General features: G+C 45.7%; 56 protein-coding genes, 2 tRNA genes and 1 pseudogene (1 of these 59 only partly in view). 33 read left to right on the forward strand and 26 right to left on the reverse strand.

The genetic code is table 11. The features are described 5' to 3' along the window. Positions 1-299, reverse strand: a 299-nt coding sequence (locus tag QT979_RS08665) for a hypothetical protein (protein WP_333309263.1), incomplete at its 3' end; no start/stop codon positions are given. A gap of 782 nt (positions 300-1,081) precedes the next feature. On the opposite strand from QT979_RS08665, the gene QT979_RS08670 reads away from it, so the two are divergent. The 4 genes from QT979_RS08670 to QT979_RS08685 all read left to right on the forward strand — a co-directional run bounded on the left by QT979_RS08670 (position 1,082) and on the right by QT979_RS08685 (position 2,732). Continuing rightward, on the forward strand, positions 1,082-1,327 hold the full coding sequence (locus tag QT979_RS08670) for an Imm30 family immunity protein (RefSeq protein ID WP_333309264.1): 246 nt from the start codon (positions 1,082-1,084) through the stop codon (positions 1,325-1,327). Between the two features lie 21 nt (positions 1,328-1,348). Continuing rightward, positions 1,349-1,597, forward strand: coding sequence for a hypothetical protein (locus QT979_RS08675; protein ID WP_333309266.1), 249 nt, complete (start codon positions 1,349-1,351; stop codon positions 1,595-1,597). Between the two features lie 120 nt (positions 1,598-1,717). Beyond that, positions 1,718-2,191, forward strand: a complete 474-nt coding sequence (locus QT979_RS08680; protein WP_333309268.1) for a hypothetical protein — start codon at positions 1,718-1,720, stop codon at positions 2,189-2,191. Continuing rightward, positions 2,184-2,732 carry a hypothetical protein gene (locus QT979_RS08685; protein WP_333309270.1) on the forward strand — a complete coding sequence of 183 codons (549 nt, stop codon included), beginning with the start codon at positions 2,184-2,186 and terminating at the stop codon, positions 2,730-2,732. Before QT979_RS08680 ends, QT979_RS08685 begins: the two co-directional genes overlap by 8 nt. Before the next feature lie 298 nt (positions 2,733-3,030). On the opposite strand, the gene lepA is transcribed toward QT979_RS08685, so the two are convergent. After that, positions 3,031-4,845: a translation elongation factor 4 gene (gene lepA, locus QT979_RS08690; RefSeq protein WP_006632512.1), complete on the reverse strand. Its 1,815-nt coding sequence runs from the start codon at positions 4,843-4,845 to the stop codon at positions 3,031-3,033. 327 nt (positions 4,846-5,172) lie between these two features. Between lepA and QT979_RS08695 the strand changes: the two genes are divergently transcribed. Beyond that, on the forward strand, positions 5,173-5,400 hold the full coding sequence (locus QT979_RS08695) for a type II toxin-antitoxin system CcdA family antitoxin (RefSeq protein ID WP_015176471.1): 228 nt from the start codon (positions 5,173-5,175) through the stop codon (positions 5,398-5,400). A 564-nt stretch (positions 5,401-5,964) separates the two neighbouring features. Further along, the gene (locus tag QT979_RS08700) at positions 5,965-7,863 is read left to right on the forward strand and encodes an ATP-binding protein (protein WP_333309272.1); all 1,899 of its coding nucleotides are present in this window, start codon (positions 5,965-5,967) and stop codon (positions 7,861-7,863) included. A 457-nt stretch (positions 7,864-8,320) separates the two neighbouring features. On the opposite strand, the gene QT979_RS08705 is transcribed toward QT979_RS08700, so the two are convergent. After that, positions 8,321-9,037, reverse strand: a complete 717-nt coding sequence (locus tag QT979_RS08705; protein ID WP_333230726.1) for a GUN4 N-terminal ARM-like repeat domain-containing protein — start codon at positions 9,035-9,037, stop codon at positions 8,321-8,323. Between QT979_RS08705 and QT979_RS08710 the strand changes: the two genes are divergently transcribed. Further along, a complete protein-coding gene (locus QT979_RS08710) occupies positions 9,036-9,233 on the forward strand; it encodes a hypothetical protein (RefSeq protein ID WP_333309274.1) in 198 nt (65 codons plus the stop codon). The two genes, QT979_RS08705 and QT979_RS08710, sit on opposite strands and share 2 nt — an antisense overlap. 40 nt (positions 9,234-9,273) lie before the next feature. Here QT979_RS08710 and QT979_RS08715 read toward each other — a convergent pair whose 3' ends face one another. Both QT979_RS08715 and QT979_RS08720 read right to left on the reverse strand, forming a co-directional pair. Then, positions 9,274-9,846, reverse strand: coding sequence for a hypothetical protein (locus QT979_RS08715; RefSeq protein ID WP_333175374.1), 573 nt, complete (start codon positions 9,844-9,846; stop codon positions 9,274-9,276). A gap of 272 nt (positions 9,847-10,118) precedes the next feature. Beyond that, positions 10,119-10,328, reverse strand: a complete 210-nt coding sequence (locus QT979_RS08720) for a hypothetical protein (RefSeq protein ID WP_333216230.1) — start codon at positions 10,326-10,328, stop codon at positions 10,119-10,121. Between the two features lie 1,055 nt (positions 10,329-11,383). Here QT979_RS08720 and QT979_RS08725 point away from each other — a divergent pair. The 7 genes from QT979_RS08725 to QT979_RS08755 all read left to right on the forward strand — a co-directional run bounded on the left by QT979_RS08725 (position 11,384) and on the right by QT979_RS08755 (position 18,448). After that, positions 11,384-14,032, forward strand: a complete 2,649-nt coding sequence (locus QT979_RS08725) for an AAA-like domain-containing protein (protein ID WP_333309277.1) — start codon at positions 11,384-11,386, stop codon at positions 14,030-14,032. A 239-nt stretch (positions 14,033-14,271) separates the two neighbouring features. Beyond that, positions 14,272-14,520: a type II toxin-antitoxin system RelN family antitoxin gene (locus QT979_RS08730; RefSeq protein ID WP_333230724.1), complete on the forward strand. Its 249-nt coding sequence runs from the start codon at positions 14,272-14,274 to the stop codon at positions 14,518-14,520. Positions 14,521-14,811: 291 nt separating this feature from the next. Next, positions 14,812-15,435 carry a Holliday junction branch migration protein RuvA gene (gene ruvA, locus QT979_RS08735; RefSeq protein WP_190742029.1) on the forward strand — a complete coding sequence of 208 codons (624 nt, stop codon included), beginning with the start codon at positions 14,812-14,814 and terminating at the stop codon, positions 15,433-15,435. A gap of 150 nt (positions 15,436-15,585) precedes the next feature. Beyond that, the gene (rpsO, locus tag QT979_RS08740; protein WP_333205659.1) at positions 15,586-15,855 is read left to right on the forward strand and encodes a 30S ribosomal protein S15; all 270 of its coding nucleotides are present in this window, start codon (positions 15,586-15,588) and stop codon (positions 15,853-15,855) included. A gap of 95 nt (positions 15,856-15,950) precedes the next feature. Further along, positions 15,951-16,424, forward strand: a complete 474-nt coding sequence (locus QT979_RS08745; RefSeq protein WP_333214842.1) for a PAM68 family protein — start codon at positions 15,951-15,953, stop codon at positions 16,422-16,424. A 221-nt stretch (positions 16,425-16,645) separates the two neighbouring features. Next, positions 16,646-17,707 carry a 3-deoxy-7-phosphoheptulonate synthase gene (aroF, locus tag QT979_RS08750; protein WP_333156678.1) on the forward strand — a complete coding sequence of 354 codons (1,062 nt, stop codon included), beginning with the start codon at positions 16,646-16,648 and terminating at the stop codon, positions 17,705-17,707. A gap of 180 nt (positions 17,708-17,887) precedes the next feature. Continuing rightward, positions 17,888-18,448 (forward strand): Uma2 family endonuclease, encoded by a 561-nt coding sequence (locus QT979_RS08755; RefSeq protein ID WP_333309279.1) that lies wholly within the window; start codon positions 17,888-17,890, stop codon positions 18,446-18,448. A gap of 167 nt (positions 18,449-18,615) precedes the next feature. On the opposite strand, the gene QT979_RS08760 is transcribed toward QT979_RS08755, so the two are convergent. Further along, positions 18,616-21,216, reverse strand: coding sequence for a dynamin family protein (locus tag QT979_RS08760; RefSeq protein ID WP_333296388.1), 2,601 nt, complete (start codon positions 21,214-21,216; stop codon positions 18,616-18,618). Positions 21,217-22,656: 1,440 nt separating this feature from the next. On the opposite strand from QT979_RS08760, the gene acpP reads away from it, so the two are divergent. Then, positions 22,657-22,887, forward strand: a complete 231-nt coding sequence (gene acpP, locus QT979_RS08765) for an acyl carrier protein (protein ID WP_333156689.1) — start codon at positions 22,657-22,659, stop codon at positions 22,885-22,887. 235 nt (positions 22,888-23,122) lie between these two features. On the opposite strand, the gene QT979_RS08770 is transcribed toward acpP, so the two are convergent. The 3 genes from QT979_RS08770 to QT979_RS08780 form a co-directional block, all read right to left on the reverse strand. Beyond that, on the reverse strand, positions 23,123-23,842 hold the full coding sequence (locus QT979_RS08770) for a DUF2786 domain-containing protein (protein WP_333258900.1): 720 nt from the start codon (positions 23,840-23,842) through the stop codon (positions 23,123-23,125). Between the two features lie 177 nt (positions 23,843-24,019). Beyond that, positions 24,020-25,234: a DUF790 family protein gene (locus QT979_RS08775; protein WP_333230719.1), complete on the reverse strand. Its 1,215-nt coding sequence runs from the start codon at positions 25,232-25,234 to the stop codon at positions 24,020-24,022. Positions 25,235-25,327: 93 nt separating this feature from the next. Beyond that, a complete protein-coding gene (locus tag QT979_RS08780; RefSeq protein ID WP_333309281.1) occupies positions 25,328-26,866 on the reverse strand; it encodes a DEAD/DEAH box helicase family protein in 1,539 nt (512 codons plus the stop codon). A gap of 312 nt (positions 26,867-27,178) precedes the next feature. Here QT979_RS08780 and ald point away from each other — a divergent pair, with 312 nt between their 5' ends. The 6 genes from ald to mutT all read left to right on the forward strand — a co-directional run bounded on the left by ald (position 27,179) and on the right by mutT (position 32,200). Next, a complete protein-coding gene (ald, locus tag QT979_RS08785) occupies positions 27,179-28,267 on the forward strand; it encodes an alanine dehydrogenase (RefSeq protein WP_333214860.1) in 1,089 nt (362 codons plus the stop codon). Between the two features lie 264 nt (positions 28,268-28,531). Continuing rightward, a tRNA-Leu gene (locus QT979_RS08790) sits at positions 28,532-28,613 on the forward strand. Positions 28,614-28,686: 73 nt separating this feature from the next. Continuing rightward, positions 28,687-29,484 (forward strand): RNA methyltransferase, encoded by a 798-nt coding sequence (locus QT979_RS08795; RefSeq protein WP_333309283.1) that lies wholly within the window; start codon positions 28,687-28,689, stop codon positions 29,482-29,484. A gap of 600 nt (positions 29,485-30,084) precedes the next feature. Beyond that, positions 30,085-31,044 carry an RNA polymerase sigma factor, RpoD/SigA family gene (locus tag QT979_RS08800; protein ID WP_333214865.1) on the forward strand — a complete coding sequence of 320 codons (960 nt, stop codon included), beginning with the start codon at positions 30,085-30,087 and terminating at the stop codon, positions 31,042-31,044. A 221-nt stretch (positions 31,045-31,265) separates the two neighbouring features. After that, complete coding sequence (locus tag QT979_RS08805) at positions 31,266-31,607, forward strand: DUF760 domain-containing protein (protein WP_172187001.1); 342 nt, start codon at positions 31,266-31,268, stop codon at positions 31,605-31,607. A gap of 188 nt (positions 31,608-31,795) precedes the next feature. Continuing rightward, a complete protein-coding gene (gene mutT / locus QT979_RS08810; RefSeq protein WP_333309285.1) occupies positions 31,796-32,200 on the forward strand; it encodes an 8-oxo-dGTP diphosphatase MutT in 405 nt (134 codons plus the stop codon). Between the two features lie 144 nt (positions 32,201-32,344). Here mutT and QT979_RS08815 read toward each other — a convergent pair whose 3' ends face one another. Next, positions 32,345-33,583, reverse strand: coding sequence for a histidine kinase (locus QT979_RS08815; protein WP_333057358.1), 1,239 nt, complete (start codon positions 33,581-33,583; stop codon positions 32,345-32,347). 53 nt (positions 33,584-33,636) lie between these two features. Here QT979_RS08815 and QT979_RS08820 point away from each other — a divergent pair, with 53 nt between their 5' ends. The 3 genes from QT979_RS08820 to QT979_RS08830 all read left to right on the forward strand — a co-directional run bounded on the left by QT979_RS08820 (position 33,637) and on the right by QT979_RS08830 (position 38,177). Next, entirely contained in the window at positions 33,637-35,361 is a 1,725-nt protein-coding gene (locus QT979_RS08820) for a DUF2079 domain-containing protein (protein WP_445304766.1), read from the forward strand. A 250-nt stretch (positions 35,362-35,611) separates the two neighbouring features. Continuing rightward, positions 35,612-36,799, forward strand: a complete 1,188-nt coding sequence (locus tag QT979_RS08825; protein WP_333309289.1) for a glycosyltransferase family 4 protein — start codon at positions 35,612-35,614, stop codon at positions 36,797-36,799. A gap of 133 nt (positions 36,800-36,932) precedes the next feature. Continuing rightward, a complete protein-coding gene (locus tag QT979_RS08830; RefSeq protein ID WP_333309292.1) occupies positions 36,933-38,177 on the forward strand; it encodes an MFS transporter in 1,245 nt (414 codons plus the stop codon). Positions 38,178-38,272: 95 nt separating this feature from the next. Here QT979_RS08830 and QT979_RS08835 read toward each other — a convergent pair. Next, positions 38,273-38,346 (reverse strand) — tRNA-Arg (locus QT979_RS08835). Between the two features lie 78 nt (positions 38,347-38,424). On the opposite strand from QT979_RS08835, the gene moaC reads away from it, so the two are divergent. The 3 genes from moaC to QT979_RS08850 all read left to right on the forward strand — a co-directional run bounded on the left by moaC (position 38,425) and on the right by QT979_RS08850 (position 39,659). Then, positions 38,425-38,946, forward strand: a complete 522-nt coding sequence (moaC, locus tag QT979_RS08840) for a cyclic pyranopterin monophosphate synthase MoaC (protein ID WP_333309294.1) — start codon at positions 38,425-38,427, stop codon at positions 38,944-38,946. Positions 38,947-39,034: 88 nt separating this feature from the next. Then, on the forward strand, positions 39,035-39,292 hold the full coding sequence (locus tag QT979_RS08845) for a 2TM domain-containing protein (protein ID WP_006633890.1): 258 nt from the start codon (positions 39,035-39,037) through the stop codon (positions 39,290-39,292). Positions 39,293-39,356: 64 nt separating this feature from the next. Continuing rightward, on the forward strand, positions 39,357-39,659 hold the full coding sequence (locus QT979_RS08850; protein ID WP_333057367.1) for a DUF3181 family protein: 303 nt from the start codon (positions 39,357-39,359) through the stop codon (positions 39,657-39,659). Between the two features lie 74 nt (positions 39,660-39,733). Here QT979_RS08850 and murJ read toward each other — a convergent pair whose 3' ends face one another. Continuing rightward, positions 39,734-41,347, reverse strand: a complete 1,614-nt coding sequence (murJ, locus tag QT979_RS08855) for a murein biosynthesis integral membrane protein MurJ (RefSeq protein ID WP_333309296.1) — start codon at positions 41,345-41,347, stop codon at positions 39,734-39,736. A 429-nt stretch (positions 41,348-41,776) separates the two neighbouring features. Between murJ and sfsA the strand changes: the two genes are divergently transcribed. Next, entirely contained in the window at positions 41,777-42,511 is a 735-nt protein-coding gene (gene sfsA, locus QT979_RS08860) for a DNA/RNA nuclease SfsA (RefSeq protein WP_333309298.1), read from the forward strand. A gap of 9 nt (positions 42,512-42,520) precedes the next feature. On the opposite strand, the gene QT979_RS08865 is transcribed toward sfsA, so the two are convergent. The 12 genes from QT979_RS08865 to QT979_RS08920 form a co-directional block, all read right to left on the reverse strand. Beyond that, positions 42,521-42,748 carry a hypothetical protein gene (locus QT979_RS08865; protein ID WP_333214879.1) on the reverse strand — a complete coding sequence of 76 codons (228 nt, stop codon included), beginning with the start codon at positions 42,746-42,748 and terminating at the stop codon, positions 42,521-42,523. 99 nt (positions 42,749-42,847) lie between these two features. Beyond that, positions 42,848-44,128, reverse strand: a complete 1,281-nt coding sequence (locus tag QT979_RS08870; RefSeq protein WP_333309300.1) for a S8 family serine peptidase — start codon at positions 44,126-44,128, stop codon at positions 42,848-42,850. A 108-nt stretch (positions 44,129-44,236) separates the two neighbouring features. Continuing rightward, positions 44,237-44,650 carry a hypothetical protein gene (locus tag QT979_RS08875; protein ID WP_333309302.1) on the reverse strand — a complete coding sequence of 138 codons (414 nt, stop codon included), beginning with the start codon at positions 44,648-44,650 and terminating at the stop codon, positions 44,237-44,239. Between the two features lie 308 nt (positions 44,651-44,958). Further along, the gene (locus QT979_RS08880) at positions 44,959-45,306 is read right to left on the reverse strand and encodes a DUF1036 domain-containing protein (protein ID WP_333097360.1); all 348 of its coding nucleotides are present in this window, start codon (positions 45,304-45,306) and stop codon (positions 44,959-44,961) included. A 41-nt stretch (positions 45,307-45,347) separates the two neighbouring features. Then, positions 45,348-45,728, reverse strand: a complete 381-nt coding sequence (locus QT979_RS08885; RefSeq protein ID WP_333309304.1) for a hypothetical protein — start codon at positions 45,726-45,728, stop codon at positions 45,348-45,350. A gap of 294 nt (positions 45,729-46,022) precedes the next feature. Beyond that, positions 46,023-46,433 (reverse strand): beta/gamma crystallin-related protein, encoded by a 411-nt coding sequence (locus tag QT979_RS08890; protein ID WP_333210210.1) that lies wholly within the window; start codon positions 46,431-46,433, stop codon positions 46,023-46,025. A 144-nt stretch (positions 46,434-46,577) separates the two neighbouring features. Continuing rightward, positions 46,578-47,309, reverse strand: coding sequence for a LuxR C-terminal-related transcriptional regulator (locus tag QT979_RS08895; protein WP_333309306.1), 732 nt, complete (start codon positions 47,307-47,309; stop codon positions 46,578-46,580). A gap of 749 nt (positions 47,310-48,058) precedes the next feature. Next, positions 48,059-49,594, reverse strand: coding sequence for an HlyD family efflux transporter periplasmic adaptor subunit (locus QT979_RS08900; protein ID WP_333309308.1), 1,536 nt, complete (start codon positions 49,592-49,594; stop codon positions 48,059-48,061). 459 nt (positions 49,595-50,053) lie between these two features. Then, positions 50,054-50,269: a hypothetical protein gene (locus QT979_RS08905; protein ID WP_333210216.1), complete on the reverse strand. Its 216-nt coding sequence runs from the start codon at positions 50,267-50,269 to the stop codon at positions 50,054-50,056. Positions 50,270-50,711: 442 nt separating this feature from the next. After that, positions 50,712-51,053 carry a hypothetical protein gene (locus QT979_RS08910; RefSeq protein ID WP_333210218.1) on the reverse strand — a complete coding sequence of 114 codons (342 nt, stop codon included), beginning with the start codon at positions 51,051-51,053 and terminating at the stop codon, positions 50,712-50,714. A gap of 138 nt (positions 51,054-51,191) precedes the next feature. Next, a complete protein-coding gene (locus tag QT979_RS08915; RefSeq protein WP_333210219.1) occupies positions 51,192-51,377 on the reverse strand; it encodes a hypothetical protein in 186 nt (61 codons plus the stop codon). 399 nt (positions 51,378-51,776) lie between these two features. After that, positions 51,777-52,670 (reverse strand): AraC family transcriptional regulator, encoded by an 894-nt coding sequence (locus QT979_RS08920; RefSeq protein WP_333309310.1) that lies wholly within the window; start codon positions 52,668-52,670, stop codon positions 51,777-51,779. Between the two features lie 369 nt (positions 52,671-53,039). Here QT979_RS08920 and QT979_RS29010 point away from each other — a divergent pair, with 369 nt between their 5' ends. Further along, positions 53,040-53,249, forward strand: a complete 210-nt coding sequence (locus QT979_RS29010; protein WP_445304767.1) for a cysteine peptidase family C39 domain-containing protein — start codon at positions 53,040-53,042, stop codon at positions 53,247-53,249. Beyond that, positions 53,237-53,746 (forward strand): annotated as a pseudogene (locus tag QT979_RS08925) (ATP-binding cassette domain-containing protein); the annotation flags it as partial. The gene QT979_RS29010 and the pseudogene QT979_RS08925, both read left to right, overlap by 13 nt. A gap of 77 nt (positions 53,747-53,823) precedes the next feature. On the opposite strand, the gene QT979_RS08930 reads toward QT979_RS08925, so the two are convergent. Beyond that, positions 53,824-53,931 (reverse strand): PEP-CTERM sorting domain-containing protein, encoded by a 108-nt coding sequence (locus QT979_RS08930; RefSeq protein ID WP_333210223.1) that lies wholly within the window; start codon positions 53,929-53,931, stop codon positions 53,824-53,826. A gap of 93 nt (positions 53,932-54,024) precedes the next feature. Then, entirely contained in the window at positions 54,025-54,636 is a 612-nt protein-coding gene (locus tag QT979_RS08935; protein ID WP_333309312.1) for a Uma2 family endonuclease, read from the reverse strand. A 101-nt stretch (positions 54,637-54,737) separates the two neighbouring features. On the opposite strand from QT979_RS08935, the gene QT979_RS08940 reads away from it, so the two are divergent. The 3 genes from QT979_RS08940 to QT979_RS08950 all read left to right on the forward strand — a co-directional run. After that, the gene (locus QT979_RS08940; RefSeq protein ID WP_333210226.1) at positions 54,738-56,057 is read left to right on the forward strand and encodes a 3-isopropylmalate dehydratase large subunit; all 1,320 of its coding nucleotides are present in this window, start codon (positions 54,738-54,740) and stop codon (positions 56,055-56,057) included. 167 nt (positions 56,058-56,224) lie between these two features. Then, positions 56,225-56,989, forward strand: coding sequence for a hypothetical protein (locus QT979_RS08945; RefSeq protein ID WP_333309313.1), 765 nt, complete (start codon positions 56,225-56,227; stop codon positions 56,987-56,989). Positions 56,990-57,037: 48 nt separating this feature from the next. Beyond that, a protein-coding gene (locus tag QT979_RS08950) for a DNA-binding protein (RefSeq protein WP_333309315.1) crosses the window boundary here: on the forward strand, positions 57,038-57,671 show its 5' portion. It continues 128 nt past the right edge of the window; the window shows 634 of its 762 coding nt (coding positions 1-634); its start codon is at positions 57,038-57,040; the stop codon falls past the right edge of the window.

Genomic DNA, 57,671 nt, shown 5'->3' on the forward strand with positions numbered 1-57,671 from the left:
GGGTCAATTCCACCCAGACCTGTACCGCCATCGGCATCTTCTCCCTCCCCAACACCGACATCAATAGCACCACCAACTGGGTCTTCTTCCGCCTCATCTGGGTCAATTCCACCCAGACCTGTACCGCCATCGGCATCTTCTCCCTCCCCAACACCGACATCAATAGCACCACCAACAACTGGGTCTTCTTCGGGTTCATCTGGGTCAGTTCCCTCCAGACCTGTACCGCTACCTGCAGCACAAACCAGTTCCCAAGCATCATTGCAAACTGGTGTGTTTGCTCGCAGGGAAGCTATCAAGAAAGCAGCTTCAGCACAAACCAGTTCCCAAGCATCATTGCAAACTCCACCGCCAATTACACCGCCAACTACACCACTAACTATATCCCAAACTCCAGAGAATCAGTCTAATGGGGGTTGTGCAGTCATTTCACTCATACTCATAGCAATCTCGATCTTTATAGCATCATTTATGATGAATTATCGACCACCAGACAATCGGATCAAACCAGAAAAAAATCAGAAACTAGATCCTCCAAAAAATTCATTATACAATGACAATAGAGCCACCTCTCAAGAGACAAAATTGCCGAATACAAATACATCTAATTCTACTCGTTTATACAACTTTCCCATGAGTTCATGTGGTGATAGCGACCCTGGCTACGTCGCTAATTGGTATCATGTATATGTCAATTACAGCGACATAAATTTAGAAATAATTCGTGCCGATTATTGCAAAAATGCTATACCTATGTATAGAAACTATCAAGCTACGACTTCAATTTTAGTTGCTTCGTTTCTCAACCGATCAACTGCTCAAGAATTTGCCACTTTTATGAAAATAAAAGTTGGAAGTGGAAAAGTCGAGACACAATAAAAAGCCAAATTAATTTTATTAATGATAACGCGATCGCCTCCCATTCACCAAAAGTAATCTTCCATGATTTAATTAAAATAGCGAACCCTTTTTCAGTGGCATAGTCGGGTACTTTTGATAAAGTGGGAGACATAAGATGAATGTTACTCAATTAATAGAAACATTAAATGCTAATAAATTCATGTGATCTGATGAGGAAGTAATGATTTTTGAATACGCTTTAGCCGAACTTGCCCTACATCTTAACAGCGAATATTTGCCAGAACTCTATCTGGTTTTAGATGACAGATGCGAACAACATGAAGTCATGTATGGTCTGATTCATTTTCTGGAGTCTTTTGAACTCAAAGACCAGTTGCAGGCATTTATTGATAGCATAGACCCGATGATTGTTAATGCTAAAGAATGGACAATGATTCTAATTTATGGAATCCTTAATCAGGATTGAGCCCGGAATTTATATAGCCAGATGTTACATTCTACAGATTCTCAAAATCGGGAGTTATGTACGCATTTACTGCGCGAAATAGCCGCTAATGAATCCCCTCCTTTATCTTCCCATGCTGAGTCAGTTCTTTCCATCGCAACTGCGATCGACATTAATATTGATGAAATTCAGAGGGATCTGTCGAGCTTTCTTAAACTCATCCAAGATGGGAATATCTTGGTACTCTTGCAAGACGATCGGCCAATAGTCGAAATTAAACCTATCAAATAAGATGCAAGCCGCTCTCAGGATGAGCGATCGCCCTTCATGTCCAAAAGTGCGATCGCCCTCCTCAAATTAGTTAATGGTATAATCATCGATCGCATACCATGCAGGAGTAAACCACTTATTTTGAATAATGGCACAGATACTTCTGAAGACACTCCAGAAGTTGTAGAACAGGATATAATAGACCAAACGATTGAAGTAGGAAGTGGTTGTGACTGGACAGGCAGTGGAGTAGAACCTCAGTGGCATAATCCAAAATCCATCAAAGCCTACGATCATATCGATCGCCATCATGGCCCAAAACTGAAATCCCTTAATTTTAGAGGCAGGGCAGCATCCAAAAATCAGCCTCAAGGCCAGTGGCTAAACGATCGAGACTGGGTAAAAGCTGAACAAGTGACACCGAAATATCCCGGTTGTTACATTATAAATTTTAAGCGTTCTATTGGGAAAGTTCACTATCCCAATGGGAAAATAATTGAAAATGTTACCCATGCTTTTATTAAAAGGAAACCAGATGGAACATTCAAATCTGCTTATCCTGTTCTCAATGATGCTACGTTGTCCTCATTAGATAGGAGCGATGAAAATGAATAACTATATCAATTTTACAATCCAGTTAGAAAAACCTAATTGCGAACAATATGCTGACGCACCCGATGACTCATTAGGAGAACTTTCGCATTTTGAATTAGGTCTGAAACTATTTTGCTTTGAATGCGATCGCCCAGTATCAATAGAGATTGGTGAAGAAAAACTAAAAGTTTTTTTAGACCCCGATATCTGTATGCTCCTAGAAGATGAACTCCCAAAAAAAATTAGTGAGTTATCCCAAGGGAAACCCATCAAAATAGAATTTGTTGAAAGTGTGTGCCTTACTCTTGAATTGCAGCCATTAACCAACGATAAAATTATCTGTAATTTCAAAGAATTTGGATATTTATCTCCAAACCAGTTTACCCTAAAATCCAGAAATCAACACTTTGAACTGAATAAAACTCAAGTTATAACAGAGTTAAAGGGATTTGTCGAACAACTCATGGAAATGGCTCTAAATGGCGGCTATATCACCCGCGAAGAAAAGCAAGAATTCCTGATGCCACTCCGCGAAATTGCGCCTGCTTCGGCTATTTGTTAATTAAGTGCGATCGCCCTTAATCCCCAAAAGTGCGTGAAGCGTAGTTATCCCGTAGGGAATAGCTCTTAATCTAACTTCCCTAACTATTTGTATTTATCTGGATTTAAACACTCCTGGACGCACTCCGACAAAGAGTTTCTGGACCCCCACATGGACGGGCAAGATGCCCACCCACAATCAAACTGACTCTTTGTGGAACAGGCATCTTGCCTGTTCTAGATGACTGCAAACAACTACAAAAAAACAGACTTTTTGTGGAACAGGCATCTTGCCTGTTCCTGACAAAATGCCACACAGATTACGAATCTCGATCGAGCTTCAGCACAGCCATAAAAGCCTCCTGCGGCACATCCACAGTACCCACAGACTTCATCCGCTTCTTACCCTTCGCTTGCTTTTGCAGCAACTTCTTCTTCCGCGAAATATCACCGCCGTAACACTTCGCCAACACATCCTTCCGCAAAGCCGGAATGTGCTCCGAAGCAATCACCTTAGCGCCAATTGTCGCTTGAATCGGCACCTTAAATTGGTGGCGAGGAATCAACTCCTTGAGTTTTTCCGTCAATCCGCGGCCCACATTATAAGCCTTATCCCGGTGTACGATCATCGCCAAAGCATCAACCGGATCGCCATTAATTAAAATGTCCATTTTCACTAACGGATTTTCGCGATAACCGATGAGGTGATACTCCATGCTCGCATAACCGCGCGATCGCGATTTCATCTGGTCGAAAAAGTCCGTCACCACCTCCGCCAAAGGCAACTCGTAAACCAGCGTAGTTCGGCCTTGACTCAGATACTTCATATCCATAAAAATGCCCCGCCGACTTTGAGACAGTTCCATCAGCGCGCCCACATAAGTTTCCGGCGACAGCATTTCTACCCGCACATAAGGTTCCTCAATTTTCTCGCGATACTGAGGATCGGGCAAGTGGCTGGGATTGTCAATTGTTAACACTTCCCCTTTAATTGTTGTGATTTGATAAACCACAGAAGGAGCCGTAACAATCAAATCCAAATTGTATTCTCTCTCCAGTCTTTCTTGCACAATTTCCATGTGCAGCAATCCCAAGAAACCGCAGCGGAAACCAAATCCCATCGCACTCGAAGTTTCTGGTTCGTAAGAAAGCGCTGCATCGTTGAGTTCGAGTTTTTCTAAAGCTTCGCGCAAATCTGGAAATTGGTCAGCATCGATCGGGAACAAGCCGCAAAAAACCATCGGTTTTGCTTCTGTATAACCCGGCCAAGGCTCCGGTGCGGGCTTTTTGACCAAAGTAATCGTATCGCCGACGCGAGCATCAGCTACGGCTTTAATTGCCGCGCCCAGATAACCAACTTCCCCGGCGTGCAGTTCGTCTACTTGAACTTGAGTCGGTGAAAGGATGCCCAATTCATCGATGACATATTCCTTACCCGAAACCATCAACAAAACTCGATCGCCCTTTTTGACACTTCCGTCCATCACCCGGAAATACACAATTACCCCGCGATAAGGGTCGTAATAACTGTCAAAAATTAGCGCCCTGAGCGGTTTGTCAACAGTATCCTGCGGCGGCGGCACTAATTCGACGATCGACTCCAAAATCTCATCTATACCAATTCCTTCCTTAGCCGAAGCCTCAATCGCCCCGCTACAGTCCAGACCGATAATTTCTTCAATTTCCCCTTTTACCCGTTCCGGTTCTGCCCCCGGCAGGTCAATTTTATTTAAAACAGGAATAATTTCCAGATTGTTTCCCAAGGCAAGGTAGACATTTGCCAGGGTTTGTGCTTCCACGCCTTGAGATGCGTCTACCACCAGCAGCGCCCCTTCGCAAGCAGCGAGCGATCGCGACACCTCGTAAGAAAAGTCCACGTGTCCGGGAGTGTCGATCAGATTCAGCACGTACTCCTGACCGTCCTTGGCAGTATAATTCATCCGAGCCGCTTGCAGCTTGATCGTAATGCCGCGTTCGCGTTCGAGATCCATATTGTCTAAAAACTGCTCCTTCATCTCCCGTGCCTGCACAGTCCCAGTCGCCTGCAACAGGCGATCGGCCAAGGTCGATTTTCCGTGGTCGATGTGAGCAATAATCGAAAAATTACGAATGCGAGATACAGGGACGTTAGTCATGTTTTTTATCGAAGAGCTAATCGGCAAAGGATACTTTTTGTTGTATGATTACACAAGCAAGAGTAGAGTGCTTACTTCAACCTCTTACTGGGGATTGAGATGAAACCACAACTGAGGCAAACCTCAAGAGTATCAGTTATTACCCATCAAGTGTCCGACCGAGCCCGGATACCTAAAAGGAAAAAACTTTTCTCTGTCTCATTGTACAGAAAGCTGTTAAGCGGTTGAGGAAAGGTGGGGTGCAAATCAGGGACTGCAAATATCTAGTCCAGTCGCTTGTCATCAAAAGAATTGAAACCTAAGAATTAAAACTAGGATTTTTTAACTATGAGCCAGTCAAGTATACCCTCCCACAGTTCGTCAGAAAAAGTGGAACTATCTATCCATATAGATTCTGAACTGCTAGACCAAATTAAGCACTTGACGAATGACCCCAGCAAAGTCATTGAAACAGCAATCAAGCAGTGGCTCAGAGGCGAGCGCCGCGAAGACGAGCTGGCTCTGAGTTTACGCCGCAACCCCCCAGTCCCGCCGCGTGGTGAATGGAACGACTGAGGTACTCTCGCCCCAGACGGCGCGCGCAAATCTGCAGGCTGTGAAATTTAGAGCGCGCGGGCGATCTCCTGCAGATTTCGTGGCTAAAGCTACAGGTGGTGGGCGAGTGAACTCGGCTAAATCACAACCTCGGAACTATTCCAGGTGAGTGAAAAAATGCGTGAGCCATTCCCGGACTAGAGTTGTTGGCAGCCTCATATTTTGGCGTAATTTTCACACTTGATAGTTAATCGGTGCAGATTCCTAATTTCTCAATCTTAATTTTTATCTTTAAATTACCCAAAACGGCTGAAAACGAATAGTTTTGAGTTTTGAGTTGAGTTCAGAATTAACGAATTAATATTTTATGAACTCATTAATCACTCAAAAGTCAATAGTAGAAGCCTAAAATTATTGCAAATTGTGAGTTTTGATCAATTAATGTTTTAATTAAGAAGCCAACAACTTTTTAAGTGATTAATAACTCACAAATTAACAGTAGAAGCCAAAAACAATGGGGACTCTTGAGTTCTTTATTAAAAACTCAAGAATCCAAAAGCAGAACTACTTTCATCCCCTACTCTGATGGACTCTAACACAGATTTCCGGCGATCGAGCCTCGCCTCTACAGTTTTTTTTCAAGAGTTAGGAGCAGAATTAGTATTTACCCAAGACGCCTCTGGTCGATATCTATCTTTTTACTGGCAAAAAGCCGAGCAGTACAACCTCACAGCAGAACAACTTGTCGATCGCCCCCTCAGCGAAACCCTGCAACCCCTCCCCCCTGCGCCTTATCTCGATATCCTGCGGCGGGTACTCGAAACCCTCGTACCGCAACGGTTCAGCTATCCATTTTGCCACGCCGGACAATATTTTCTCTTCGATTTGACACTCACTCCAGCGATCGACTCAAACGGCAAAGCTACAAAAGTCTTAGTTATGGGAAGGCTGCTGTCTGACAAACCCACAGACAGACGGCCCGACTCCCCAGAATTCATGCTCTATCGAGCTTTGCCATCTCCCTTGGACGCCCGCCAACAAATGTCGCTTCCAGCGAGCCGTATCCCCGGCCGATCGCTCCCTCCGTACTCGGAAATCGATCGTAAAGTCATCTCCCAAATCGCTCAAAACCTGCACAAAACCCTCGATTTAGCCACCATTTGGCAGCAAACTGTTAACAGCTTGGGTCAAGTTTTAAACGCGAGTCGCTGCATCATCTGTTCCTACAAAAAAGACAGCGAAAATCTCGAAACCTCCCCCTTCCTTGCCTCAGAAAATCAGCAAAAATCGACCGCCGCAGCAGCCGAATTACAACAGTCAATAGCTAGCGATTCCTCGTCCTCGCTTTCTCCAGCACAAATCGAAAATCTCCAATCGAAAACTTTTAAAGTAGTAGCTGAGTACCGCCAAGAAGCTTACTCTTCTATGCTGGGATTAGAACTGCGCGCAGCCGAACAACCAGGCTGGATTCAAACTTTAGCCACCTTAAAACCAGTAGCAGTCGATTACGCCTCCCCTGCCGCCGATCCCTTCCACCGCCATTCCGTGCTCGTAGCAGCTACCTCCTATGAAGACCAACCCAATGCACTGATATGTTTGCACCGCTGCGGCAGTTCCCCGAAATGGAGTCCAGTCGAACTCGAATTCGCCCGTGAGTTAGTGGCTCAAGTCGGCAGTGCGATCGCCCACGCTACACTTTACCAAGAATTAGAACAGGCTCGCGCCGAAGCCGTAGCTCTTTCCCAACTTAAAAGTCAATTTCTTGCTAATACTTCTCACGAACTCCGCACCCCCCTCAACGGCATCCTCGGCTTCCTAAAACTGCTTATGGACGGCATGGCAGATGACCCGGAAGAAGCGCACCAATTTATCGAAGAAGCTTACCGATCAGCGGTACATTTGTTCAATGTGATTAACGATATTTTGGATGTCGCTAAAATCGAAGCTGGCAAAATGGAGTTAGACCTCGCTCCCGTCAAACTCGGTGAACTGTTGCAACAAGTTGAGAATTTTACACGGGTTCAAGTAGAGCAAAAGCGATTGCAATTTCAAATCCAAAAACCCCCTGTGGAGGACGAGATTATTGTGTACGGCAACTACCAACGCCTGCTTCAGGTAATCTTGAACCTGACGGGCAATGCAATTAAATTTACCGGGGAAGGGGGAATTCGCATCAGTGCCGAGGTTATTAAGAAAAAGGTGACTGTTCACAACCAGCAGTTCCCCGGAATGGTGAAAATCCGAGTCGCTGATACTGGCATTGGCGTTTCTCTCGACAAGCAGGATAAATTATTTGAGTCGTTTTTTCAGGTGGATGGCGATCGTACCAGACAATACGGAGGCACCGGTTTGGGGTTGGCTATTTCTCAAAAACTGGTAGAAGCAATGGGGGGTACAGTAAACTTTTACAGTATGGGGGAAGGACTCGGAGCTACTGTTACTTTTACTGTGCCGCTTTATCAAGAACCACTATTTAAAAATTAATCATTCCTTATTCAGCAAGCCCTACATAGAGGATTGCATTTATCACGGCATAAATCGATACTGTGCGAGGACACCGGGCGCAAGCTTCTGGAAACAGGTCTGCTATTAGTTCCCACTGTTCCCACGTCAAGTTGTTAGGATATGCTGCACGTCATTTGCTCACAAAGTGCTGTTAAGCTGTTTAGCATTTAAACTGCGTATTTCAGAGCCTGAAACCCTTTACTGGCCTAGATAGCCTCTGAGATTTAAATGGTGAACAGCTTATCTACAAATCTCAGCTTAAGCTTTGTGAGCTTTCTTACAATAGCCCCCCACTTTTAAAACATCCTCTAACTTATTGAGCAAGCCCTATCTATGTTTTGACGCGGTTGTTACCGTCACATCCCACACCCCCTCACCAACAAATGTCGGGCCGAACATCCACCCGGCCCGCATTCTCCAAAAGCCCCAAAACCATTCACTTCAACCAGGCAGGATGAGCCATCAAAGCTGCAAAAGGCTGCACTCCCCGCAACTGATTCGACAGCGGCAAATGACCCCTCGGCGCGCTCAAATCCCAAATAAACTCTTGCGGATACCGCGTCCAATTATTCCCCTTCTTCCAGCCTATTAGTGGCCACAATTTATCCCAATTCTTGCCAGAACTTAGCCAAATTTCCCGCTGCACTGAAAAGCCAAATTTGCCTTCAGAATGAACTTTCCACAGCGTATTAATTGTTTGCAAATCCGCCACCGGCAAACTCTCAACTTGCGTAAAATACAGCCACTTTCTCACGGAAGCTGTATCACCCGCTAATTCACAAAGCTTGTCTAAAGTCAAGCGATCGGCTTCTTGAAATTCCTGTAACGCCAATAATTGTTGCAGCGGAGTGTAATCAATGTTAGAGTCCGATCGCAGCGGCACAACCCCAGTCGGAAAATTCGCTTGCAAAAACTCCGTCGCTCTCGGAGAATTAGCACTGTAAAGAATTTGGTAAGCCTTACCCATTACCGCAGTCGGTGCCTCTGACTTGCGCTCTAATAAAAATTCCATCAATACATCCCAACCGGAATCTGCTATTTGTTGTTGCAGCAGTTGCAGTTGAGCTTTTTCCGAACCAGACCTCAACTGAGAGCGGAGTTCGGCTGTATCGGCCGCCGAGTCTAGAGGAGAAGTAGAAATCGAGTCAGTCATGAGAAACTATCAGCTATCAGCTATCAGCTATCAGCTATTAGCTGAAGCCCTGGTTTTCCCCCATTGTACAATGGTACTGACTCGGATTCACTTCTCTGTACTCGGATGCCTGCGCGCCACGCTGCCTAGTTTAGCCGATCGATCGCGCGTACACTTTTCGCCAATGGCAGCAATAGCAAATAAGTCTACCATCTGAAATTTACAATCGATGCCATGTCAAAGAGTTTTTCTCGAACCTAGTCGTCCACGATTGAAACCCATGCAGAGAACGAAGGCGGAAAAAAGTTTATGTCATATTCCGAGTCTTCCCACTCTTTGACCCACAGCGGGACGGCGCCGGGGCGAGGAGTTTCAGAAAAGGTGCGTTCTTTGACTTCGATCGAGTGAAATAGCTGTTTTAAAGTATCTCCCCGATCCAAAGCTTCGCTAAGGATGTCATCCAACTCAGGATCGACCCGTTTGACACGGTTTTTGTCCTCCTCCAGCCACAGAAGTTTCAAAGACTTCAGATCTCTCGGACTGAGGATGCTCTTGTAGTACACCCGCTTAAGGGTCGCTACAGGCTCCAATGAGCGTTCGATCCGGCGAATTTGCTGAACTCGCAGGTAGTGCCATTCCGCTAAACGCTTGCTTTCCGAAGGCGGGAGGGTGCCCTTGCCCGCTGCGTGTTTGTAGTCGTATTTAATCAAACTGCAAGCCATATTGGCTAGCAGATGAATTAACTGTTTTTCTTTGGGTGTTGCCTGACGCCGTTCCTGGGTTCTTGTCAATACGCGCTGTCTGCGGGTAGTTTCGAGAGTATTTTCCATTGGGTTTTTACGAGATGAAATACGATTGTGCCAGATCCAAATCCCGAACATCAGAAGGTAAGGAAGTTGATAGGCGGGGAAACTCCACCGACAGACTCGCCTTACCTATTTATTTTCCCATCCACCGTTCTCTGAAACTGATCCCCACCCCTGGGATTAGGTAGACTGATCTTGGGATCGAGTTTTAACCGCCTCGATCAGAGGCGGTTCGGACAACAAGCACCACAACTACAACCACAACCGCATCAGAGCGAACCACACAATAGCGCCAATTATTTCCTGCCTTTACGCGTTTTTACCTCTTCTTGCTCCCCATCCTCATTCGTTCCAGTGTAGTTAAAGTCGGGACGACTCTCCCAAGCCGTCAAACTGCTGGCTGATGAATGTTGTGGGGCGATCGCTAAAGCGCTGGTGCTGCCTGCCTGGAGAAAGCCGAAGCCAGCCGAGGCAATTACCCCTAATACTAAGATGCTGTTTTTCATGTTCGATGACCCTGATTTCCGTAGATTGACACTTTTTGGCTAACCCGATCTGTCAGAAATGGGTTGATGCAATAGCCCACTTGTCTTCTGATAAATCTGCCTGCCATAATCAATTCAGACAGGCACACCCGCTTGTGATCGGAACCGCCGGAAGTGACGTGTTACTAATGTCCACGATCATCCATCAACCCGAATTTTTTGGGTAGTGGAGCGAAAGCCATCAGGGCGTCGATCCATCAGGGAGTTATGCCATCAGGGTGCTAATCCATCGGGTAGTTAAGCCATCAGGGCGCATCTTCTACAATTAGCCACCGACTTAACTTTTATAGTTGAGCGAGTGGTTAGCCTGGTACTGACAAAGCCTTTAAGAATTAAACTTTTTGTGGATGCATCCTGAAAAGTTTGTTCTGAGGAATCCCCCAGCGCGAAAGCCCGGGGAAAGTCAGCAGCATGGAATTCCATGCAATCTAAGTCAACTAAAAAAACGCAGATTAACGATATCTCCCACTCAAGCAGTCCTCAGCAAAACGCTGGGGTTTTTTATTGGCAGCCATTGCGATCGCGTTTTTCTGCGGCATCCGGCAGGGGGAGCTAAAGGCAGAAGGTTGACGGCGCTGTGGTTAGGAGTTTCCCTGCCCACATCATACCACCGGGTGAATTTTAAAGTATTATTGTAAAAAAATGTGAAAAAAACGGCGTTTGAGCGTTCTCAATCCGATGACTGAAAATTTATCAATTATGTGAACGAGTGTAAAAAATCAAGTGGCGCGCTACGATTGGGCAGATCGTAAGATTTGGGGTGAACGCTTGCAAAGATACGGTAAAGATTGACGAGAAGAAAGCTGAGCTAGTAGACAATAGAGAAAGAGGAAGAAAAATTTTCCACCATAGTAAGGCAGATTCAAAAAAAACCATGCAAATGCAACAGACAAACTCCAAACCCTGATTGAATAAGTCATTCCCCAATCTAAAATCTAAAATATAAAATGCTATAAGCGGGCCATAATTGCAATTTGTAACCTTTCGATCGCACAGCATAGGGGTGTAAAATCTTGATGAATTCCCAGATTACAGCAGAAGTCAACTCAACGTATCAATATCAAGTCGGAGGATATTTGCCTGCCGCTGCGCCCACCTATGTCAGGCGATCGGCAGACAGCGAGCTCTACGAAGGACTCAAAGCCGGAGACTTCTGCTACGTGTTGAGTTCGCCACAAATGGGAAAGTCCAGCCTGCTAGTGCAAACGGCCAAAAGGTTGCAAGCCGAAGGTACAGTTTTTGCCGCCATCAACTTGAGAAGCATCAGCAGCCCAGATATCTCCCCCCAAAAGTGGTATGGCGGCATCATGTACCGCATGGCCAGCAGTTTACACATCACAAACAGGTTTGATGCCATCAAGTGGTGGAACGATCGCGAACTGCTATCGCCGGTGCAGCGATTGGAGATATTTATCGAAAAAGTTTTGCTCAAGTCACTTCAGCAAAATCTGGTAATTTTCATCGATGACATTGACAGCATCAGCAGCCTAAATTTCAGTACCAGCGATTTTTTTGCTTTGATCCGGGCTTGTTACTCCAAGCGGGCAGAGCAACCGGAATACGATCGCCTGACTTTTGCTGTTATGGGAGTAGCAGCCCCCTCAGAATTGATCCGAGATCCCAGATGTAACCCATTTAATATTGGACGGCAGATTCATTTAAGTCGATTCCAACTGCACGAAAGTTTGCCGCTAGCAAAAGGATTAGCACTGAAAGCTTTTCGCCCCCAAAAAGTGCTCCAAGAAATATTAGCTTGGACGGGCGGTCAACCGTTTCTAACTCAAAAACTTTGCCACTTGGTACTTGAATACGGGCCTTTTATTGGCAGAAATTCCGAAGCTAAGCAAGTTGAAAAACTGGTCAAACACAGAATTATTAAAAATTGGGAAGAAGAAGACGAACCCCAACATTTGACAGCAATACGCGATCGCATTTTCCATAGCCACTGCGACCTCACGCATCTGTTAACGCTGTACCAGCAAGCTTTGCAACCGGTCAAGGCAACAAAACCGGGGGAATCGCAGGGAATACCAGCAGAATACTCTCCCGAAAAAATCGAATTGCAACTGTCAGGACTGGTGGTTAAATCTCAGGGTAAATTAATAGTTGCCAACCTAATTTATCAGTCAGTTTTTAATCGATTTTGGGTAGAAAAAGAGCTGGGAAAATTGGCTCCGTACCGCTTGGCGCTAGCAGCATGGCTGGCTTCAGACCGCGAAGATGAATCGCTGTTATTGACAGGGGAAAGTTTGCAGTCAGCTTTGGATTGGGCTGCGGACAAACAATTAAGCCAAGAACACTATTGGTTCTTGAATCCCGATCGAACTTTTGAGGACAAACCGACAGTGGTTGTCGCACAAGTTGCAGACAGCAGCGTAGACACAGATGCAGACAGTCGCATCCTCACCCCGCCCTCAGATAGTGTTCCAACAGGCAGCAACGAACAGAGATTGTACGATCACATCGTCTGCTGCGTGGAAACAGAATCCCCCGCACAGGTGATCGAGCGGTTCCGAAAGCTATTTATCGACGGCATGGGCTATCCCGATCGAGAGATTGAAGCAACTTTGTACAGTATAGTCTCCGTCAAGCGATTGGATCAGCACTTTAAATATATCCTCCACCGCTGCTGCTACATCCCGATCAACCGCTGGCAATTGCAATCACACAACCAGTTCGCGATCGCCAAGTTGGTAGCTTTATTTAAGCAGGCTTCTCCCCGATTCGGGACAGAATTTTACATAGTCAAGCGCTTGCAAGAACAAATAGCTTTCTTTACTAAAAGTGAAGAATTTCAGACCCTAGAGCGCTTAGTAAAAGCCCTAGATAGAGAGGCGGAACCGCAGCAACAAGATACAGATTCTCCTTTGGGCGAATTGATCTGTCGGTATCCTTATTTGTACGGGTATTCTCTGCTGAGCAAGGGCAGCATTGAGGAAGACCAACAAACCATAAAAAAACTGGCATTTCAAAGACAGCGACAATTTGAAACACATTTGTCTCAATATTTAAATTATATGGTTGAGCCGAGAAATACAGAAATAGGAATTGTGCAGCGAGCGGCTAATCCCACACTTTTGAATGATGCAGAACTGCACTTAGCGGTCAGGGAATTTGCTGGAAAAGTAGCAGGCGATCGCAGCTACAAAGAAGCGGCTCAATTTTTCCTGAGAGATTCCAGAAAAACTCCATCTTACGCCTCATTTAAAGTGGATTTATATGAATATTTAATATCGTCGGTAGAACCAGAATACGGCGGGCGTCAATTTAATGACCGTTTGTACAAGCAAATTAAAAATACATTGCGAGAGAATGACTCGGTGAAATTTAATAATCTATTGTTAGTTCGGACTTGCCACCAGTTGTTCAACTTCTTAGTAGTGGAAAATTCCCAACATCTCAGCCACTACGTTTTTTACGACTTGGTGTACAACCTCGGCGCCAGCAGGACAATGGGTTTACTGCTCAAACTCGTTCTACTTTCGGGCAAAGTTAAACCAGAGTTGGAAAACCGATTTTCTATTTTGTTTAATCACTATGAAGGTAAAGCTTCTAATGAAATTATGTGGTTTGTCAAATCGTTGGAAAATTTCAATGTGGCTTTGGTTGTGAATTTTGGTAAGACTGATTTGTCTTTGGTTAAACAGCAGCTTATTTTGGCTTGAGAATAACAACATCGCTGGGACAGGGTTATATAATAGTATTAATTTAAAAAAATCCAGGAGAAACAAATGAAAGCCTTTGAAGTCACAGGAACGATCGACGAAAAAGGTCAATCGATTTTAGATTTTAGATTTTAGATTTTAGATTAAAGAATTGAAGGATTGACCCCACGGATAAATTCGGGAGGCAAGTTTCATCGGATACAGGTTTTTTATTTCTGGGTACTGAGTCTGCTTTCGGAATGAATCCGGGGGCTTGTATCCTGAATGCTTTCGGTCAATTATTGCTCGATCGACCTTTAACCGCAGAAACTCCCGGCCGCGTGCGAATCATCGTTCTTCTTCCCGAACCTACAGAAGAAACTGAAGACGACCCCGACGATACTCCAGTTGAAGAAGTAAAAGCCAGTCTCAGAAAAGGATTGCAGCAAGCCAAAGCCGGACAAACCCGATCAATCTCTCAACTGTGGGAGAGAATCGAGCGATTTTAGATTTTAGACGATCGCATGATTTATCAAGTTGAATCACCGTCGATCGTACTTTTGTTAACCATTTACTCTAAATCAGATCGAACCCACATCTTGCACTATTCTCAAGAACGGGCAAGATGCCCGTTCCACAAAGAGTAGATTTTGTTGTGGAACAGGCAAGATGCCTGTTGCTAAAAGGCTAATTGAGAATGGTGCAAGATGTCAGATCGAACAGATATCAGTCTCAACGAAATCCGCAACATCATCGCCGACTTTGATGAAAACGAATAGCGGTGTATTATTATTAATTTTATGATTAGCTATCTCAAAGGCACAGTAGCCGATATCGCCAAAGGCAGCAACCGCGTCATATTGACTCTCGAAGTCAATCAAATTGGCTATGAAATCCAAATTTTGCCCCGCGTGACCGGTCAATTGCCAGCATCCGGCGAAGTCGCCCAAATTTTTACCCACCAGCAAGTTAAGGAAGACCAAATCGTATTGTACGGTTTTGGCAGCGCGGCAGAACGCGATTTGTTTCGGCAGTTGACGAGTGTTAGCGGTGTGGGTGCTCAACTGGCGATCGCACTTCTCGATACTTTAGGATTGCAAGATTTAGTCCAGGCGATCGTCGGCGGTAACACCCGCATCCTCGCCAAAACCCCGGGCGTGGGTACAAAAACCGCAGAACGTCTCGCCCTGGAACTCAAAAGCAAACTCTCGGAATGGCGACAGCAAGCAGGTTTGACAACTTCAGTCGCCGCCGGAGTCCCCCCAGCTATTCAAGAAGAAGTCGAGATGATCCTGCTGGCGATGGGATACACTGCGGCTGAAGTGTTGCAAGCGCTGCAAACCCTCAGTCAAGACAGCACTTTGTCGGCAAAAGGTGATGCGGATGATTGGATACGTGAGGCGATCGCCTATTTGAGCCGATAATCCCCTACCCTATCGAGAAACCGGGAAGAAAAACCAAAATTCGACCGACCCAACAAACCCATCCCTGGCAAAAATTTTATCGTTATTATGCTTCCCCTGTGATAACATTGGAGATTGTGACAATCGTACAAAAAAAACTAAAATCAATTCATGGCTCTTACACAACAGCGCAAACAAGAAATCATGGGCGACTTCCAAACCCATGAAACCGATACCGGTTCAGCAGATCTCCAAGTCGCCATGCTGACCGATCGCATCACCAAACTCAGCGCCCACCTGAAAATCAACCAAAAAGACTTCGCCTCCCGGCGCGGTTTGATGATGATGATCAGCCGCCGCAAGCGCCTGCTGGCATACATCCAAAAGCAAAATGTCGATCGCTACAAAGCATTGATTGCCCGTCTAGGCATTCGCGGCTAAACACCCAAGCCAAAATTTGCGACAATATTCTTTAATCTTGGACAAACACCAAGACTTATTGAAAAATGTTCGAGATTTCAGGTCAGAGATAAAATATGTCCTCCGAACCACCCCGCAAGCGCTTGCCCTTTGAACCGGCAACAAATCGTAAAAAAACGCCTAAAAAGCCCCCAGAACCCCAAGCAAGCCTAGCCTTAGAGTCGGATTCTGCCGACAAGCAGCCGAAAGCTAACAAAACCGGAAAACAGGCGCAATCCATCCCAGAAGTAGTCAGCCAACGCATGATATCCCGCATAGCGGTATTCTGTGGCATACCGACAATCCTGGGAATTTCCACATTTTTTGTCAGCTATTTGGTAGTCAGCAAGGGCTTGTTTGATCTGCCCAACACAGCAGTATTGCTGGTAAGCATGGGCTGTTTTGGTCTAGGCGTTCTGGGATTAAGCTACGGAGTCCTCTCAGCTTCCTGGGATGAAGAAGTTTCAGGAAGCACTCTGGGGTGGGAAGAATTTAATACCAATTTTGGACGGATGCGAGAAGCGTGGCGCGCCGCCAAGCCAAAAAGTTAGTCATTAGCCATTAGTCATGAGTTATTAGTCATTAGTCATTAGCTAAAAAACTAAGCTGTTAACGATTAGCGAGTTTGTCCTTGGGGAGGGAATAAGAACCCACCCCACAACAATGCTAAAAATACTGAGAAAAATAGATTCTCGATCGCCATTGCATCTATTTTTCTCAGTGCATCAGAGTCATGATCCGTTTCTAGCCCAACAGAAAAGGCAAAAAAAATATGATTATTGTAATGAAAGCCGGCACTCCAGAAGCCGAGATCGATCGCATCGACGAAGAGCTCCGCACTAGCTGGGGTTTGATACCAGAAAAAATCGTCGGCCGTTACAAAACCGTCATGGGTTTGGTGGGCGACACCGTTGAGCTCGAACCGATGCAACTGCGCGAAATGAGCACCTGGATTGAGGAAGTGCTGCGCGTGGAAAAACCCTACAAACGCGCTTCTCTCGAATATCGCCAAGGAGAAGCCAGCGAAGTAGCGGTTGCTACTCCTTTAGGAACTGTAATGATCGGCTTGCATCACCCGATCGCGATCGTAGCAGGCCCTTGCTCGGTCGAAAACGAAGAAATGATTGTCGAAACGGCAATGCGCGTCAAAGCTGCGGGAGCTCATTTTCTCCGTGGTGGCGCGTACAAACCGAGAACTTCCCCCTATGCTTTCCAAGGCCACGGCGAGAGTGCTTTGGGATTGCTAGCTGCGGCGCGGGAAGCTAGTGGTTTGGGAATTATCACAGAAGTTATGGATGCGGCCGATTTAAGTGCGATCGTGGAAGTAGCCGACGTAATCCAAGTCGGGGCGAGAAATATGCAGAATTTCTCACTGTTGAAGAAAGTCGGAGCTCAAGACAAACCCGTTTTGCTGAAGCGCGGCATCTCGGCCACCATTGAAGAATGGTTGATGGCTGCTGAGTATATCATGGCTTCTGGCAATCCGAACGTGATTTTGTGCGAGCGCGGAATTCGCGGGTATGACAGGCAATATACACGCAATACCCTTGATTTGTCGGCGGTGCCAGTATTGCGGACTCTGACTCACTTACCGATTATGGTTGACCCCAGTCACGGCACCGGTTGGGCCCAGTTTGTACCGTCAATGGCCTTTGCTTCGATCGCCTCTGGTACAGATTCGCTGATGATAGAAGTGCACCCGAATCCGAAAAAAGCTTTGTCTGACGGGCCGCAATCTTTAACACCGGATCAGTTCGACAAGTTGATGGAAGAATTGGCGGTGATAGGTAAAGTCATGGGACGTTGGCCGCAGCCCGTGCCAGTTTTGGCATAGAAACAGGCGAAACGCCTAACCTAAAATGCGATCACTTTTAAATCCCCGACTTTTTTAAGAAGTCGGGGATTTTGTTATTCGGTTTTTGGAATAGAGGCCCAGGGGCGATCGTACTTCTAGGAATGTTGGAAAATTTTGTATAATTGATATTTGAGTTAATTAGCGAGATGGCTGGGAGTCATGGTAGGCATCGGAACCAAACTCACTTTAGCAGAATTTCTAGCTTTGCCCCACGGAGATATATATTGTGAGTTTGTAGATGGTGAAGCAGTTCCTAAAGTGTCTCCAAAATTTTTTCATTCGAGTTTACAGGGAGCTTTGTGTCGCCTGATTCGTGTATGGTGTAAAGGACTGGGGCGAGTGCTTCCAGAATGGGCAATTTTGTTAAAACGTCAGGATAAAGATTGGGTACCTGTTCCCGATTTAACGTACATTTCTTATGAACGTCTGCCGAAAAGTTGGCGGCGAAATGAAGCTTGTCCCGCAATTCCTGAACTGGTGATTGAGATTATATCGCCTGATCAAAGTATAAAGGAATTTGAAGAGAAGGCGAAAGATTATTTGGCGGCGGGCGTTCCGCGAGTTTGGGTGATTGATCCAGAGGCTATTTTAATAAAAAGCTTTTTACCCGATGGTTCGAGTCAAGTTTATACGGATAATACACCGATTGTAGATGAGTTGCTGCCTGGTTTGGAGTTGACAACTAGACATATTTTTGAAGAGGCGGAATTGATTGATTGATTGATTGAGGGCGATCGTACTCTGTGCAAGATATCAGTCGTAGGGTGCGTGACAGCGGGAAAACTTTAACTCGGGGCGGTGGGACTATTGACTGTCACGCAATGCGACAAAACCATAGTATTTACAAGGTACTATGGTTTTTTTGCGCTTACCTGTTACTCATTGAATTAGCGGGCACTTTGATTTAAGATTGTTTCAATTTGACTCTGTACTTGTTCAAGTTCCCGACGTTTGTCAGCCAGCCAAACCTTTTCGGCTTCGCATTCTGCTTGATTTTGGTGATCGCGCTTTTCCTGCTGTTCTAACAAATTCTCCCACAGCGAGATAGCTTTTGACATCGCATCGCTATTCGCATCAGCGCGATCGTTAAATACTGCAATAACTCTTTCTTGTACCTTCTCAAAAATAGACTCTGCCGATTCACCAAATTTCTCAAAGCCTAATTCACAAACTTTTTCCTTAATCTGGTTATGAATTCCATCAACATCTAGCATTCCCAATCCAAATGCACCACCTCCACCAGCAGCTAAGGCACCCAAAATAATTGGAATAATACCAACTCCTCCAAACAGCAATCCCGCCGCTACTAATCCACCAAGGCCTAAACCGCCAAGATAACCTCCAGGACCTCCAATATCTGAGATCGATGAAGCGATACCGCTTCCACCGATCCCAATTCCGCCCAGATCACCTGCGATCGCCAAATTATTAAATTGACTGACAAGGTTACTACTCAGTTGCTTATCGAAATTTTGAAACTCCAGCCGAATTGCATAAATATCTTCATTGATTTGGTTATTTAAAACAGCCACATTTTGTTGTAAAATTGCTTTGACTTTTTGACTTGCCCAATCTTCTATTTCTTTGGTCATGTCTAGGACAAATTGATTAGAATAATCTTTAATCAATTTGTTTTGACTCCAAATATGGTTATGTCCGGAAGTCCAGCGATGACTTTTTGATCCCAAACGTTGTCCCAATCCTTCCGCCCATTTATGCCAAGATTCAATAGCTTCTTCTAAAGACTGCTCCATCAATTCATTAGCTAAAAATCTAATTTTAACCTCGCGACCGCTTACTTCCGCCATTTGTTCAAATATTTTCTGCTTATCTCCTTGATCAACTGTCAATTTTCCCTCTAACATTTCCTCCCATTGATTCAATTCCTCACAACCAGTGTCAATAATTTGCTTAATTCCGGCGGCGGACTGCCGAAGTGCGATCGCCCCCCGTTCAACTGTCAGAAATTTCTCAATCGAATCAGTAAAACCCTGAAAATATTTTAGATAATCATCATTTTCATTTCCTTCTAAAATCGCCTCCAATGCAGATTGAGCAGAAATAAAATGAATCCGGTTTTCACCAGCAATTAAATTTTGACTTTTAACAATTGTTTCCACCCTTTTTCGTACCTGCTGGCGACTCTCTTCCCGCCGCAGCAAATCGAAAAAATTAACTACCATAAAAATATTACCCGCGCCTTCCTTATTACCATAATTTAGTTCTTTTTTCAAGTACAAAAGCAGTTCTCGCTCTTTCTCGGTTAAAGCATTTTGAGCATGAGTTAAGAAAATAACGGCATCAGTTGTTTTGAGTACCTGTTGGGTGATTAATGTGCGTTCTGCTTGTTCGTTCAACCCAGGAGAATCAATAATTTCTACCCCATTGCGGCACAACTCTAATTCGGGATGCTCAAAAACAATTTCGGCAATTTCCGACTTGGCAATTTCCTCGGCATAAGAACCATAAGCCGCTTCTTCCGAAATCGAAGCTTTCTCTTGATATTGTGCAGGTGAAATTTCTTCCTCCAGTCCATTTTTGTAGCGACAAATAACCCGGCGCTGCGAACCATATTTCAAAATAGTCACATTACCGCTACAGGGAATATCCCGCACTGGTTGGATTTCCTCGCCGAGTAAGGCATTGAGTAAAGTTGATTTGCCTTTACTAAACTCGCCGACAACAGCAACGCGAAAACATGGAGATTGCAATCTCTGAGATACTTTCGTTACTTCTTCTGCTAAAGTAGGAGATAGCACATTGCGCTCGCTTCCATCTTGCAGAGTTAAATAAAGTTTTCCACAAACAGCATCCAGTTGTTGTCGGTACAGTTGAAATTTTTTCAACTCCTGATAGGACGAAACTGACAGTTTTTGATTTGTTTTGTATTTCGGTTTTGCTGGTAAGTGTCCGATAATGTGACTGGCAGCACGGACAAACATAGAATCGAGAGATTGAAATTGCGCTGGATCTAGTAACGAGTGGAGTTCTGTTAAAGCTGCTGTATCGCTTATTGCTTGACTGCTAAAACTGGCTTCCAAAACAGTCAAAAATCGCCCAGCGATTCCGAGTTTGTTGGCGACAATCGTCAAATACTCTTTTTCGCGTTTATCTATTGTCCCATCTGCCGCCGACATTTGATACCCAAAACTAATCAGCAGCAGTTTTTCCTCCTCAGAAAAACACGCTGTCAGCGCCAGCAACGCGGTCAATTTCTTGTAAACTTGCTGTTCCCGCACGCTCTTAACCATCGGCATTACCAATGGGCGCAAATTGTTGTTAGCGGGAATAAGTTCCGTAAAAGTTGTCCGCAATCGCTGCGTTTCCTCAGCACTTACCGTACCGTCGGCATGAATGACTCCCAGCAACACCGTTATCAGCCCCGCCAGGAAAAGCACAGGCGGAGTAATATCCTCTTTTCGGAGGTTTTGCCCTGTCAGTCGGGAAATAAGCTCAACCGTTTGTGAACTAATTAGTGAAGTGTCCATTTTCGGCGTCTATTTATAATTTTTTTTATTTAATCTATCATAAGAGATAAGTTATTCTTTGGTATGCTACCGGGGTAAAAAGTAATGATGAACTTTGTATTTCCCGCAGCGGTACAGGCTGCGATCGAGGCTGGCAAGTACGCACAAGTGTTTACATCCGCTGGAGTGCCGATCGGCATGGCCAGAGATGAAGCGACGGGACAGTTCGTAGCCCATGCCGTGGGCGCGGCCCTCAACAACAGCCCGCTATCGCCGTTAGTGTCGCCGTTGCAGTTTGCGATGCAAGGCTTGCAGATGCAGCAAATGCACATGGGCTTTCAAGCCGTCCAAGCGAGTTTGGGCGTGCTGCAAGCGACAACAGCCGTCATTGGTGTGGGAACTGTGGCTGGGGTAGCCTTGTCAGCAGTCAATTTGCACCAGACATTGAAACTCAAAAAAGCTGTAGAAAGGCTGGAAGTCAAAGTAGAAAACGGTTTCATCAATTTAGAACAACTTTTAAAATACCAAGGCGCGGAAATTAAGCAACAAATTTCGGAAGTTGTCGAAAAGATGACATTTGAGAATCATCGGCTAGTTTTAGTGCGGGCTTACGGGTTATTTACGCAAGCAATTCAACGAATGCGATCGGCTTTGCAACTGCAAGATATCAACCGCCGCAATGCTGAAATTGATGCAGCGCGGGGGATGTTGTTTCAGGCTTTAGCAGACTACAAAAATCCGCATTTATTAGAAGAAACTTGTGCGGCGGGACAGTTGCGCCGATTAGAGTGCAGTTGGGCGATCGAGCAAAGTATTATTGGCACGTATCAGGTGCAGAATGAATTTGGTGCTGCGGGCGATCGGCTTTCTCAGCTTCAAAAACAAATCCGTCAAGATGGCCTCGGTATTTTACAAGGCTGTGACTCTGACGAAGAGCTTGATTTTCTATTTCCTGAAATCACCCGAATTCACAATCACGATTTAGCTGCCTTAGACATTTGGCTTCATCAGATTGAATGGATTAAAGATTTGTCGCCAAGTGAGTTAAAGGAGTTGCAGAGTGCTGATTTGAGTAAATCAGACTTAGCTGTTATGGGGGATAAAAATTCAGCCACAACAGCTTTAGCGATACCGGATGAACAGTTGTTTTATGAAAATTTGCGGCCGAAGTCTCATTTTTATGCGCTTCGCACTCAACTGCAATTAATGCTCGATCCGCAGCAGCGTCCAGAGTATGAAAATTATATTATTAAGCAAGGGGAAATAGCGGGTCATAAAAGTTTAGTATCATCGAACTTGGAAAAAGCCTCAGATTTGGCTGTTGCTAATCTTTTTTACTACTTCCGAGTCCGGGATGAATCGGAAGACGAATCAGAATTAGATCCTGATGAAACTACCACTGATACCACTACTCCTAACGTTTTTGCTGAATCTTCCCCAAGTGGTAAGCTTAAGCAGCAAATCTATGAAAAACTCAAAGCGGTTATTGTCAAGCAGCTAGCAGTTGATGCAAGTGAAGTCACCATAAACGCTAATTTTGCCAATGATTTAGGAGCCGATTCTCTCGATGCAGTAGAGCTAATTATGGCAATCGAGGAGGAATTCGACATTGAAATTCCCGATGAAGCTGCCGAGACAATTACAACCGTTGAACAGACTGTTGATTATATTTACCAAAAAGTTGATGTTTAAAAACCCAAGACAGTAACCCAGTTCAAATTCCTGAAACAACAGAAGCTCAGATTCAAGATGATTCCCAAACTATGGAAGAATTTGGGTTGACTTCAGAGTCAGGAATATTTAATTGCGATGATAAATTCTCAGAAAGGTACATCCTACTCAACTTTTCAGTGCACAAACTGACCTAAGTTGTAATTTGCTTTAATTTTATCCCTGTTTTGATTATCCATCAATTACTATCAAGAACTCAAAGACATTCATTCAGTTGTTTCATATCCCCTTGCGGCTGCACTTGCTTGTGCAAACTAATTTTGTCGCCCACTTCATACCCCGAATTAAAACCCGCCGCGCTGCTGACTTGAGAATCTGTTCTCGTTCTAATTTTAACCCCTCGGCCCTCTAGATAATCAGCGATCGCCTGTTGATTTTTCTCAAACATCGATCGCACTACAATCGCTGGAGTCGCCGCCACATCCCCCGAACCCGGAATCCCCGACTCTTCCATCTCCTGTTTTTGTTCCAACAATCTTTGTCTCAACCTTGTCGCGCATCCAACCCGAAAAGCATTCAGATACGCCAACCCCCTGCCGTTTCCTTTGCGGTATTTAGCCCTTTTTTCAATCGCCGAACTCAAATACTCGTACAGATGTTTGCAAACAATCAGGTTTGTAGAAGTTCCCACCAAAAACATACTGCCATTATAAGTGTTTCGCATGGCATTGCAACCGTTAGCGTCGGCAATTCCCGAAAGCAGCATCATTTTCCAAGTAACAAATTTGGATGTTGTTTCAACGGAGTTTTCGTCAATCTCTTCTTGGTGATTTGGCCCTAAATCGGCGAGGCTGAGATTGTACTGGGCCAGTAAAAGGGAAGCTTTTTCGGCTGCTGCAGTCGATTCGTTTTCATTGGATGAGGTGGCGAGGGCTAAAAGCTTTTTGATTCTTTCGACAATACTTGTGTCTGCCATTTTTCGATCGGTTTTAGGGTGAGAGTAAGCGGTGGCAAGGATTTGGGGATATTCTCATTTTAGTATAGCTGGGAATGTGCGATGTTTTTTGATGAGGATTTTTTTGAACCGCAGAGGGCGCAGAGGGCGCAGAGAGAGAGAAAGAAAGAAGTTTCCAACTGATGCGCGGATTGGCTACTATTCGAGGACTTCCAGGACTGATTTGGGCAACAATTTATCTTTAAACCAGACTACTTTTGCTGGCACATCATTTACATTCACCCCGGCTTTTTCTAAATTCAGCCGTTCGGAAATAGCTAAAATCAAGTGATCGCATTCAGACTTCTGTACTTGTGCAAATTTCTTTTGCAAATACTCCGGCCGCCAATAGCCAACTATTTCTAATAAAAACACTCGCCCGTCGGGATGCACTAACCGAAAGTCGGGAATCATCACACTACCTGGAATCGGAATTAAATCAACTTCTCGCTCTAGTTGCCACTCGGTTTTTGTGGAATTCCATCTTTCAGCAAATGCGGCTTCTAACATACTATCATAAGGCTTGCCAGGGGGATAGTGACTGACTAAACCGCAGTCGGAATTGAGGGTAAACTTACCTGTTTTCAAAACGCCACTAAAAGGATCTTTTGTGTGCAGTGTCGAGTGCATACTCCATTTGGTGACGTGCAGCAGTGCCGGCAGCATTTTCGCCAGGGCTAAGCCGTAGCGGGTGCTGGGTTTAAATAAGCTTGTAGGGCCGTCTATTGTCAGTGTAAAACCGTGGTCTGCATCGCCTTCGATGTAAGTCATTAATTGAAATAGTTTCAGATAGCGAAATAAGAGTTTGTATTCTCCTGGATCGTTGCGGTGGGCGGTTAATTGGACTTGACTTGCTCGGTAAAATATGCCTTGAACTTGAGAAAGATTGTATTTGTGAAGCAAGTTTTCGGGTGTTGGTGCATTAAACTCAGTCAGGATTTTGTTTTCGTTTAAATCCGCGTATAAACCTGTAGTGATTTCGTGAGGCAAAACTTCTCTGTTTAACTCTTGGCTGAGTTCACTTGCTACTTTTTCCAGAGTTAATTGGGTGGATTGAGGGCTGGGAGTCGATCGCGCGGACAATGCAAAAACCCGCTGTCTCAACTCTGAGGGTTCTAGGGGACTGATGACTTCCAAGGTGCAGAAACCGCCTTTCAGCAGGTGCGCTAATCCCCGTTTCAGCCGATAATCCGGGCTGTCGCCTTCTAATTCTAGCAAGCGTCCGTCGAGCTCGCCTTGGGTTTTGCCGATCGACTCTTGAAAGCAGTCGATCATTTCCTTAGCTGCTTCTAAGTTTTTAGCATCTATCTTGAGGCGGAGAGGAATAATTGATTCTCCGTTTTGGCGGTGACTTAATAAATCAGTGGGTAGCATTTGTTAATATATTTTTAACGAACCGCGAAGACGCGAAGAACGCGAAGGGAAGACAGAGAAAGAAAGAGAGTGTTCAGGAATAGTTTAGGCTTGCTACCAGGGAATTTCATCATTGTCTTCTCCCCATTTTGCGGGTGATTCTGCTGCTTTTTTGGTTGTCTCTCGGTTGACTCCGTAAATGGGTGTCGGTTTGACAATTTCTAGTTTCTGATATTCTGGCTTTGGCGGTTCTATTTGTGTTTGTGGTTGGGGTTTGTGAGGCTGCATTCCTCCTCGGCGGCGTTGGGATGTTCTTTCTTCGCTGGTGTCTTCGGTGACGACTTCGTAGAGAATTGCTAACTTATTTACATCGCTGCTTTTGCGGAGAACTCGACCCAATCGCTGAATGTATTCGCGTTCGCTGCCAGTACCTGACAATATGATAGCAATTCTGGCGTCGGGAACGTCCACTCCTTCGTTGAGGACGTGGGAGGCGACGAGGGTTTTGTATTCGCCGCTGCGAAAGCGATCGAGGATTTCGTGGCGTTCTTTGACAGGGGTTTGGTGGGTAATTGTGGGGATGAGAAATTCTTGGGAAATTCGGTAAACTGTGGCGTTGTCTCCGGTGAAAATTAGGGTGCGCTGGGGAGAGTGTTCTGCTAGTATGTTGGCTAAAATTCGCAGTTTTCCTTCGGTACAAAGGGCGATTTCTTTGGCTTGGCGGTGGGCTAGCATGGCGCGCCGTCCCAGGGGCGATCGCGCGCTTGCCATGATAAACTGTTTCCAACCTTCGAGGCTGGATATTTTGATGTTAGACTGTTTTAAGAAGTCGTTGCGAATGTTGATTAATTCGGCGTAGCGATCGGTTTCTTCTTTTGACAGTTTTACCATAATTTGAACTATTTTATGGTCAGCTAAAGCATCGCCCGCCAAATCTTCGGGTCTTTTGCTAAATACTGTCGGGCCGATCAGGAAATGCAAATCACTGTGGCGGCCATCTGTGCGATCGGGTGTGGCTGTCAGTCCGAGTCTAAAAGGTGCGATCGCATATTCGGAAATTACTCGATAAAAGTCCGTTGGCAAATGATGGCATTCGTCAAAAACCAGCAAACCGTATTTATTGCCCAAGGTTTCTGCATGAATACTTGCACTGTCGTAGGTTGCCACTAAAATTGGCGTTTTGTCCCGCGAACCTCCGCCCAACAATCCGATTTCGATGTCTGGAAAAGCTGCCTTTAAATTAGCATACCACTGGTGCATTAAATCGAGAGTTGGTACTACAATTAATGTACTGCGACCAGTGACTTGCATGGCTAATTGTGCCAGATAAGTTTTGCCGGAAGCGGTGGGGAGGACAACTACTCCTTGGCTTCCTGCTTCCTGCCAAGCTACGAGGGCCTGTTCTTGATGTGGGTAAGGCTGCATTTCCACGCTGGGTACGAGTTCGAGTAGTTCGTATGCCCTAGCTTCGTCGGTGAAGTGAATGCACTCGGCTTGGAGGCATTCTACCAGCGGGCGGTAGTGAATCGCTCGAATGCGGTATTTTTCCACGCGATCGTCCCATGTCGCAAAGTCCACCCAGTCTCTGCCTTTGGGCGGCGGGTGTAGCAGCAGCGTTCCGCGATCGAATGTTAAGGTAGGTATGCGTGGCATTTGTTTAGATAGGGGGACGAGTTATGCCTGTTAAATTATAAGTGACAGATCAAATATATTGACTCTTCTTGAAATTATCTGCGTTACTCTGTGTTAATCAGCCCTACATCTGCGGTCGATCTATCAATCAAAAAATTATGTAATTCAAGTCTAAATTGAAGAAATTGCGATCGCACTGAATAAAAACTCAACAAATATTCTCCTAGCCGGATTGCCGGATTGCCAAATCTAAAATCTACAATGGTATTGTCCCGCTGGGGATGGTTTTTAGGTTAGATTCGATCTACGTATGCCTGAGATTAGAGGTTATAGATGGAAATAGGCGTCCCCAAGGAAATCAAGGATTTAGAGTTTCGAGTCGGGCTTAGCCCCACAAGTGTCCGGGCTTGTTCGGACAAAGGCCACACAGTTTTTGTGGAAACAAATGCTGGTGCTGGGGCCGGTTTCGCAGACGAGGACTACGTTCAAGCAGGGGCTAAGATTGTCTTAAAGGCTTCCGATGTCTGGAAGCGCGAACTAATTGTTAAAGTTAAAGAACCGCTGCCTGCTGAGTATCCGCTGATTCAAAAAGAGCAGTTGCTGTTTACATATTTGCACTTGGCGGCCGATCGCACATTAACCGAGCATTTAATCAGCAGCGGAGTCCAGGCCATCGCCTACGAAACCGTCGAACTCCCCGACAGAAAATTGCCACTGCTGACACCGATGAGCATTATTGCAGGGCGTTTGTCCGTGCAGTTCGGAGCTCGGTTTCTGGAACGACAGCAAGGTGGCCGGGGCGTACTTTTGGGTGGCGTACCGGGCGTAAGACCGGGTAAAGTTGTGATTTTGGGCGGCGGCATTGTCGGCACAGAAGCAGCGCGAATTGCTGTAGGAATGGGCGCGAGAGTGCAGATTTTAGACGTAAATGTCGATCGCCTAGCCTACTTGGAAACTCTGTTCGGTTCCAGAGTAGAATACCTCTATAGCAGTCCTTTGCAAATTGAAGCAGTTGTTCCCGATGCCGATTTGTTAATCGGTGCGGTTTTGGTCTTAGGTAAAAGAGCTCCGGTGCTGGTTTCTCGCGAATTTGTTGCGAAGATGCACCCCGGTTCTGTGATTGTTGACGTAGCCGTTGACCAAGGCGGCTGCGTGGAAACTTTGCGGGCAACTTCACACACAAATCCTACTTATGTTGAGGAAGGAGTTGTGCATTACGGCGTGCCCAATATGCCCGGTGCCGTGCCTTGGACTGCGACTCAAGCTTTGAATAACAGCACTTTGCCTTATGTTTTGCAGTTGGCAAATCACGGGATTAAAGCTTTGGAAATGAATCCGAGTTTGGCGAAGGGATTGAACGTGCAGAATCACCGCTTGGTGCATCCGGCCGTGCGCGAGGTTTTCGCAGATTTGGCTGATTAGATTCCCATTTTTTCAGCAAATCCCGTAGGGTGCGTCAGATCAAAGCTTGTGGATTATTAATAACCGGACACGATCTGATGCACCGTACTCAACTACACACCGTTTTGCAATGTTTGGCTAACAGTAAATCCTCGAAACTAACGCATTTCTCAACCCGAACAGTAATTTGTGCCAAATATTACTCTCAGCCCCGAAAAAAAATAAATTCCTCAAAACACTTGACAAACTGGGGAACATATGGCAATGTAGTAACTCGTGACCGATGCGGAACTGGCGGAATTGGTAGACGCGCATGATTCAGGTTCATGTGGTGCAAGCCTTCCGGGTTCAAGTCCCGGGTTCCGCATTCCAAAGGCAGAAGGAAGTTTGGGGTTAACCCGATACAGGCAATAACCCCATTCGCTCTGCTGAATTAAACAATGCTGACAAGTATTCAAAACCCCCTAGTTAAAGAAATCCGCAAGCTCCACAGCTCGAAGGGACGCAGGGAACAACAATTATTTTTACTCGAAGGGACGCACTTGCTCGAAGAAGCTTGCGCGGCAAAATACCCGCTAGCAACGGTTTGCTGCACTCCCGAATGGCTGGAGGATCACGGGAAACTTTGGGAGCAAGTTGGTAATTTAGCCGATCGCACCGAATTAGTAAGTGCCAAAGTGTTAGAGTCGATCGCCACTACAGTCCAACCCGACGGCATTGTCGCCACCGCACCCCGCACCGCAACAGAACCCGCAAAATTGTCAACTTTAGGAATAGCCCTAGAAACAATCCAAGATCCTGGCAACTTGGGGGCGATCGTCCGCACGGCTGCGGCTGCTAATGCCGACGGTTTGCTGCTGAGCGCAGACAGCGCCGATTTAGACCATCCCAAAGTGCTCCGCGCCTCAGCAGGAGCTTGGTTTAAGCTGCCAATGGCAGTCTGTCCAGATTTAACCGCCGAAGTCTCGGCCTATAAAAATCGAGGAATGCAAATTTTAGCAACTGTCGCCGGAGCCAGTTTAAGTTATTGGGAAGTAGATTTGCGAGTGCCGACGCTGATAGTTTTGGGCAACGAAGGCTCTGGTTTGTCGGAAGAATTGAGGAGTTTAGCCGATCGACAAATCCAAATCCCCCTGAGTCGTGGCGTAGAATCTTTAAATGTGTCGATCGCTGCAGCCCTCATCTTGTACGAAGCTCAACGGCAAAGAAGTCAGTCGATTTTAGATTTTAGATTTTAGATTTTAGATTGAAGCATTGAGCCCACGGATAAATTCGGGGGCCAGTTTATCCGATACAGGTTTTTTATTTCTGGACGGATGAATCCGGGGGCTTGTCTCCTGGATGTTTTCGGTCATTAGTTATTAGTCATGACTCATTAGTCATTATCTGTTGGGGCGGGTTCATCAATACCTGTAACTTCATATTCAGGGCCGCCACGGGGGGCTGCCCCTACAAGATAATGAAACAGCCCTGCCCCTCTACCAATCTCCCCCTCTGAGATGTGGCGGCTTTTGTTTATATTGATGCACACTGTAAAGCCAGGAAAGCGGGTACTCTCGTATCAACAGTTCAGGCTGGCATGAAATAAATATGAAGAAGTGTAGCCAAGTGCTCTCACAAATGTTAAGATTCTTAACATAACGTAGTATTGTGCTCGCCCCAACCAAAACCTAACCTGAGACGGTGCTGACTGGGAGTAGTAGCTAGCTACCATAAAATTAAGCCTCTTTAAATGGAAGGAAAGCGCAAGTCCCCGCCCGCTTTCCTTCCCAGCTAAAGCTAGGGGTTTGCGACTACCGCAAACCTTTAGAGGCACAGATCCTCAGCGGGAAAAGCTCATGAAAACTCTTAAGTCCTCAGATACAGATTCTGTTCGCGCTTACTTGCGGGAAATCGGCCGCGTTCCCTTGTTGACCCACGAGCAAGAAATACTCTACGGGAAACAGGTACAGCGCTCAACCGCACTGCATCAGGAGAAAAATATTTTAGCCGAAGAGTTAGGCCGCGACCCGACGGCGGCTGAATGGGCACAGGCAGTTGGGCTGTCTGAGGCACAGTTGCAGCGGACGATCGAAAACGGGGAAAGGGCAAAGCGCCAAATGGTGGAAGCCAATCTCCGCCTGGTAGTGTCTGTTGCCAAGAAATATATCAAGCGCAACGTAGATTTACTGGATCTTATTCAGGAAGGCACGATCGGGATGCAGCGGGGAGTAGAAAAATTTGACCCGACTAAGGGCTACAGATTTTCTACTTATGCTTATTGGTGGATTCGTCAGGCAATTACCCGGGCGATCGCCGAAAAAGGCCGCACCATCCGCTTACCGATCCACATTACCGAAAAGCTCAACAAAATTAAAAAAGCTCAGCGCCAACTTGCTCAACAGCTTGGTCGCGCGGCCACGGCTGCAGAATTGGCATCCGAGTTAGAATTGACTCCCAAACAGATTCGCGAATATCTCGATCGCGCGCGCCTGCCACTTTCCCTGGACTTGCGCGTGGGAGACAATCAAGATACAGAGTTGGGCGATTTGTTGGAAGATACGGGTACTACCCCGGAAGATTTTGCCCTGCAATCTTCCCTGCGGACTGACTTAGACCAGCTAATGGCGGAACTGACTCAGCAACAGCGAGAAGTGCTCGCCTTGCGGTTCGGTTTAGAAGACGGGCAAACCCTAACTTTGGCAAAAATAGGCGATCGTCTCAACATCAGTCGGGAACGAGTGCGGCAAATAGAACGGGAAGCTTTGACCAAACTCCGCAAGCGCAAGCAAGATATCAACGATTATCTAGCCAGCTAGGTAGATTGGGGATTGGCGATCGGGTCCCCCCCACTCGCAATCCCCAATCTAAAATCGTAAAAACCGCCGCTTTTAATTCGGTTGTGCCCACTTGGTTGCTATGATTGTCCTGCTACATTAGTAATTACTTAGTAATAAAGATCAGCAGCGATCAGATAAGGGTTATTTAATTTAACCGCCCGCGTCTAACATAACAAGCTGTGTCTGAAACGGAGGTACTCGTGAGCAACTCATCTAATAAATCCCCAGAATTCTTTGAAGAAGACGGAGAAAATGCCAACTTATTATGGCAATACGTGCAGTCAATGGCTCCCGACACAGTTTCTCAGTTGTCTAAGCCGACTTCTCACGAAGTGTTTCAAGTAATGGAGCGAAATATTGTTGGACTATTGGGGAATTTGCCTTCGGAACACTTCGGGGTGACAGTGACTACCAGTCGCGAACATTTGGGTAGATTGCTCGCCTCGGCTATGATTAGCGGTTATTTTCTCAAAAATGCCGAACAGCGAATGACTTTTGAAAAGTCCATACAAGCCAGTGAGAGACATGGCTCGGACGATTAGTAGATTCTTAACATTTAAGTGATCCAAGTGTCAAGCCCCCCCTCGCAAGATGGGGGCTTAATATTTTAGATTTTAGATTTTAGATTTTAGATTTTAGAGGGTTGATTTTAGATTAAATAATTGAATAATTATTGATATTATTCTTACATTCCCAATTCCCCATTCCCAATTCCCCATTCCTAATTAATATGTCTCTTCCTCCTGTTGCCCACAAAGTTATCGGCGTTGCTGCAATCTGGAACGATCGCCAACAAATTTTGATTGACAAGCGCCGACAACATGGACTACACGGGGGTTTCTGGGAGTTTCCGGGCGGAAAAATAGAGCCTGGGGAAACAATCGAAGCTTGCATAAAACGGGAAATTATGGAGGAGTTGGGGATTGTCGTAGAAGTTGGCGATCGCCTGATTACAATTGACCACGACTACACTAAATTTACAGTTAGGCTCTACGTGCACCACTGCCGCTACGTCAGTGGGGAACCGCAAACGATCGAATGCGAGGAAATTCGCTGGGTGACACTCGATGAAATTGACCAATTTACTTTTCCCAAAGCAAACGAACAGATTATTGCTGCACTGCGGAAAAGTTGAGCTGTATACCAGAAATAAGAAGCAATAAGCAATCTTCCGCAAGGGTTTTAGGAATTAAAAACGTCCTAACCGTCGGGCGCGGTTGCTGTAATATCAAATTCGGTTGCTACTGACAACTGACAACTGACAACTGACAGCTAAGTTTTATTTTTGGACGGGCAGAGTAAAGTGAAAACAACTGCCTCTATCGGGTACAGAGTCTACCCAAATTTGACCGTAGTGGGCGCGGATGATGCCTTGACACAGAGACAGCCCAATGCCGTAACCGTCTTTTGATTTATCTCGCTGCAACCGAAAGCTGTCTTCAAAAATGCTCGCGCAATCTTCTTCAGGAATTCCCGGCCCGCTGTTGCAAATGCTGACTTGAACTTTGTAAGCGGTGCGGTGGAGAATGGACAGATTAACCGTTCCTTGGTCTGGGGTGTACTTGCTGGCGTTGTCAAGCAGGTTGACTATGACTTGTTTGATGCGATCGGGATCGGCATAAACCAAGGGTAAATCTGCGGGAATGTCTGTTTCTATGTTCAGACTTTTCGCCTGAAATTTGTCTTGAAACTGCAAGATTACATCTTGACAAATCGCCCCCAGTTCGATTCTTTTTGGTTCAATGTGGAGTTGAGCGTTTGTACCCCGGGCTGCTTGCAGGATATCTGTAATCATACGATCGACAATTCGGATTTGGCGGCGGGCTTGTTTCATCAAATGAGCCGCCAGACTCGGTGTCAAACGCGACTTTTCCCCCTCTTTCACCTTCTGACTTGACTCCAAAGTCTCCAAAGCCAAAGATGCGGCAGTCAAGGGATTACGCAAGTCGTGGGCTAGCATCGCAATAATCCGGTCTTTCAACTGCAACTGCTCTTGCAAGTGTTCTTTTTCCTGTTTGAGGCGAAAAACTTCATCAGAAAGCTGCACGAGTTCGGCCGCGCAAGCAACGGAATAGATGGGTTTTGCGTCAGTCAGGGTTTCCGCAATAGCTGCGGCCGACTGCTGCCCAGGTGTGTATTCGTCTACAGAACGCTTCCAGCGGGGCCACCAGTGTTCGAGTTGGGCGATTAAATTGCTGCCGGCGAGAGTTTGTCGCGGATCGGGATGAATTTTGAGCAGCGAGGGAGTGGCTACAAGTTTAAAGTGTTCGGCTAAATCGGGCTGTTCTCCTACGTCGATGATTTGAAGCTCAAAGTCGCACTCTGCCTTCAAATCCTTTAGGGACTTGCGGATGTGTCTGGTCTGTTCCCTGGAAGAGGGACGCTTGTCTACGAACAGCAAAAGCTGTAAAAGCGGTGCGGGATTTACCGGCTGTTCGGGAGAACAGTCAGTGCCGCTGGTGCCGAGTGTTGGATGGACGCTGTTGAGCTTTTCGATCGGGTGAAAATAATTGAGCATTGCCGAGCCGAGTTATTTCACTTCTACTTTAATTTAATACTTACTTTAGATTTATGCTATTGTCCGATAATTTCATTACAGGCGGGCAGATGATATTTTTGAGATGGAAGAAAAATGAGTCGCTGCGGGTGGTGGTTCAAGTGGCGGTCGCCTTTTTTGTGCTGTGCCTGTTGCTGACGCTGCACCGCTACTACAGCTTTTACGCTACTTACGACCAAGGAATTTTCAATCAACTTTTTTGGAACGGCACTCGGGGTCACTTGTTTGAGAGTTCCCTCTCTTCGGCTTTGTCCACTAATGTGGTTCACCAAAATCAGCTCCCGGAAGTATCTTACTACCGGTTGGGGCAGCATTTCACCCCGGCGCTAATGCTGTGGCTGCCAATTTACTCGCTGTTTCCCTCGCCCGTCACTTTGACTGTGTTGCAGGTGACTTTAATTACCGCGGCTGGAGGAGTGCTCTATGCTCTCGCCAGACACTATCTGGAACCAAAGCTGTCGGCGACAATTGTTGTGAGCTATTACTGCGCTAACGCGGTCATCGGCCCGACTTTGGGCAATTTTCACGATATTTGTCAAATGCCGCTGTATGTCTTTGGCTTGCTGCTGGCGATGGAGAAGCGCTGGTGGCCGTTGTTTGGGATTCTGGCAACTTTAATTTTGGCCGTGCGAGAAGATGGGGGAGTTGTTTTATTTGGCGTCGGAGTGTACATGATTTTGAGCCGGCGCTACCCTCGGACTGGTTTGGCTGTCTGCATACTCAGTTTTGGTTATATGATCGTTCTGACCAATCTGATTATGCCTTTATTTTCTGCTGACATATCCCAGCGGTTTATGATGGAGCGCTTCGGCCAATATGCCGATGGAGATGAAGCTTCTACTCTAGAAATTATTTGGGGAATGGTGAGCAATCCCTGGCGGTTGGTGGCTCAGTTATTTACGCCGTTTTTTGGTAAGATTAGATACCTGCTTGGCCAGTGGTTGCCATTAGCTTTGGTTCCTGCTTTCGCGCCTGCGTCTTGGATGATAGCTGGATTTCCGCTGCTGAAGCTATTTTTAGCGAAAGGAGAGTCGGTGCTGGCGATTAATATTCGCTATGCGATGACTGTGGTTCCAGGGCTTTTTTATGGGGCGATTCTGTGGTGGGCCCAGCGTCAAAAGGAAGAAGATAGAATGGTGAAAGAGGAAAGAATGTTTTTGCGTTTTCCTTCTGCTTTATTTCCTCTGCCTTCTTCTTCAAATTTTCGCCGCTTTTGGGGGTTTTGCATCTGTTTGTCGCTATTTTTTACCTTCACTTCTAACCCAAATCGGACTTTTTCTTGGATTTTGCCCGATGCGATCGATCCTTGGGTGCAGGTTCCTCTCGTCAGACAATGGCAGCACGTTTTGCAAGTGCGGCCGCTGTTGGCTCAAATTCCTGCTGATGCTAGCGTGGCAGCGACGAATACTATTGTGCCGATTTTGTCAAGCAGGCGGGAAATTCTCAGGTTTCCGATGTTTGAACTCCGCAATGATGCGGGGAAGGCAGTGAAGATGCAATATGTAATTGCCGATTTGTGGCAGTTGCAGCAGTATCAGGCTGCGTTTCGCGCGGAACGGGGACAGTTGCGGGAGATCGTACCGGCGATCGATCGAATGTCCAAATCAGGAGATTACGGAATTGTTGGCTTTGAAGACGGCGCGATTTTGATGCGTCAGGGTGCGGTTTCTAATTCTGCATCGGTTGCTGCTTGGACCCGTTTTCGCGGCGAATTGGAGCCGATTTTGAAGAAACGGTAAGCGGGTAGACACGATCGCCATTGCTTCCCTCAGTGGCTCAAATCTGGAGGAAACCTGTTTTTTTCAGGTAATGGCGATCGAGCAATTTCATGCAAAAACCAGGTTTAGGCATGATTTTCTGTCTTTGTTGCTGCCAAAAGTCAGGCATTGGGCATCAACTTGCGCTCAACTCAAATTTGAGGCTGATAATTATACAATAAATCTGTTAATCCTAAACATTAAGTTATATAAATTATTTGGAGGGAGAAAGATGAAAATTTTGGTATTGGCATGGGAGTTTCCTCCCAGAATCGTAGGCGGTATCGCCCGCCACGTATCGGAACTATATCCAGAATTGGTGAAGCTGGGGCACGAAATTCACTTAATTACAGTAGAGTTCGGCCACGCGCCGATGTACGAAGTGGTGGAAGGAATACGTGTGCATCGGGTGGTGGTGGGGCACGCCAGGGACTTTTTTCACTGGGTGGCGAACCTCAACCAAAGCATGGGCCACCAAGGCGGGAAACTGATGCTTGAGGAAGGCCCCTTTGATATCATCCACGCTCACGATTGGTTAGTGGGAGATGCGGCGATCGCCCTCAAGCATACCTTTAAAGTACCGCTAATTACCACCATCCACGCCACCGAATACGGGCGCTTCAACGGCATCCACAATGAAGGGCAGCGCTACATTAACGCCAAGGAAAACGACCTCGCTTACAATTCTTGGCGGGTAATTGTTTGCAGTGATTATATGCGGCGGGAAGCCGAACGGGTACTAGCGACTCCGTGGAACAAAATAGAGGTAATTTACAACGGAATTAGACCAGATAAAAAGCCCCGATGGCACGAATTTGACGCGATGAACTTCCGTCGTCAGTTTGCTGCAGACGACGAAAAAATAGTTTATTATGTAGGAAGAATTAGCTACGAAAAAGGTATTTCTGTATTTCTAAATGCAGCACCTAAAGTAATTTGGGAAATGGGGGGTAAAGCGAAAATAGTAATTGTTGGCGGCGGCAATACAGACCATCTAAAACAGTTAGCTTGGCATTTAGGAATTTGGAATAAGTGTTATTTTACTGGGTTCATGTTTGAGGAACATCTCGACAAATTTCAGACGGTGGCTGACTGCGCGGTTTTCCCCAGTCTTTACGAACCTTTTGGGATTGTAGCGTTAGAAAGCTTTGCTGCAAGAGTGCCTGTGGTCGTTTCGGATGCGGGCGGACTTCCAGAGGTGGTGTTGCACACTAAAACTGGCGTTGTTACTGAGGCAAACAATCGGGATTCTTTGGCATGGGGAATTTTGGAGGTATTGAAAAATCCGGGTTACGCACAGTGGTTGGTTGACAATGCTTATCAGGATTTGGAACGCCGGTTTAGTTGGCCGAAGTTGGCAATAGAAACCGAGTGGGTTTATGAACGGGTGGTGGGGGAAAGGGCTGAGGTTGATTGGTAAGAATGCTGACTGTTGACGGTGAGTAGAATATCAAGTTTTTTTGTTGCAAATATTAAGGAATTGTAACACAATGATATATATACACTCGACCTCAGCTTGAGCGCACTCAGAAGATTTAAAGGGAATTAGCATCTTGAATATTTTTAGGGACATCGATCCCCAACCCAGACGCAGCTTGCTGACTTTATTCACCGCAGGGCTGCTATTCTGGTCAAGTTTGGCTTCGCTGCTGCCAACTTTGCCGCTGTACGTTCAATTTGTGGGAGGCACAAAACAGCAAATTGGCTTTGTGATGGGTGCATTTGCGATCGGACTTTTGCTATCGAGGCCACCGTTGGGTAAAATAGCCGACAGCAGGGGGCGAAAACAAGTTTTGCTTCTAGGTGCGTCAGTCGCTGCGATCGCCCCTTTGGGCTACCTGTTAGCTCAATCTATCCCCTTACTGTTACTTATTCGCGTTTTTCACGGCATTAGTATCGCCGCTTTTACTACAGCTTATAGCGCTTTGGTAACAGATTTATCGCCGCCAGGAAAGCGGGGCGAATTAATCGGTAACATGAGCTTGGTGAATCCTATTGGTTTAGCAGTTGGGCCGGCTATTGGCGGATTTGTGCAAGCTTGGGTTGGTTATACTCCTTTGTTTGCGATGTCCGCGGCTTTCGCTGCAATGGCTGTATTTTTTACCTGCAAAATTGCGGAACCTAATTTTGCAGATTTAACAAAATCGGACTCGCTATCTGAGGACAAAAATAGCCAAAAATACTGGAAAATGCTCTGGAATCCGAGAGTGCGGATTCCGGCTTTAGTGTTATTGGTAGTTGGTTTAGTATTTGGAACTTTGAGCACTTTTATGCCTTTGTTTATCCAAGAAACCAAGGCTAATTTGAATCCTGGATTATTTTATTCTACCGCGGCTATCGCCAGTTTCGGTATACGGTTAATCACGGGACGGGCTTCGGACAAATACGGTCGCGGCTTGTTTATTTCTGGCGGCTTAATCTGTTATGCCGTATCGATGTTATTGTTGTATTTTGCTAACAACAGCAGTGCTTTTTTAATAGCAGCTTTGGTTGAAGGTTGCGCCGGCGGTACTGTTTTACCGATGATGGTAACGCTGATGTCGGACAGGTGCGAACCTCATGAAAGGGGTCGCTTATTTTCGTTGTGTATTGGCGGATTTGATTTAGGAATTGCGATTGCTGGCCCGACTTTAGGCTTTGTTGCTGAACAAGTTGGCTACAGAAATATGTTTGGTTTTGCTGCTGGCCTTGCTGGCTTGGCTTTGCTGGTTTTTATTACTCAGTCTAGCAAGGGCTTGTCTAATTCGATGAAGTTTGCGATCGGTCGAGGCAAAGATATTTATGCTTTGAATCAGTAAACGTACCAAATTAAAAAAGTTATGAGTTTTAAGTGGTGAGTTGGATTAATTTCTTAATTCAAAACTCAAAACTCAAAATTCATAACTTTTAGTAGTGGGCTTGGAGGGATTCGAACCCCCGACCTCATGGTTCGTAGCCATGCACTCTATCCAACTAAGCTACAAGCCCCTGTTGAGTTAAGATTTAATCTAAAGTTGATTAAGTTCTTTTCTCACAGAATCTAACATTAACACCATTACCAAAATAATGCAAGACCTTTCGCAAACTTTTTCTAAATTGCCCGATGCGGCACAGCTAACTCACCTCAACAACAGCGGGGAAGCCCAAATGGTGGACGTTTCAGCGAAGGTGCCCACTGTGCGGCAAGCTGTGGCTGCTGGCCGGGTGCGGATGCTGCCGGAGACGTTTGCGGCGATTGAAGCGGGGAATGCGCCGAAAGGTGATGTGTTGGGCACTGCAAGGCTGGCTGGAATTATGGCGGCGAAACAGACTGCACATTTGATTCCTCTGTGTCACCCTCTGCCGCTGAGTAGCGTGGAGGTGGAGGTGATGCCGGATGCTAAGTTGCCGGGGTATCAAATTCGGGCGACGGTGAAAATTAAGGCGGAAACTGGGGTGGAAATGGAGGCGCTGACGGCGGTTTCGGTGGCGGCGCTGACTTTGTATGATATGGCGAAAGGGTTGGAAAAGTCGATCGCCATTGAGTCGATTCGCCTGGTGAGTAAAAGTGGCGGCAAGTCTGGAGACTATGAAAATGTAGAGGCATAAGTTTCCTGCCGAAAGAGGGATGCAGCATTCAAAAAGCTGCACTTATGATTAAAATAGGCACTGAACTACTAATATCAAGTGAAAAACTATGCCTCCTCGTTGGCCCCGCAAACCCGATCGCAATGATCCAGAGTACCGTCGCTTAGATGACCGGATGAATTTTGCTATCCACGTCGGTCTTTTTTCTGCTACCAATTCTGGTTTGTGGTTTGTTCACAATTTGCAAAAGGCTGATTGGCCTTGGGCAATTTCGGTAACGGGTGGATGGGCTCTAGTAGTTTTGGCCCACGCGATTTACCATTTTGCGATCGCCGATTATTCGCCCCTCACCAAAGATTCTGGCTGAAGGCAGTTGGCGACGATTTGTTAAGTCTTTCGATTGATAACAAATAACTTTCGGCTTTTTTGATATGGCTAATACTACACAGGCGATCGAATCCTTAGCAGCCGAAATCGGCGAAAATGTGTACATTGATATTGCCAAGTGGCATTTGTATCTCAATGATGCTCACCTGCATACCGTTGTTGCCCAACAACTTTATTCGATGCTGGAAGATGGCGATTTAGATGCTGACAAAGTTGGACAAGTTTTGCAAGGAATTCCAGTCAAGTTGGGCGGCGGCAAGCGGGAAGTGCCACTGGCAGATTTAATTCCGATGCAGTGTCAAGTTCAATTGATGGATGTTCTTGAGGAATTTCAGCGGAAGATGTAAAGAAAAGGGCGGGTTTTGTAAGGAGATTGTGGGCGTTGTGTCTGGTATTTCGCCCTTAACCCGCCCCGACAATTTTATTTGCGAAAACGTCCCCGAATGCGATCGACAAACATATCAACTTCCGGCAACTTCATTTGACTGACAAACAGGGCAAAAACCCCTAACCCTACAAAACTTGCCACACTCAACTGCACTAATTGAATTACCAAACCTTCAGTACCCAAAACTCTTTGACAGCCTTGCAGAGTAGCCAAGGTAACGAAAGCAGTTAGACAACTGCCAGAAGTTAACCCCAGAAAAGGTAAACTCCACTGCCCCCAAGGCAGACCACCCAGCTTTTTATCTAAAAAGTACAAAAGCATAATCATCGAAATAAGATTCACTCCCACCGTCGCCAAAACTAATCCGGGCGCGCCAAAGGCTCCTACCAACAAATAATCCAAAAGAGCGTTTAAAAAGATATTGATAATACTGATGCGAAAAGGCGTTTCTCCGTCTCCCAAAGCGTAAAATACCCGTACCACAACGTCGCGTCCTAAGTACACAAACATTCCAATACTGTAAGCCATCAATATCGGCGTGACAAACTCCGAGGCTGACCGATCAAAAGCATAGCGTTCGTAAACCACGCGGACGATCGGCCCGGCAAGTGTTACCATTAAAGCGCTCAGGGGCAGCATCGTCAGGGCCGTCAAAATTAAAGATTGACGAATTCGATCTTTTAATTCCGGCCAATCTCTCGGATCGGTGAGGCGAGAAAATATGGGTAGAAATGGCACTAAAATTACATTAGAAATAATGCCTAAAGGCGTCATAACTAACAAGCCACTGTAACCCAAAGCAGAGGCAGCTTGAGGGATGTAGGATGCGAAAAATAGGTCAGTATAAACATTAATTTGTAGCATTCCTGATGATAAGGTCGCAGGAACCATCACCTTAATTACTTCTTGCACTCCCGGTCGTTTAAAATTAAACCGCAAGCGCAATGTTCCCAAGCCGGCGCGCCACTGCGCCGCTAGTTGCACTAACCACTGCAAAACTGCGCCCGCTAAAGTTCCCCAAGCTAACACTAAGCCGCCAATTAGTGCGTATTCTGGCTGAATAATTTTGTTTCCGAGTTGCAGTGCGAGAATCCCTAAACCGCTGACAAGTGCAACGCTAGAAAATAAAGGACTAATCGAAGGCAACCAGTACATATCGGCAGCGTTGAGAGTGCCGAAACCAATGCCGATTAAGCCTGAAAGTAACGCCATCGGCGCCATAATCCGAAATTGCTGGACGGCAATTGCTTTGATTTGTAAACCTTCTGCTGTCCTATTTAATCCCGGTGCCACCAAATCGATCGCCGGATCTGCAAAAATAATTAAAGCGACTGTTACCAACAGCAATATGCCCCCGACTAAGGTGGTGATAGTCTCGACTAAGGGTGCTGCTTCTTTTTTATCCCGGCGAGCTAAAACACTGACTATGGCGCTGTGAAATGGCCCATTAATCCCTCCCAGCAAAATAAATAAGAAACCAGGGATGACGTAGGCGTAGTTGTAGGCATCGACGGCGACACCGACTCCAAAGGCTGCGGCGATCGCAATTTGGCGCACCAATCCAAAGACTTTGCTAATTAGAGTGGCGACTGCGACAATGCCGGCAATCCCTGCGAGGGAACGAGAGGGCTTCTGTAATTGGGACACAAATGGTTACAAACGCTAGTGCTAAAAGGATTCACTTATTTTAATCGCGAATCGGGAGAATCATATCATGAACTCATAAAACTTCTAGGGGGAATTGCGCTGATACCAATTTTATCGATATTACTGACTTGCGGCAATTCAATAATCGATCGGGACTATGCGTCCTAACTACAAACCGCCGTTTCGTGCTATGATGCGTCAATCTAAAATCTACAATATACAATCTACTCTCTAAAAATGATGAAACAAATGAGTTGATCAAAGCAGATAAATAACATAATAGTTGATAACGTATGATCGATTGTGTTAGCTCCCAGACTTATTTAAAAAGTGCGAACCCAGGTATTCGGTTATAGGTATAATCTACAATCTTCAATCGAGAATCTAAAATCTAAAATCTAAAATCTAAAATCTAAAATCTAAAATCGAATGACTGGCTTAATTTACAAATATCCTCCTCTTTTACCCGGAATTCTCATTAAACGTTACAAGCGATTTTTTGCAGAAATTGAACTAGATTCGGGAGAAATAATCACCGCGCACTGTCCGAATACTGGCCCGATGACTGGTGTTTACATTCCGGGCAATCCAGTGCTAGTATCTCCCAGCGACAATCCCAAACGCAAGTTAGCTTATACTTGGGAATTAATTAAAGTTTGCGACACTGTGCCAACTTGGGTGGGAGTTAATACTGGGCTGCCAAATCGAGTAGTTAAATTAGCTTTGGAATTGAAATTGTTTCCAGAGTTTGGCAATTACAGTTTAATTCAACCGGAGGTTGTTTACGGCACTGATAAAAAAAGTAGAGTGGATTTTTGGCTAACTGGTGAGGAAAAACCGATTTTTCTGGAAGTGAAAAATACAACTTGGGTAAAAGAGGAGTTAGCTTTATTTCCCGATACAGTGACGGAGAGGGGACAAAAGCATTTGAGAGAATTGATAGAAGTGGTGCGGCAGGGTTCGAGGGCTGTAATGCTGTATTTTATTAATCGCGGGGATTGTACGGATTTTGCTCCGGGGGATAGTGCCGATCGCCTTTACGGAGAATTGTTCAGACAGGCGATTAGTGAAGGTGTAGAGATTTTGCCCTGTCGCTTTGATGTGACACCGGAAGGCATTCGCTATTTGGGGTTAGCAAAACTCGATCTACTAACCCCTAAATGATTGATTAGTTTAAATTGCCTGCATTTCTCGATCGATTTCGACACTAGCCACGCCCGGTACGCTCTTTAGTCCTTCTAGCTTCGATTGAGAAACTTCTCCAGTAATGATGCCAGTAACAGTTAGCACCTGCTCCACTTTCATTCCCGCCGATTCTAAGGCAGTGACAACCGATTGAATTACCGATATGTTTTGGTCGTCAACAGTCACTATGATGCGCTGTACTTGTTCGTCAGACATATTTAGCATCCTTTGGAGCAAATCCATTGCGGTATTGTAAATTGTCTTCTGTTAAATCCCCGCAGCACTTTAAGCCTGCGGAGATTTGGATATTCTTCATTACGGAGCTTCTACTAAGCCACTTCCGACACGAGTACATGGTAATGGTAGTGCCATAGCATAGGCAGTCAGCAATTGCCAAAGTTCAGCACCTCGTTTACCAGTCGATTCGGCATACAGGGCCGCGATGCCCGCTACGTGAGGTGTAGCCATGCTAGTGCCATTGTAAGCAGCATAACGCCCTTTATTCATAGGCACTGATGAGTATACTTTCACTCCTGGAGCGGCGATATCAACTTTAGTTCCTTGAATTAGCTCAGAGGTAGCCGAGAAGTCAGCCACTTGGACGCAGTTATCGATCGCTGCAACAGCCATAATCGACGGGCTATTGGCTGGTTGTCCGACGGTTCCTCCGGTTCGTCCGTTATTGCCTGCGGCTGCCACGATCAGACACCCATTTTGCAGTGCTCGGCGGCCGACAGTTTCGTAAGCAGTAGACGGTGTTCGAGTGGTGTTTCCTAAAGACATCGAGATCACTTGACACCCATTAACGATCGCCCATTCCATCCCAGCCAGAATCCAGGCACCAGCGCCACTACCGGCATTGCTCAACACTTTACCGACATAAATGGTCGATTTGTGAGCGATCCCGTACCTGCGGCCGTTAAGATCCTTGAACCCGCAGGCTGTCCCGATGCAGTGGGTACCATGACTGTTGCCATCTTGTACGTCCTCCCCTGGTACGAAAGATTGCGATACGATCGATCGACCCGCGAAGTCGGGATGTAATAGATCCATCCCCGTATCCAGCACCGCAACTTTGATTCCATTACCAGTCAACAGAGACTTCATCGCCTTCGTTGCCTTCAGACCCCAAGTAAACTCGGTATCATCAGCAAAACATTCTTGTTTCTGGATGTCTGCTACCTCTGTATTAGTGGCTTTCTCGTACAGGTTATCCACCGCATCGCGATAGCCCCGCAGGTAATCTGCCGACAACCCATCGCCAATCGCGTAGAAGGTGCTCTCCGGCTCGATCGCCAGAATAGCCGAATCCTCTCCCGCTGATGTCATGATGCTGCTTAAACCCCCTTCGTCTAAGGAAACAACGGCAACGCCGAGAGTAGGAAACACCGCTCCCCCTGCTGCTGCAATTTGGCTCAAGTCTAGAGCAGAGTCGGGGAAATCGGCAGCATTTGCCAGTCCTCTGATACCAGTTTGGTCGCTCAGGAGGTCTAATCCTTCTGTCACTGCATCTTCGCGGAAAGTAATAATGTAACGCCCTGTTGTTTCATCGGCTTGGGCAGTTTCTGGGATGGGAAAACTCGGTTGTTCAGACATAAAATACCTCTAATTCAGTGTTAGATAATGCGTTGAGTTGGCAAAGAGATTTATGGAATTCCCAGGCTGTGACTTGTCAAGAAACAGCCCTGTATTTCATCCATGCTTCTAAGGGTTGAATACGAAATAGTCAGCATAGAGCCGAATCAGGCTGTGTTCCCACTCGATGTTGACCCAAATCTTGACTACACCATTTTGTGGGGAAACGTTATGGAGAGTATATCGAGCCTCACCGATCTTCTTTCCAGCCGTGGTATTTGGAGAAACACCTTCGCCGAGCGCAACGAAGACGAGAGAGTTGGGTGTGATTAAGCCCCAATTGAGAGGCAAGATGTGCTGTCCTTTCTTGAATCCCCAGTCATGGCGATAAGCGTAGCCATTACCAAACAATATTGCGGGCGAAGCTCCATCTTGAGGCGCGCCCAGTTGACGAACCTCTTCAAGGTTAGCCTCTTGGCTTTCCTGAATTGTGGGAAGCTCTAGCTGAGAATTCGATACAAAAATTTCTGTGGTAGAAGACATAGTTTGTTTCCTTGTTATTTAACATTAAGGGCAAGTTGTTTCTCGCTATATGCCGAAGCTGAATAACTGCTTTCTATCTCATAATCATCCAAATTTATTTGGCAAGCAATACGACGATCCGCGTATATGATTATGAAGATATTGCAACAACTTACGTAACTGTTACGATTCCTATTAGACTTCTCCAGAAAAGGCAGTCTTGAACAGGCATCCTGCCTGTTCCACAATGATTATTGGAGAGGTATACTTGGATAGATTTGTCAAGTTAAATTTAGAATAAAAATTTAACTTGACAACGCCACTGAGATTTATGCTGTCAAATTCAGCGTAAAATTGTCGTAACTGTTAATATCAAGCAACCGGAAGCCTACATTAGTTGCCTGCGTGCTGCTTGTCCACTCACACCAGTCAAATGCTTGTGGAGGGACAGGTCTTACGTAAGGCCCTGACCAATTTGCTCCGTTATCAGCCTCGGCATAGTAGCAGTAGTAGCGATTCAGACTACGCAAACTACCCCCATATACCACTTTGCATTCGCCAGGATTGAGCCGCCACCAACCTTTTTTTGCCCAATTTCCACCATCTGGGCAGTTGGGACGATAGTACATAATAGCTACCCAAACACCAGATGTATATTTGTTGCAAATTGTGAGCATATTCCACCTCTTACAATAAGTAATTGCCAATGAATACGGTTCTATGTCCCTGTGTTGGAACGGGTAAATTCAGGTAAAACTTCTTTGTTTTCCACAGAGAACATCGATAATGCACGTAGTGTGTGAAGAAATGTTTGATTTTCTATGCCCGGTTTAGCATCAGATTGACCTTCGCGAGCTACCGAATCTTGTTTCATTGCACCGACATCAACAAAATCGACTGTTGCATCTTCTTGGCTTTTTTGAGGTAAAACTTCTTTGTTTTCCACAGAGAACATCGATGATGCGCGTAGCGTGTGAAGCAAGGTTTCATTTTCGATGCCTGGTTTAGCATCAGATTGACCTTCGCGAGCTGCCGAATCCTGTTTCTGAACACCGACATCGACAAAATCGACCGTTGCATCTACATTATTGGTTTCCATTTTTACCTCCGTAGTGGATTTTTGTTGGGCATAGTTTACAGACTCCGTATAGCGTTTTATCTCATATTCCTCAAAATAAACTTTGAGAGCAATACGACGATCCGCGTATAGAATTATGAAGATATTGCAACAACTTACGCAACCGTTAAGTTGTTCTAATTAAACGTAAGACGCGATCGCACTTTAGATTCCCGACTTCTTAAAGAAGTCGGGATCTGGGTATTCTGTTTTTTTAGGAGGGCTTACTTATCAAATGAGGTGCGTTCGGTAACGCACCCTACGACAGAAGATGCTTTAATTAGTCAACTGGATACACTTGAATGATGAGATGATGTCATTCGGGATGTTGGCAGACTCAACCCAGCGGTAGTAGCCGGGACCAAGCACCCAGCTTGCTCCCTCGTAGTGCGAATGCTGGAAGAACTGCCATACTCCAGAGGCAATAACAATGGAAGAGATTCTATCATTCCACCAGTCGCCAACATAGTACCAATTGAGATTAGTGCGTGCGTTCGCCCCTCCAAAGTCAATATGGTCGTAAATAACGATTTCGGGGAGGCGACTAGCGGTTATGGCACTCACTGACGCGGAACGTTTGACTCCCTTGACCAGTTGCATATCACCAATCTTAGACTCCAGATCGACAATGCACCCGTTAAGAGTGGTCAGGTTATGAGGTAGAACAAGCTTTTCCATAGTATCCATGGCAAAATCCTTAATTTAGGTTTGAGTTGTTGTCAATTAGACACCTCCGCCAAACAGCAACTACAGTTAGGCTGTTGGCTTTGTGTATGCTCTAATTCTCTTCAACATAAACTTGGGGAACAATACGACGATCTGCGTATAGGATTATGAAGATATTGCAACAAATTTCCCGTTAAACAACCCCAATTTTTCCATAGCCACCATCACAGCAGCAGTCCGAGTTTGTACGCTTAGTTTCCCGTAAAGATGCTCCAGATGTTTTCGCACTGTTCCTTCACTGCAACCGAGCACTTTAGCGATTCCTGCATTGCTTTTATCTTTGGCAATCCAGAATAAAACCTCCGCCTCGCGTTTGGTGAGTCCTAGCGATTCCAGGGTCGAAATAGAGAATGATTGCAGTTCTTCTTCCTCCAACAGCAAGAGATGTTGCTGGTTGATGGGATCTGGAATCAGACGGACGATCAACTGTATTCCTGCTTGCTGAATGTACAATGGTAAACAGCTAGATGGAATATCGCCGGTGAAGGTGAGTCGCGATATCTGTTGGTTGAACCAATGTTGTAATAGTTCTGGCAATGAGTGCGGGGCGCGGGATAAAAAATACTGGTTCAACAGTTGTTCGGCGCGTTGAGTCATGAATTGCACCTGCCCTGCAATCTCCACAACTATCGCCCCTACCCGATCCAAGATTTGCTTAACTAATACCTTAATGAAATTATCTGACTCTGTGTTAGTGCGATCGCCTAAAACTTCGAGAGTATAATTTTGGTAGCAATTTTCGTAACTTTTGGCCTCAGCTTTTGCTGCTGGGAATTTATCAATACCTTCAGATGTCAACATAACTGCGCGCTGACGTTTTGGTGTCTGTGAATTCATGGGAAATATCTCCATTGGCATACAGGGTGAGAATGACGAAACCAGATACCCTTGCGGTGGGGGTATCTAGCTCATTTCACTCTTGTTCAGGTCTACAACTGTAGAAATGCACTCTGAATTTTTTTGACAGTCCCTGATTTAAATTGCTTTTCTTAAGTAATCACTAACAATAACAGTCACTAGCTGTTAGTTACCAGTCGCATAATCGAGTGACTTGCAGAAATTTTATTTTTGTGTTAATCCAAGTAGAGGCTATTGTAGAGATTAGTGGCGAAAAAGAAAGTGACAGTCAATCGATTTTAGATTTTAGATTTTAGATTTTAGATTGAAGAAAGCGACCCCAGGGATTTATCCGGGGGCTTGTACACTGGTTGTTTTCGGTCAGGACAAAATTTTACTATTAAATTCGCCAAAGATAAATTTATACAGGGGAGACGATCGCACTTATGGAAAAAATGCGATCGCTGCCAACACCTAGCCCTGTAAAAAAAACCTAGCTGTTTCTTAATCTGGAAGGCAAACCAGCCTAATCGGCCAATAGCAAGGGCAACAATATTGCTAGGTTATGGCGCTGCTTCGAGAATGCTGAGTGCGTTGATGCAGGTTGCTTTTCCAAACCTGATTTGACTGGTGAATCGGCCAACTTGAAGATAGGTAAAAATGCCGTGCGTACCAGTATAGCAAATCGCCCTAAGAAGGGCGCGGTGAATTACGTCATGAAATATACTAATTGGTGATAGTAAAGTTGGTTAAACATCAGCGAGCATCCTGGCTTTTCTGAGAATAAATGTAAGTACGGTTTCTTGTCGAGAAATAATGTCTGCTGTAACTTCCATTCCGGCTTGAATATGATACTGACAGCACTGTTGATCAGCAGATTGACTAATAGCCCGATCGCGCTTGACTAAATAAGTTCTTTGGGGTATAACAGTCACTTCATAGTAAGGCGGACTGTTATTTTCACCAGCAATGGCATCGGGTGCGATCGCGCTAACTTTCGCTTCTAGTACCCCGTAGTCGGGATAGGGATAGGCAGAAATCCGCAGGATAGATGTTTGACCGATCGCAATTTTACCAATATCAGGAGCGGCGACGCGAGCTTTGACGACAATCGCAGCATTAGCGGGAGCAATTTGAGCGATTGCCGCACCGAGTTGTGCCGTTTGTCCGGGATTTCGCAGATTCAGTTTGAGAATGGTGCCGTCTACGGGAGAACGAACGACACTTTTTGCAAGTTCGGTATCAATTTGTTTGAGCTCTTGGCGATCGCGATTGATTTGATTTTCGATGTCAGCGCGATTCTGAATCGAAACTAATTGTTCTTTTTTCAACGCTGCCAAAGCTGCTTCACCCTTGGCTTTTTCTTGAGCAATTCGCTGTTGGGCGATCGCCACGGGTGCACCACTGGGATTCAAGGCAGCTTCAACAACTTTCAATTTAGCTGCGGACACTTCAACAGCTTGTTGCTGTCTGTCAACGGTTTTTCTTTGGCTTTCAACTGCTTTTTTTTGCGCTTCTACGGCGGCTTTTTGCCCTGCTACGGCTTGTTCTTGCTGCTGGGCGGCAAGTTTCGTCTCCTCCAATAAATCCAGCGAAATAGCGCCTGTTTCTTGGATTGACTGATAGCGATCGCGCTTAGAAACGGCTGCTTTTAAATTTGCCTCGGCAGCCTTTAAATTTGCTGCGGCTGTTTGCAAGGAAGCCTGTTCTTTTTGCAATTCCGGCAGCGATTTTTCCCATTCCGACTGAGCTAATTGTAAATTAGCTTTGGCCGCTTCAACTTCAGCCAGCGAGGTAATTTGCCGTTCTCCATAGTCCCGCTGGCTGCGGCTTAAATCAGCTTGGGCAGAGGCAACTGCGCCTTCCATGGCCTGGGTTTCCGCTGCTAGGCGATCGTCTAAAGCGCTAATTTGAGCAGCAATTTGACGCAGTTGCAGTTGGTTTTGCTGGATATTTCCTTGCAGTTGGCTTTGTTTAGTTAAAAGTTGGGAAGAGTCGATCAGGGCGATCGTATCTCCTTGTTTGACAGCCTGATTTTCTTTGACTTGAATGCTTTTAACCGTGCCTGCTGTCGCCGCTTCTACAATGCGAATTTCACCAGCAGGACGGACGGTAGCGGGAACTCGGACGGTAACATTATATTTAGCGACAGCAGCAAGGGCGATCGCACCGCCAAAAGTTGCCAACAAAAATAATCCGCCCGCCGTTATCCAGCGGCTGATGGGCGGCAAGAATTCATCGGGTTTCGCAGTACGGAGAAAGTCAAAAGAAGAGTCATTAGTCATCAGTCATTAGTCATTAGTCAGTTGGCAGTGGTTATTTGTTATATGCAGGGCGATCGCTCTGTTATACCATATAACGTTTTGCGGGGGCGGGTTTTACCAACAATATTTGGCTAAAATCCAGAATCTAGTGAACCCGCCCCCGCCCAATTACCAGTTACCAAATTAAATGTTTCTGCAACATTTTTTAACTCCTTTAACTAAAGGGATTGGGGAATAATAGCAGAGTGCGGATATTAGCAGACAGAGCTGATAATCCTGTTTGGTTTGAGGTTTTGGAGCGCATACCGCGTTTTTTATTGGGTTCGGTACTCACAATTGGCCGAACATCCGAAAGTTGACTAACGCTGGTAACTTGACCGCCTGCGATTAAATTGGCTTCCGGATCTGAAATATCCTGAAGTTCGCGATCGCTCAGCCAAAGACTCTAATTAAGCATTTCCAAGCCTCCTGTTACAATTACTATTGTTTTGCCTTGTTGGCTTGATTAAGAAAAGAAGGGAGAGCGATCGCATATACAGTCGCTAACTCAGCCGCGAACTCCTCTTGGAGACGCTGTATTTCCCCACCTGATATCGATTCCTGACTCTGTTCGTTTAAATCCATCACTAGCGGATTTAATTTCTGAACATCCAACACTGATTTTGATGAATTTTTAGTTTGGTCTTTGCGAAACATTTTTCCCCTCCCGATTTTTCCAACAGACAAATTATGGGAGATGCCATCGCACAAATAAGATACTGGCATTCAAGAGCGATCACTCAGAGCAGTAATGTTCCCCTAATTTTTCCTTCCGCTTGCACAATTGAGCTTTCAGACAGACTACTTCTATGGAAAGTGAAAGAGGATGGAGCCTGTGAGGTGCTTGGTCGAACGACATCGGAGAATCCAATACTCCAAGCTAAGCAACCCTCAGCCCCACCAGAAAGCTTTTCGGCTTGTTGGTCATCTAATTCTTACCAAAGTTCTCGAATTTCCATCATCAAATCCTCCATTTTGCTTCAAACTTAACGATCGGTTTTCTGTCTAACCTAACAGTGTCAGATGCCGCTCTTGAATGTCTTGCACATTGTTGCTGTTTTTGCATGTTCTTGTTACGAATCGAGCGATCGGCATTTCTTCAACAAGACTTACGCAAAAAAACCGGTTTTTGAGAAAAATTGTGCATTACTAGCGAGAGATATTGACAGAGAAACCGGGTCTTTGATTCCGCGTGGGTAAGTCCTGTTCCAATCATGAGAGTAGGAATACTCCGAATTCCGTAGTGACTGGCTAGACTGCCAGTTCCAGTTACTTGTTCTACATCTCTTGCTGTCAATTGGGGGCGAATTCTATCCTCACCAGTGTAACCTCCTGATAGTAATTTCTCATTTTCTTCGCCTAACTCAACAACAAGTGCTTGCGCGGCTACAAAATCCAAGGCAGACGGCACTGAATTATTTGTTTTGTGTTTTTGAAACATCTTTCAACTCCTTGGATTGTTGTAAAAATATGAGCCTCGGAGGGCGGGTTTACCACATGGTGTTCGACATATAGGGTTGGTAAAACCCGGTTCTACAAAGTCGTTACCATCCGGTGAATTCAAGAAGTAGTATGGTTGCTAAAATCTGACGATCGTAATGTCAATCCCTACTTCACATTTACCCGGTACTTGGCACTTAGCCCATCCCTTCACTCTTCCCCCACCGCCTATTTGAGCAGCTACCTCATCACCGATTTCTTTCCATAAAGCTTGATTTGGATCGTTTGGTATGGTTTGCGATTTTTTAGGCTGCATTGCTTTCATCAGATTTAATCCTGTAGGTTAATTCATCAAGATGAGAGTGTAGGGCGAGAAATACCCACCCTACAAATAGGTAAACTCCACCCAATTAACAGGTGCAAGTTTGACGCTCATAGTCGTAATAGCATCGTATCCATAGTCCGTTGTGTTTCATCCAACCATTTTCTCCGCCAGAATATTGGCTGGCTATGTCATCATTGAGTTCGACCCATAGAGCTGGGTTTTGTGTGGTTTGCGATTTCTTAGGCTGCATTGCTTTCATCAGATTTACTTCTGTACGTTAGTTAAAGTCTGATATTTCTTGCTCCCCAAGGAGAGCAGGATTCTCGCTTGTCTACCTTTGATGATGGCAAACGCCGCATTACCTGTATTGCACAGTCTTGCGGTTTTTGCACATTCTTGCTATGAATTGAGCAAAGTCTTGGGAGTCACTCCTGTCAAGCGTTTGAAGTGGCGATTGAGATGACTTTGATGAGAAAAGCCGCAGGCGATCGCAATTTCCGACAAACTCATATTTCCCTGCAACAGCAATTGTTTTGCCCGTTCTACCCGCTGTTGAATCACGTATTGGTGCGGACTGATACCAACAGATTGTTTGAAAGCGCGGGAAAAGTGGTAGGGACTGAGTTGGGCGATCGCCGCCAGTTCATCTACACTGAATTGCCGTTCTAAATAATCGTTGATATAGTCTTGAACCCACCTCAATTTGTGCGGACACATTGCCCATTTGCCGTTGATTTTACGCTCCCCTTGCGTCGAATAATGCCGCAATAAATGTACGGCAAGTGCGTTCGCCATTGTCTCTGCATAAAGCCGGCTGCCCCCGCCATCTGATTGCGCTTCTGCCTTGAGTGCCAGTCCAATTTGCTGGATTAAGGGATCTTGAAATGGCATCGGCCACAATAACTCAACTTGCTCGGTATTGAATAACTCCAGTGCGCTGCGAACTATGAATTCGCGATCGAGATTGAGAGAGAGTAAATTCATTTCACTATGCCACCGGAGTTCGTGAGATAAATTAAAGGGACAAAGACCCAGCGCACCGGGAAATACTTGCTTGGTTTCCCACTTGCCGTCAATCTTTCGTTCCATCTGGAAACTCTGTCCGAGGTTGATGCCTATCGAGTAAGAACCGATCGCATATTGAGGGGTTTCAAACGGAGGCTGGCGGTGGTATTCTAAACTGATGCCAGTCCAAATTGCGCGATCGTTCTTGATGATTGGCAACTGAGGAAATATCTGGGGAAAGTGTTTTTTTTGATTTGAATCGACAAAAAGAACTTTACTTTCAGACATGATTTTCTGTCCCCCGCTACAAAACTATCTTTCTGTTTAATAATAGTTAGGACTTACGTAAAAACAGCGTTGCAACACTATTGATGGCGGTAAGGTGCGGTGTGTTTCGCCCTACAGAGAGAGTTCATGCGTAAGTCCTAATTGGGCAACTTTACGGTTTATTTAATTTTACGTTTGATAGGGCGATAGGCGACTAAAATCTCTGAATATACATAGAACTGAAACGCTAGTCAAGAGCCTGCAGGGTGCCTCACCCTACTCCCGAAAAGAGTTTTTGGAGATGTCTAATCATCAAGCGTTCTAGGCGCAAAAGACCCAGAAAAACGAAAAATCAACAGAGGAAATAAGCCTGTAAGCTTCTAACTTGTTATGAAATATCCGATCGTTCTCCAACACAGCGAAGAAGACTGCGGCGCCGCGTGTCTGGCTACCGTTGCCAAATCCTGCGGGCGCACGTTGGCCATCAACCGCGTCCGCGAAGCCGTCGGTACCGGACAATTGGGCACAACGCTGCTGGGATTGCGCCGCGGGGCAGAAGCTTTGGGATTTAACGCCCGTTCCGTCACGATTTGTCGCTAGAATGCCTGCGCGAACAAGTCGTGCTCGTGCCGCAGGAAGCTCACTTTTGGAGCCGATCGATTGTCGAGAATTTCCGCTTTTGTTACCCTAGCGCGACTTTAGAACAAATAGTAAAAGCTTGCCAAATTGCCGGTGCCGACGATTTTGTCAGCGGACTTCCCGACACGTATCAGACTGTTTTGGGCGAGTTTGGCGCGAATCTTTCTGGCGGACAAAGGCAAAGATTGGCGATCGCCCGCGCCCTTGTCACCGACCCGCCCGTCTTGATTTTAGATGAATCTACAGGAGCCCTCGATCCCGCAACTGAAACTGAAGTGCTCGATCGATTATTAGCCGATCGTCAGGGCAAAACGACAATTTTAATCAGCCACCGTCCCCGAGTCATTCAGCGGGCTGATGTGATTGTACTGCTCGATCGGGGTGAACTCAAACTAACTGGAACTCCCGAAGAGTTGAGCCAAATTCCAGGAGAACATTTAAATTTTTTATATCCATAATTATAGCATCCGACTTCGCGTCTTCGCGGTTCGTTATAACACCCAAGCGTGATCGGCAATCGGGTCTGGTAAAACTATCATTTAATTAAGAGCGATCGCCTCTTAATTTTGACGACCAACAATCCCAATCCTGCAACAATCATGGCAGCAATGGTGCTGGGTTCTGCCACTGCTCCGGCAATCATGAAAGAATTGCTCCCCAAAGCGCGAGATCCCTGAGAACTGCTATAGACGAGCCGCCAAATGTTGGCAACATCACTGCGATTGCCTCTTATAGTTCAATCGGTAAATAATGGAACTTCCAGCACAAATCCAGGTAAAACATCTTCTCCAGAAAGTTGTGTTGGTAAAGAGCGAACCTCTTTTGGTTGTCCCTGTCGATAAATTTCTACCTGCTGATTTTGTGGATTAAACAACCAACCCAACCGCACCCCACTTTGTAGGTATTCCATCATTTTATCTTGCAAGGTTTGCAGATTGTCCGATCGCGATTCCCTACGGGATAGCTTCGCTTCACGCAGTTCAATGACAAAATCCGGCGCTATGGGGGGAAATTTCTGTCGTTGTTCAGGAGTGAGTGCTCCCCAGCGAGACAATTCCACCCATGCTACATCAGGAGAGCGAGATCCTCCACCGGGCAATTTGAATAGCGTGGAAGAACTAAACACCTTACCTAGTTGGGTTTGGCGATTCCAAATATAAACCTCACCGCCGAGATCCATCTCGCGACTACCGCTATCGCCGCCAACTGGAGACATAACAATTAATCTTCCTTCAGCATCGCGCTCGATCGTCAATTCAGGATTGCTGAGACAGAGTTGATAAAACTGCTCATCGGTAAATTGAACGCGATCGAGATTAACTTTTAGGGGTAACGTCAGCAAGGTCATAGTCCTTACTCCCGATTTTTGAGACCTGATAATTTCAATTTTAATAGAATGTTTCGCTTACAATACACTTGTAGCATCTAATAAAAAACAGCGATCGCACTATGGGAATGACTCTGACCGAAAAAATATTAGCCAAAGCATCAGGCCGCACTAAAGTCGAGCCCGGAGAAAATATCTGGGTAGAAACAGACGTGTTGATGACCCACGATGTCTGCGGGCCCGGCACCATCGGCGTTTTCAAACGCGAATTCGGTGAGAATGCTAAAGTCTGGAACCCAGACAAAATCGTCCTCATTCCCGACCACTACATTTTCACCAACGACGAACGCGCTAACCGCAACGTCGATATTCTCCGCGATTTTGCCGCCGAACAAGGGATAAAATACTTTTACGACATCACGGATCGATCGGACTTCAAAGCAAATCCCGACTACAAAGGAGTTTGCCACATCGCGCTAGCACAAGAAGGCCACACCAGACCGGGCGAAGTGCTGTTCGGCACCGATTCCCACACCTGCAATGCCGGCGCTTTCGGACAATTTGCCACCGGTATCGGCAATACAGACGCGGCTTTTATCATGGGAACCGGCAAACTGTTAATCAAAGTTCCCGCAACCATGCGCTTTGTGTTCAACGGTGAACTGCCGGATTATTTGTTAGCAAAAGACCTAATTTTGCAGATTATTGGTGATATTAGCGTAGCCGGTGCTAACTACCGGACGATGGAATTTGCGGGCGATACAGTTGAGCGTTTGACGATGGAAGAACGGATGACGCTGTGCAATATGGTGATTGAAGCTGGTGGTAAAAACGGCACGGTTGCGCCCGACAAAACTACGTTTGATTACGTTACTTCGCGGACTGACAAACCCTTCGATTCATTTTACAGCGATGGGGATGCTAAATTTTATAGCGATCGCACCTACGATGTCAGCAAATTAGAACCAGTCGTCGCCAAACCCCACTCTCCCGACAACCGCGACTTAGCCCGCAACTGCCGCGATGTCAAGATCGATCGAGTTTACATCGGTTCCTGCACCGGTGGCAAAACCTCCGACTTCCTGAATGCCGCCCGCATTCTCAAAGGAAATCAAGTCAAAGTTCCGACTTATTTAGTACCAGCAACTCAGAAAGTTTACGAAGATTTGTTTGTCACAAAATACGATGGTCAAACGCTTTCGGAAATCTTCTTAGCTGCCGGTTGCATCGAACCTGCTGCCCCTTCTTGCGCCGCTTGTTTGGGCGGCCCGAAAGATACTTTTGGGCGGATGAATGAACCCGAAATTTGTGTATCTACAACTAACCGCAATTTCCCCGGCCGGATGGGAAATAAAGAAGCGCAAGTTTATCTAGCTTCGCCTTACACGGCCGCCGCTTCGGCGCTGACTGGGCACGTCACAGATCCGCGCGAATTCCTATAAGGTAGGGGCAATCCCCCCGTGGTTGCGCCCATATCGGGGGTAGGCACTCTTGGCACTACCCCTACAAATCTGTATGAATGATGTAGACGCGATAACTAGAATAAAATCAAAATAACTATCTATATCAAATGTGAAAAATTATGGTGACTCATCAGATATTACGCAAGATGTCTGCCGCATTTCTCCTGTTAGCGGTTGCCCTATCATGCAGCTCAACTACGGCAATAACTCAAGCAGAAAAGGTTGAAGAAAAGCCAAAATTGCAGGTTGGTTACGGCGATTTGATATTTGACTATGAATCAGAATATATGATGATTCCCGTTACTTTATCTGGCGATGAAAAACAAGCGGGATTTCCCACTGTCTCACCAATATACGATCCTTATGAAGAGTCTAAGGGTAGCGGAATAGTTGGTTATAATATGATTTTTTATAACAAAAGTAGCGGAGAGTCTAATATTTTATTAAACAGAAGAGCGTTAATCTCCAAATTTGAATATTTGTTAGGTAAACAAGAACCAGAAAATCCAAGCCAGGGAAATGTACAAACAAATCAACCAAAGCAAAATCGCTCCAACAAAGCATCCAGCAAGCCTCAGAATCAGTTGCTGTTATTTCACATCATAGATAGCGATACAAATGCTGATGGCAAACTTGACAGGGCGGACGCAATTATTGGATATTTATCTAACTTGGGAGGCAAATCGCTTCAGGCAATAACTCCGCCCGATACCCAGTTAATGAGTTGGGTATTTGATGAAAAGAGCGGCGGAATTTTTCTCACTATTAGAAAAGACTCGGATGGCGATCGGAAGTTTACCGAAAAAGACGGTATTGATTTTGTCCGAGTGAATGTCAGCCAACCCAATGTTGGCAAAGAGATAATCGACGGTAAAACTCGGCAAAAATTGCAAAAAATTCTTATTAATTAAGAGTAAAGATAAGGTGCATTACCTAGTTTAAGTGACAGGAGATTTGCTTTGAAAACACTATTTTTGGCTTGGCAAAGCCCGGACAGCGGTTCTTGGTTTCCGATTGGTCGATTGACATTTAACGGCAAAGAATACCAGTTCAATTATACAAATGGTGTTCTAGAAGCTAAACTTAAGTGCGGGTTTCTGCCTTTGCCATCTTTCCCGAATTTCAATAATGTTTACACTTCACAGAAACTGTTTTCGTTGTTTTCTAATCGAGTGATGGCGCGATCGCGCCCTGACTACCCTGAATTTGTACAATGGTTGAATATCCCTGAACACGAACATGACCCAATTGCTTTATTGGCGCGCAGCGGAGGCAAACGGGCAACTGATAAATTTGAGGTGTTCCCTTGTCCGGAAGCAGATGAAAATGGACGTTACTGTATCCATTTTTTTGCAGATGGACTACGATACCTTTCCAAGTCGGCAATTGAACGGATTAATCGGCTTCAATTGGGCGAACTTTTGTATTTAGCCCACGAATTTCAAAATCCGCGCGCTTCCCGTCTGCTTCTGTGTACTAAAGATCACTGGATTGTCGGCTATTGTCAGCGCTATCTGGTGGATGATCTTTTTGAAATTATTTTGCAGCATCCAGAATTGGTTCGCGTAGAAGTCGATCGTCTGAATCAACCCC

Origin of the sequence: Microcoleus sp. w2-18bC1, from assembly GCF_036700365.1 — a bacterium.
Taxonomy (GTDB): domain Bacteria; phylum Cyanobacteriota; class Cyanobacteriia; order Cyanobacteriales; family Microcoleaceae; genus Microcoleus.

Excerpts from the sequence above, each read along its gene's own strand:
- QT979_RS08670 (WP_333309264.1), top strand. The coding sequence starts at position 1,082 with ATGATTTTTGAATACGCTTTAGCCGAACTTGCCCTACATCTTAACAGC.
- QT979_RS08675 (WP_333309266.1), top strand. The coding sequence starts at position 1,349 with ATGTTACATTCTACAGATTCTCAAAATCGGGAGTTATGTACGCATTTA.
- QT979_RS08685 (WP_333309270.1), top strand. The coding sequence starts at position 2,184 with ATGAATAACTATATCAATTTTACAATCCAGTTAGAAAAACCTAATTGC.
- lepA (WP_006632512.1), bottom strand. The coding sequence starts at position 4,845 with ATGACTAACGTCCCTGTATCTCGCATTCGTAATTTTTCGATTATTGCT.
- QT979_RS08695 (WP_015176471.1), top strand. The coding sequence starts at position 5,173 with ATGAGCCAGTCAAGTATACCCTCCCACAGTTCGTCAGAAAAAGTGGAA.
- QT979_RS08700 (WP_333309272.1), top strand. The coding sequence starts at position 5,965 with ATGGACTCTAACACAGATTTCCGGCGATCGAGCCTCGCCTCTACAGTT.
- QT979_RS08710 (WP_333309274.1), top strand. The coding sequence starts at position 9,036 with ATGAGAAACTATCAGCTATCAGCTATCAGCTATCAGCTATTAGCTGAA.
- QT979_RS08705 (WP_333230726.1), bottom strand. The coding sequence starts at position 9,037 with ATGACTGACTCGATTTCTACTTCTCCTCTAGACTCGGCGGCCGATACA.
- QT979_RS08715 (WP_333175374.1), bottom strand. The coding sequence starts at position 9,846 with ATGGAAAATACTCTCGAAACTACCCGCAGACAGCGCGTATTGACAAGA.
- QT979_RS08720 (WP_333216230.1), bottom strand. The coding sequence starts at position 10,328 with ATGAAAAACAGCATCTTAGTATTAGGGGTAATTGCCTCGGCTGGCTTC.
- QT979_RS08725 (WP_333309277.1), top strand. The coding sequence starts at position 11,384 with ATGAATTCCCAGATTACAGCAGAAGTCAACTCAACGTATCAATATCAA.
- QT979_RS08730 (WP_333230724.1), top strand. The coding sequence starts at position 14,272 with ATGAATCCGGGGGCTTGTATCCTGAATGCTTTCGGTCAATTATTGCTC.
- ruvA (WP_190742029.1), top strand. The coding sequence starts at position 14,812 with ATGATTAGCTATCTCAAAGGCACAGTAGCCGATATCGCCAAAGGCAGC.
- rpsO (WP_333205659.1), top strand. The coding sequence starts at position 15,586 with ATGGCTCTTACACAACAGCGCAAACAAGAAATCATGGGCGACTTCCAA.
- QT979_RS08745 (WP_333214842.1), top strand. The coding sequence starts at position 15,951 with ATGTCCTCCGAACCACCCCGCAAGCGCTTGCCCTTTGAACCGGCAACA.
- aroF (WP_333156678.1), top strand. The coding sequence starts at position 16,646 with ATGATTATTGTAATGAAAGCCGGCACTCCAGAAGCCGAGATCGATCGC.
- QT979_RS08755 (WP_333309279.1), top strand. The coding sequence starts at position 17,888 with ATGGTAGGCATCGGAACCAAACTCACTTTAGCAGAATTTCTAGCTTTG.
- QT979_RS08760 (WP_333296388.1), bottom strand. The coding sequence starts at position 21,216 with ATGGACACTTCACTAATTAGTTCACAAACGGTTGAGCTTATTTCCCGA.
- QT979_RS08770 (WP_333258900.1), bottom strand. The coding sequence starts at position 23,842 with ATGGCAGACACAAGTATTGTCGAAAGAATCAAAAAGCTTTTAGCCCTC.
- QT979_RS08775 (WP_333230719.1), bottom strand. The coding sequence starts at position 25,234 with ATGCTACCCACTGATTTATTAAGTCACCGCCAAAACGGAGAATCAATT.
- QT979_RS08780 (WP_333309281.1), bottom strand. The coding sequence starts at position 26,866 with ATGCCACGCATACCTACCTTAACATTCGATCGCGGAACGCTGCTGCTA.
- ald (WP_333214860.1), top strand. The coding sequence starts at position 27,179 with ATGGAAATAGGCGTCCCCAAGGAAATCAAGGATTTAGAGTTTCGAGTC.
- QT979_RS08795 (WP_333309283.1), top strand. The coding sequence starts at position 28,687 with ATGCTGACAAGTATTCAAAACCCCCTAGTTAAAGAAATCCGCAAGCTC.
- QT979_RS08800 (WP_333214865.1), top strand. The coding sequence starts at position 30,085 with ATGAAAACTCTTAAGTCCTCAGATACAGATTCTGTTCGCGCTTACTTG.
- mutT (WP_333309285.1), top strand. The coding sequence starts at position 31,796 with ATGTCTCTTCCTCCTGTTGCCCACAAAGTTATCGGCGTTGCTGCAATC.
- QT979_RS08815 (WP_333057358.1), bottom strand. The coding sequence starts at position 33,583 with ATGCTCAATTATTTTCACCCGATCGAAAAGCTCAACAGCGTCCATCCA.
- QT979_RS08820 (WP_445304766.1), top strand. The coding sequence starts at position 33,637 with ATGCTATTGTCCGATAATTTCATTACAGGCGGGCAGATGATATTTTTG.
- QT979_RS08825 (WP_333309289.1), top strand. The coding sequence starts at position 35,612 with ATGAAAATTTTGGTATTGGCATGGGAGTTTCCTCCCAGAATCGTAGGC.
- moaC (WP_333309294.1), top strand. The coding sequence starts at position 38,425 with ATGCAAGACCTTTCGCAAACTTTTTCTAAATTGCCCGATGCGGCACAG.
- QT979_RS08845 (WP_006633890.1), top strand. The coding sequence starts at position 39,035 with ATGCCTCCTCGTTGGCCCCGCAAACCCGATCGCAATGATCCAGAGTAC.
- QT979_RS08850 (WP_333057367.1), top strand. The coding sequence starts at position 39,357 with ATGGCTAATACTACACAGGCGATCGAATCCTTAGCAGCCGAAATCGGC.
- sfsA (WP_333309298.1), top strand. The coding sequence starts at position 41,777 with ATGACTGGCTTAATTTACAAATATCCTCCTCTTTTACCCGGAATTCTC.
- QT979_RS08865 (WP_333214879.1), bottom strand. The coding sequence starts at position 42,748 with ATGTCTGACGAACAAGTACAGCGCATCATAGTGACTGTTGACGACCAA.
- QT979_RS08870 (WP_333309300.1), bottom strand. The coding sequence starts at position 44,128 with ATGTCTGAACAACCGAGTTTTCCCATCCCAGAAACTGCCCAAGCCGAT.
- QT979_RS08875 (WP_333309302.1), bottom strand. The coding sequence starts at position 44,650 with ATGTCTTCTACCACAGAAATTTTTGTATCGAATTCTCAGCTAGAGCTT.
- QT979_RS08880 (WP_333097360.1), bottom strand. The coding sequence starts at position 45,306 with ATGCTCACAATTTGCAACAAATATACATCTGGTGTTTGGGTAGCTATT.
- QT979_RS08885 (WP_333309304.1), bottom strand. The coding sequence starts at position 45,728 with ATGGAAACCAATAATGTAGATGCAACGGTCGATTTTGTCGATGTCGGT.
- QT979_RS08890 (WP_333210210.1), bottom strand. The coding sequence starts at position 46,433 with ATGGATACTATGGAAAAGCTTGTTCTACCTCATAACCTGACCACTCTT.
- QT979_RS08895 (WP_333309306.1), bottom strand. The coding sequence starts at position 47,309 with ATGAATTCACAGACACCAAAACGTCAGCGCGCAGTTATGTTGACATCT.
- QT979_RS08900 (WP_333309308.1), bottom strand. The coding sequence starts at position 49,594 with ATGACTAATGACTCTTCTTTTGACTTTCTCCGTACTGCGAAACCCGAT.
- QT979_RS08905 (WP_333210216.1), bottom strand. The coding sequence starts at position 50,269 with ATGTTTCGCAAAGACCAAACTAAAAATTCATCAAAATCAGTGTTGGAT.
- QT979_RS08910 (WP_333210218.1), bottom strand. The coding sequence starts at position 51,053 with ATGTTTCAAAAACACAAAACAAATAATTCAGTGCCGTCTGCCTTGGAT.
- QT979_RS08915 (WP_333210219.1), bottom strand. The coding sequence starts at position 51,377 with ATGAAAGCAATGCAGCCTAAAAAATCGCAAACCATACCAAACGATCCA.
- QT979_RS08920 (WP_333309310.1), bottom strand. The coding sequence starts at position 52,670 with ATGTCTGAAAGTAAAGTTCTTTTTGTCGATTCAAATCAAAAAAAACAC.
- QT979_RS29010 (WP_445304767.1), top strand. The coding sequence starts at position 53,040 with ATGAAATATCCGATCGTTCTCCAACACAGCGAAGAAGACTGCGGCGCC.
- QT979_RS08930 (WP_333210223.1), bottom strand. The coding sequence starts at position 53,931 with ATGATTGCCGGAGCAGTGGCAGAACCCAGCACCATTGCTGCCATGATT.
- QT979_RS08935 (WP_333309312.1), bottom strand. The coding sequence starts at position 54,636 with ATGACCTTGCTGACGTTACCCCTAAAAGTTAATCTCGATCGCGTTCAA.
- QT979_RS08940 (WP_333210226.1), top strand. The coding sequence starts at position 54,738 with ATGGGAATGACTCTGACCGAAAAAATATTAGCCAAAGCATCAGGCCGC.
- QT979_RS08945 (WP_333309313.1), top strand. The coding sequence starts at position 56,225 with ATGTCTGCCGCATTTCTCCTGTTAGCGGTTGCCCTATCATGCAGCTCA.